Origin of the sequence: Pedobacter sp. SAFR-022, from assembly GCF_051965375.1 — a bacterium.
Classification (GTDB): domain Bacteria; phylum Bacteroidota; class Bacteroidia; order Sphingobacteriales; family Sphingobacteriaceae; genus Pedobacter.
This window is the reverse complement of sequence record NZ_JBQCME010000002.1, coordinates 57,672-115,342: the sequence shown is the minus strand read 5'-3', so window position 1 is coordinate 115,342 and position 57,671 is coordinate 57,672. Positions and strand designations below refer to the sequence as shown.

The 57,671-nt window shown below is 45.0% G+C and carries 53 protein-coding genes and 1 pseudogene (2 of these 54 cut by a window edge); 16 read left to right on the top strand and 38 right to left on the bottom strand.

The window, feature by feature from the left end; genetic code table 11:
• From ACTHQF_RS06310 to ACTHQF_RS06285, 6 genes are all read right to left on the bottom strand, one after another.
• On the bottom strand, positions 1 to 893 hold the beginning of the coding sequence (locus ACTHQF_RS06310) for an endonuclease (protein WP_440429101.1). Its footprint begins 1,039 nt before the window's first position; only the first 893 of its 1,932 coding nucleotides appear in the window; the start codon lies at positions 891 to 893; the stop codon falls past the left edge of the window.
• Between the two features lie 18 nt (positions 894 to 911).
• Positions 912 to 1,223 carry a lipocalin family protein gene (locus tag ACTHQF_RS06305; protein ID WP_440429099.1) on the bottom strand — a complete coding sequence of 104 codons (312 nt, stop codon included), beginning with the start codon at positions 1,221 to 1,223 and terminating at the stop codon, positions 912 to 914.
• Positions 1,224 to 1,227: 4 nt separating this feature from the next.
• On the bottom strand, positions 1,228 to 2,148 hold the full coding sequence (locus ACTHQF_RS06300) for a zinc metalloprotease (RefSeq protein ID WP_440429097.1): 921 nt from the start codon (positions 2,146 to 2,148) through the stop codon (positions 1,228 to 1,230).
• A gap of 23 nt (positions 2,149 to 2,171) precedes the next feature.
• Complete coding sequence (locus ACTHQF_RS06295) at positions 2,172 to 2,657, bottom strand: ankyrin repeat domain-containing protein (protein WP_440429095.1); 486 nt, start codon at positions 2,655 to 2,657, stop codon at positions 2,172 to 2,174.
• Positions 2,658 to 2,665: 8 nt separating this feature from the next.
• On the bottom strand, positions 2,666 to 4,300 hold the full coding sequence (locus ACTHQF_RS06290) for a catalase (protein WP_440429093.1): 1,635 nt from the start codon (positions 4,298 to 4,300) through the stop codon (positions 2,666 to 2,668).
• 105 nt (positions 4,301 to 4,405) lie between these two features.
• A complete protein-coding gene (locus ACTHQF_RS06285) occupies positions 4,406 to 4,783 on the bottom strand; it encodes an STAS/SEC14 domain-containing protein (protein WP_440429091.1) in 378 nt (125 codons plus the stop codon).
• Positions 4,784 to 4,911: 128 nt separating this feature from the next.
• Here ACTHQF_RS06285 and ACTHQF_RS06280 point away from each other — a divergent pair, with 128 nt between their 5' ends.
• From ACTHQF_RS06280 to ACTHQF_RS06260, 5 genes are read left to right on the top strand one after another with little or no spacing between them, the layout of a single operon-like run.
• Complete coding sequence (locus ACTHQF_RS06280; RefSeq protein WP_440429089.1) at positions 4,912 to 5,337, top strand: hypothetical protein; 426 nt, start codon at positions 4,912 to 4,914, stop codon at positions 5,335 to 5,337.
• A 24-nt stretch (positions 5,338 to 5,361) separates the two neighbouring features.
• Complete coding sequence (locus ACTHQF_RS06275; RefSeq protein ID WP_440429087.1) at positions 5,362 to 5,694, top strand: hypothetical protein; 333 nt, start codon at positions 5,362 to 5,364, stop codon at positions 5,692 to 5,694.
• Positions 5,675 to 5,947 (top strand): hypothetical protein, encoded by a 273-nt coding sequence (locus tag ACTHQF_RS06270; RefSeq protein WP_440429085.1) that lies wholly within the window; start codon positions 5,675 to 5,677, stop codon positions 5,945 to 5,947. Before ACTHQF_RS06275 ends, ACTHQF_RS06270 begins: the two co-directional genes overlap by 20 nt.
• Positions 5,948 to 5,994: 47 nt before the next feature.
• The gene (locus ACTHQF_RS06265) at positions 5,995 to 6,528 is read left to right on the top strand and encodes a DUF1003 domain-containing protein (RefSeq protein ID WP_440429083.1); all 534 of its coding nucleotides are present in this window, start codon (positions 5,995 to 5,997) and stop codon (positions 6,526 to 6,528) included.
• A 16-nt stretch (positions 6,529 to 6,544) separates the two neighbouring features.
• Positions 6,545 to 8,356, top strand: a complete 1,812-nt coding sequence (locus ACTHQF_RS06260; protein WP_440429082.1) for a mechanosensitive ion channel family protein — start codon at positions 6,545 to 6,547, stop codon at positions 8,354 to 8,356.
• A 3-nt stretch (positions 8,357 to 8,359) separates the two neighbouring features.
• On the opposite strand, the gene ACTHQF_RS06255 is transcribed toward ACTHQF_RS06260, so the two are convergent.
• From ACTHQF_RS06255 to ACTHQF_RS06245, 3 genes are read right to left on the bottom strand one after another with little or no spacing between them, the layout of a single operon-like run.
• A complete protein-coding gene (locus ACTHQF_RS06255) occupies positions 8,360 to 9,220 on the bottom strand; it encodes a serine hydrolase (RefSeq protein ID WP_440429080.1) in 861 nt (286 codons plus the stop codon).
• Positions 9,221 to 9,261: 41 nt separating this feature from the next.
• Positions 9,262 to 10,695: a SusD/RagB family nutrient-binding outer membrane lipoprotein gene (locus ACTHQF_RS06250; protein WP_440429079.1), complete on the bottom strand. Its 1,434-nt coding sequence runs from the start codon at positions 10,693 to 10,695 to the stop codon at positions 9,262 to 9,264.
• A gap of 10 nt (positions 10,696 to 10,705) precedes the next feature.
• Positions 10,706 to 13,861, bottom strand: a complete 3,156-nt coding sequence (locus tag ACTHQF_RS06245) for a SusC/RagA family TonB-linked outer membrane protein (RefSeq protein WP_440429078.1) — start codon at positions 13,859 to 13,861, stop codon at positions 10,706 to 10,708.
• A 240-nt stretch (positions 13,862 to 14,101) separates the two neighbouring features.
• Between ACTHQF_RS06245 and ACTHQF_RS06240 the strand changes: the two genes are divergently transcribed.
• Positions 14,102 to 16,234 (top strand): S9 family peptidase, encoded by a 2,133-nt coding sequence (locus tag ACTHQF_RS06240; RefSeq protein ID WP_440429076.1) that lies wholly within the window; start codon positions 14,102 to 14,104, stop codon positions 16,232 to 16,234.
• Between the two features lie 38 nt (positions 16,235 to 16,272).
• Positions 16,273 to 17,574: a BamA/TamA family outer membrane protein gene (locus ACTHQF_RS06235; RefSeq protein WP_440429075.1), complete on the top strand. Its 1,302-nt coding sequence runs from the start codon at positions 16,273 to 16,275 to the stop codon at positions 17,572 to 17,574.
• Here ACTHQF_RS06235 and ACTHQF_RS06230 read toward each other — a convergent pair.
• The 6 genes from ACTHQF_RS06230 to ACTHQF_RS06205 are packed head-to-tail and all read right to left on the bottom strand — an operon-like array spanning position 17,571 to position 20,903.
• Positions 17,571 to 18,140: a cyclodeaminase/cyclohydrolase family protein gene (locus ACTHQF_RS06230; RefSeq protein WP_440429074.1), complete on the bottom strand. Its 570-nt coding sequence runs from the start codon at positions 18,138 to 18,140 to the stop codon at positions 17,571 to 17,573. The two genes, ACTHQF_RS06235 and ACTHQF_RS06230, sit on opposite strands and share 4 nt — an antisense overlap.
• 11 nt (positions 18,141 to 18,151) lie before the next feature.
• A complete protein-coding gene (locus ACTHQF_RS06225) occupies positions 18,152 to 18,442 on the bottom strand; it encodes a YciI family protein (protein ID WP_440429073.1) in 291 nt (96 codons plus the stop codon).
• 59 nt (positions 18,443 to 18,501) lie between these two features.
• The gene (locus ACTHQF_RS06220) at positions 18,502 to 19,218 is read right to left on the bottom strand and encodes a methyltransferase domain-containing protein (protein WP_440429072.1); all 717 of its coding nucleotides are present in this window, start codon (positions 19,216 to 19,218) and stop codon (positions 18,502 to 18,504) included.
• A 21-nt stretch (positions 19,219 to 19,239) separates the two neighbouring features.
• Positions 19,240 to 20,082 (bottom strand): VOC family protein, encoded by an 843-nt coding sequence (locus ACTHQF_RS06215; protein ID WP_440429071.1) that lies wholly within the window; start codon positions 20,080 to 20,082, stop codon positions 19,240 to 19,242.
• Between the two features lie 3 nt (positions 20,083 to 20,085).
• Entirely contained in the window at positions 20,086 to 20,454 is a 369-nt protein-coding gene (locus ACTHQF_RS06210) for an iron chaperone (protein WP_440429070.1), read from the bottom strand.
• A complete protein-coding gene (locus ACTHQF_RS06205; RefSeq protein ID WP_440429069.1) occupies positions 20,451 to 20,903 on the bottom strand; it encodes an SRPBCC family protein in 453 nt (150 codons plus the stop codon). The genes ACTHQF_RS06210 and ACTHQF_RS06205 overlap by 4 nt, the downstream gene beginning before the upstream one ends.
• 220 nt (positions 20,904 to 21,123) lie before the next feature.
• Here ACTHQF_RS06205 and efp point away from each other — a divergent pair, with 220 nt between their 5' ends.
• Positions 21,124 to 21,684, top strand: coding sequence for an elongation factor P (gene efp / locus ACTHQF_RS06200; RefSeq protein ID WP_440429068.1), 561 nt, complete (start codon positions 21,124 to 21,126; stop codon positions 21,682 to 21,684).
• A gap of 45 nt (positions 21,685 to 21,729) precedes the next feature.
• Here efp and ACTHQF_RS06195 read toward each other — a convergent pair.
• Positions 21,730 to 22,554 (bottom strand): annotated as a pseudogene (locus ACTHQF_RS06195) (ATP-binding protein).
• Entirely contained in the window at positions 22,487 to 23,350 is an 864-nt protein-coding gene (locus ACTHQF_RS06190) for a hypothetical protein (protein ID WP_440429067.1), read from the bottom strand. The pseudogene ACTHQF_RS06195 and the gene ACTHQF_RS06190 overlap by 68 nt, the downstream one beginning before the upstream one ends.
• On the opposite strand from ACTHQF_RS06190, the gene ACTHQF_RS06185 reads away from it, so the two are divergent.
• On the top strand, positions 23,349 to 24,113 hold the full coding sequence (locus tag ACTHQF_RS06185) for an SDR family NAD(P)-dependent oxidoreductase (RefSeq protein ID WP_440429066.1): 765 nt from the start codon (positions 23,349 to 23,351) through the stop codon (positions 24,111 to 24,113). The two genes, ACTHQF_RS06190 and ACTHQF_RS06185, sit on opposite strands and share 2 nt — an antisense overlap.
• A gap of 4 nt (positions 24,114 to 24,117) precedes the next feature.
• Here ACTHQF_RS06185 and ACTHQF_RS06180 read toward each other — a convergent pair whose 3' ends face one another.
• The gene (locus ACTHQF_RS06180; RefSeq protein ID WP_440429065.1) at positions 24,118 to 24,459 is read right to left on the bottom strand and encodes a HopJ type III effector protein; all 342 of its coding nucleotides are present in this window, start codon (positions 24,457 to 24,459) and stop codon (positions 24,118 to 24,120) included.
• 86 nt (positions 24,460 to 24,545) lie between these two features.
• On the opposite strand from ACTHQF_RS06180, the gene ACTHQF_RS06175 reads away from it, so the two are divergent.
• Positions 24,546 to 26,243, top strand: coding sequence for a PNGase F N-terminal domain-containing protein (locus tag ACTHQF_RS06175; RefSeq protein ID WP_440429064.1), 1,698 nt, complete (start codon positions 24,546 to 24,548; stop codon positions 26,241 to 26,243).
• Positions 26,244 to 26,254: 11 nt separating this feature from the next.
• On the opposite strand, the gene ACTHQF_RS06170 is transcribed toward ACTHQF_RS06175, so the two are convergent.
• The 3 genes from ACTHQF_RS06170 to ACTHQF_RS06160 all read right to left on the bottom strand — a co-directional run bounded on the left by ACTHQF_RS06170 (position 26,255) and on the right by ACTHQF_RS06160 (position 30,445).
• Complete coding sequence (locus ACTHQF_RS06170; protein WP_440429063.1) at positions 26,255 to 27,691, bottom strand: alpha-L-fucosidase; 1,437 nt, start codon at positions 27,689 to 27,691, stop codon at positions 26,255 to 26,257.
• A gap of 118 nt (positions 27,692 to 27,809) precedes the next feature.
• On the bottom strand, positions 27,810 to 28,784 hold the full coding sequence (locus tag ACTHQF_RS06165) for a c-type cytochrome (RefSeq protein ID WP_440429062.1): 975 nt from the start codon (positions 28,782 to 28,784) through the stop codon (positions 27,810 to 27,812).
• A gap of 254 nt (positions 28,785 to 29,038) precedes the next feature.
• Positions 29,039 to 30,445, bottom strand: coding sequence for an MFS transporter (locus tag ACTHQF_RS06160; RefSeq protein WP_440429061.1), 1,407 nt, complete (start codon positions 30,443 to 30,445; stop codon positions 29,039 to 29,041).
• Positions 30,446 to 30,606: 161 nt separating this feature from the next.
• On the opposite strand from ACTHQF_RS06160, the gene ACTHQF_RS06155 reads away from it, so the two are divergent.
• Both ACTHQF_RS06155 and ACTHQF_RS06150 read left to right on the top strand, forming a co-directional pair.
• Entirely contained in the window at positions 30,607 to 32,961 is a 2,355-nt protein-coding gene (locus tag ACTHQF_RS06155; protein WP_440429060.1) for a mechanosensitive ion channel family protein, read from the top strand.
• A 64-nt stretch (positions 32,962 to 33,025) separates the two neighbouring features.
• Entirely contained in the window at positions 33,026 to 33,499 is a 474-nt protein-coding gene (locus ACTHQF_RS06150) for a DinB family protein (RefSeq protein WP_440429059.1), read from the top strand.
• A gap of 278 nt (positions 33,500 to 33,777) precedes the next feature.
• Here the strand turns inward: ACTHQF_RS06150 and ACTHQF_RS06145 are convergent, their stop codons facing one another.
• Positions 33,778 to 34,521 (bottom strand): hypothetical protein, encoded by a 744-nt coding sequence (locus ACTHQF_RS06145; protein ID WP_440429058.1) that lies wholly within the window; start codon positions 34,519 to 34,521, stop codon positions 33,778 to 33,780.
• 116 nt (positions 34,522 to 34,637) lie between these two features.
• Positions 34,638 to 35,078, bottom strand: coding sequence for an META domain-containing protein (locus ACTHQF_RS06140; protein ID WP_440429056.1), 441 nt, complete (start codon positions 35,076 to 35,078; stop codon positions 34,638 to 34,640).
• Positions 35,079 to 35,313: 235 nt separating this feature from the next.
• On the opposite strand from ACTHQF_RS06140, the gene ACTHQF_RS06135 reads away from it, so the two are divergent.
• Complete coding sequence (locus ACTHQF_RS06135) at positions 35,314 to 37,686, top strand: ABC transporter permease (RefSeq protein WP_440429055.1); 2,373 nt, start codon at positions 35,314 to 35,316, stop codon at positions 37,684 to 37,686.
• Positions 37,687 to 37,753: 67 nt separating this feature from the next.
• Here ACTHQF_RS06135 and ACTHQF_RS06130 read toward each other — a convergent pair whose 3' ends face one another.
• Together ACTHQF_RS06130 and ACTHQF_RS06125 are read right to left on the bottom strand one after the other, a co-directional pair.
• Positions 37,754 to 38,212 (bottom strand): hypothetical protein, encoded by a 459-nt coding sequence (locus ACTHQF_RS06130; protein WP_440429054.1) that lies wholly within the window; start codon positions 38,210 to 38,212, stop codon positions 37,754 to 37,756.
• A 54-nt stretch (positions 38,213 to 38,266) separates the two neighbouring features.
• Positions 38,267 to 38,815, bottom strand: coding sequence for a hypothetical protein (locus ACTHQF_RS06125; RefSeq protein WP_440429053.1), 549 nt, complete (start codon positions 38,813 to 38,815; stop codon positions 38,267 to 38,269).
• 209 nt (positions 38,816 to 39,024) lie between these two features.
• Here ACTHQF_RS06125 and brnQ point away from each other — a divergent pair, with 209 nt between their 5' ends.
• The 3 genes from brnQ (at position 39,025) to ACTHQF_RS06110 (ending at position 41,910) form a co-directional block, all read left to right on the top strand.
• A complete protein-coding gene (gene brnQ, locus ACTHQF_RS06120; protein ID WP_440429052.1) occupies positions 39,025 to 40,323 on the top strand; it encodes a branched-chain amino acid transport system II carrier protein in 1,299 nt (432 codons plus the stop codon).
• A 36-nt stretch (positions 40,324 to 40,359) separates the two neighbouring features.
• Entirely contained in the window at positions 40,360 to 41,499 is a 1,140-nt protein-coding gene (locus ACTHQF_RS06115; protein ID WP_440429051.1) for a DEAD/DEAH box helicase, read from the top strand.
• A 93-nt stretch (positions 41,500 to 41,592) separates the two neighbouring features.
• The gene (locus tag ACTHQF_RS06110; protein ID WP_440429050.1) at positions 41,593 to 41,910 is read left to right on the top strand and encodes a hypothetical protein; all 318 of its coding nucleotides are present in this window, start codon (positions 41,593 to 41,595) and stop codon (positions 41,908 to 41,910) included.
• A 51-nt stretch (positions 41,911 to 41,961) separates the two neighbouring features.
• Here the strand turns inward: ACTHQF_RS06110 and ACTHQF_RS06105 are convergent, their stop codons facing one another.
• The 13 genes from ACTHQF_RS06105 to ACTHQF_RS06045 form a co-directional block, all read right to left on the bottom strand.
• Positions 41,962 to 42,591, bottom strand: coding sequence for a metallophosphatase domain-containing protein (locus tag ACTHQF_RS06105; protein WP_440429049.1), 630 nt, complete (start codon positions 42,589 to 42,591; stop codon positions 41,962 to 41,964).
• 38 nt (positions 42,592 to 42,629) lie between these two features.
• On the bottom strand, positions 42,630 to 43,691 hold the full coding sequence (locus tag ACTHQF_RS06100; protein ID WP_440429048.1) for a helix-turn-helix transcriptional regulator: 1,062 nt from the start codon (positions 43,689 to 43,691) through the stop codon (positions 42,630 to 42,632).
• Positions 43,692 to 43,735: 44 nt separating this feature from the next.
• Complete coding sequence (recB, locus tag ACTHQF_RS06095) at positions 43,736 to 47,143, bottom strand: exodeoxyribonuclease V subunit beta (protein WP_440429047.1); 3,408 nt, start codon at positions 47,141 to 47,143, stop codon at positions 43,736 to 43,738.
• Positions 47,144 to 47,150: 7 nt separating this feature from the next.
• Positions 47,151 to 50,381 carry an exodeoxyribonuclease V subunit gamma gene (recC, locus tag ACTHQF_RS06090; RefSeq protein ID WP_440429046.1) on the bottom strand — a complete coding sequence of 1,077 codons (3,231 nt, stop codon included), beginning with the start codon at positions 50,379 to 50,381 and terminating at the stop codon, positions 47,151 to 47,153.
• Positions 50,382 to 50,401: 20 nt separating this feature from the next.
• Positions 50,402 to 52,186 (bottom strand): exodeoxyribonuclease V subunit alpha, encoded by a 1,785-nt coding sequence (recD, locus tag ACTHQF_RS06085; RefSeq protein ID WP_440429045.1) that lies wholly within the window; start codon positions 52,184 to 52,186, stop codon positions 50,402 to 50,404.
• A gap of 78 nt (positions 52,187 to 52,264) precedes the next feature.
• Positions 52,265 to 53,038, bottom strand: a complete 774-nt coding sequence (locus tag ACTHQF_RS06080) for an N-formylglutamate amidohydrolase (RefSeq protein WP_440429044.1) — start codon at positions 53,036 to 53,038, stop codon at positions 52,265 to 52,267.
• A 64-nt stretch (positions 53,039 to 53,102) separates the two neighbouring features.
• Positions 53,103 to 53,513, bottom strand: coding sequence for a hypothetical protein (locus ACTHQF_RS06075; protein ID WP_440429043.1), 411 nt, complete (start codon positions 53,511 to 53,513; stop codon positions 53,103 to 53,105).
• 86 nt (positions 53,514 to 53,599) lie between these two features.
• A complete protein-coding gene (locus ACTHQF_RS06070; RefSeq protein ID WP_440429042.1) occupies positions 53,600 to 53,800 on the bottom strand; it encodes a hypothetical protein in 201 nt (66 codons plus the stop codon).
• A 20-nt stretch (positions 53,801 to 53,820) separates the two neighbouring features.
• The gene (locus ACTHQF_RS06065; RefSeq protein ID WP_440429041.1) at positions 53,821 to 54,219 is read right to left on the bottom strand and encodes a hypothetical protein; all 399 of its coding nucleotides are present in this window, start codon (positions 54,217 to 54,219) and stop codon (positions 53,821 to 53,823) included.
• Between the two features lie 132 nt (positions 54,220 to 54,351).
• Positions 54,352 to 55,023, bottom strand: a complete 672-nt coding sequence (locus ACTHQF_RS06060; RefSeq protein ID WP_440429040.1) for a metallophosphoesterase — start codon at positions 55,021 to 55,023, stop codon at positions 54,352 to 54,354.
• A gap of 35 nt (positions 55,024 to 55,058) precedes the next feature.
• Positions 55,059 to 55,361 carry a hypothetical protein gene (locus ACTHQF_RS06055; protein ID WP_440429039.1) on the bottom strand — a complete coding sequence of 101 codons (303 nt, stop codon included), beginning with the start codon at positions 55,359 to 55,361 and terminating at the stop codon, positions 55,059 to 55,061.
• Positions 55,362 to 55,497: 136 nt separating this feature from the next.
• Positions 55,498 to 56,877 carry a PD-(D/E)XK nuclease family protein gene (locus ACTHQF_RS06050; RefSeq protein WP_440429038.1) on the bottom strand — a complete coding sequence of 460 codons (1,380 nt, stop codon included), beginning with the start codon at positions 56,875 to 56,877 and terminating at the stop codon, positions 55,498 to 55,500.
• 592 nt (positions 56,878 to 57,469) lie between these two features.
• Positions 57,470 to 57,671: the 3' portion of a helix-turn-helix domain-containing protein gene (locus tag ACTHQF_RS06045; RefSeq protein ID WP_440429037.1), read on the bottom strand. It continues 131 nt past the right edge of the window; the window shows 202 of its 333 coding nt (coding positions 132-333); its start codon lies beyond the right edge, outside the window; the stop codon is at positions 57,470 to 57,472.

Sequence of the window (57,671 nt, the reverse complement as noted above, 5' to 3'; positions counted from 1 at the left end):
ACACCTGCATGATGCAAAGCAACAACCTCCCACTTATCGTTAAAAACTGGTGCACCTGAAGACCCACTCTTCGTATCCGTTACATAGCGAATGAACTTGGGCAGGGACAAATTGGTGACTTCATTCTGCCGCAGAGCGACTTTCTTCATTTTGCCATCAGGATGTTGGATGATGGATACAAAGTTGCCTTCTTTAGTTTTTCCTAAACCGGGGTTCAGATGGAGATATCCAAACTCCTGAAGCTTCCCAAACCCATCTGTCGACGCTTCGGCCACCCACACGATGGTATAGTCCAGTTCTTCGTTGGTGTAGAAAAGTTTTGAAGGTTCAAAGCTGAACACTTTCAACGAAAGTGGCAGATCATGGATGCCTTTTTCATAGTTGAATTCGGCATAAGATGCGCTTGCATATTGCGCATCGGGAATCACGTGATGATTGGTAATCAATAGCTGTGGTGCAATCAGGAATCCAGTTCCGAAACCTTCCTCTCCTTCAGCCGAATAAATGTTGATCCGGCATACTGCCCGACCAGCTTGTACACCTTTTTCCAGATAATTGACATCTAAAGTATCATCACCGCTGATCACCCTTTCTCGCAAAAGCCGATCGTTGATGAGTTCGGTAATGTTCAGGTTATGCTGCTGTAAATAATCGTTTATCTGCTTCGGATTTACAAACTTGCCGATGCCTGGTGCGGCACTTCCCCGGTCTGATATAGACTTCCTGAACACGACACCAGCATTTGGCTGGGCGAACGTACCTGGGGTACTGGAAAAGTTATGCTCGGAATTTATTACTGCAGCAGGCGCCTGATTAAGCTCGCCTTCGAGGGGAGATAAAAGCCGCTGCTCAGCCCTTTTTACTTGCGCCAGGAACTTCTCGAATGTTTTCATGTTAGCGCTTCCTCCATATCAGGATTTCCTGATGACAAGTTTTCCCGGTGTTACCTCTTTAATATTTAAACGTTCTCCTGTTCCATCGGTATAATGGATTACCAGGGCTTCATCTTCAATGTCCCAGTCTCCTTCAACCTGGCCTGGTAGATCATTTCTGCCGGGGCTTAAATCCAGAATCTTACCACTGGGCTGAAGATCAAGTGCCCGCCTGCCTCTGGACCGTGGAAAGTCAAAGCCATGCGGGCGATACACAAATTCCTCATGGTTATCTTCTTCAAAAGAATGTACCCAATGTTTGCTGATCACATCCTTACTAACCACAGCCATGTTCTCAGGATGTTCTTTGGATTAAACCCGCTCTCGGGCCAGATATCGTTGCATTCATTCTTGCGGCTTGCCCTTCTGTAAACATGAACATGGAATCATCATCCACATAATCCATATAGTTCATAAACATATCTCCGTTTGGCCCATTGTTACAGGAAATCGAAGGAAAAGTGGGTTTTTGATAATTCGGGCCGAGTTGGTTGGGTGTGTCGTTCACATAGTCGGTATCTGAACAGCTGTTCCCTCTACCATCGCCGAAGATGTGAGATAAATTCAGGTAATGGCCAATTTCGTGGGTGGTGGTTCGACCATAATTGAAGGGCGCTCTGGCCGTACCGGTTGTTCCAAAAGCACGGTAATCGACAACAACACCATCCGTTTCTGCCGGTCCACCTGGAAACTGTGCATAACCAAGCAGTGATTCGCCCAAATTACAAACCCAGATATTCAGGAAACGATTTGTTGGCCAAGGATCTATACCACCGCTGGCTGTTGCCTTCATGGCGTCGTCTGTTCCAAAGACCTGCACAGTTGTATTGGTCCGCGTAATTCCGGTAGTCTCCAAACCCGCTGAGTCTTGTTCCGCCAACCTAAACTCAATATTGGTATCGGCCACGAGTGGCTGCCATACCTCCGGAACGCGGCTTACGTCTTCATTACGGGAGCGAAAATCTCTATTGAGCACTTCAATTTGACTCAAGATCTGCGCATCGGAAATATTTTCCTCTTCCGTATGGTACAAGACATGAACAACGACATCGATAACGACGGGCGTACTAAGTCTGAAAAACCGCTTGCTTTCCAACAGCGTGGCGACCTCATTTTCAATTTCAGCCTGTGCTCTCCGGTATTCGGGGAAGGTTTCAACCTGCTTATTGTAGACCTCCATGGTTCCACAATGCCGCAATTTAATATGCTCAGCCATGTGCGTGCCCTGCTTCTTAAATGTTAGATATTCATGTATTCCTCCATGATCAGCACCGCATCAGGATTTCCCTGTTGCACAGCCAAGTCCAGCGCGCTTAGTCCACGATTATCCTTAATGGACAGATCCGCGCCGTATTCCATTACCAGGCGCACGAGATCGTTTCTGCCAAACAGGGTCGCAAACATTAAAGCGGTTCCGCCATTCCCATGCTGAAGATTGACATCGGCACCGTAGGACAGCAATAATTTGGCAATCGGCAAATAGCCTTTAAAACAAACGCCCATAAGGGCGGTATTGCCGCCGGCATCATAGGCATTTACATCTGCGCCAGCATCCAGCAGGAGCTGCGTGGCCTCCAGTTGTTCGTTGTAGGAAGCAACGATGAGCGGGGTAAAACCCCGCGCATCCACTGCATTTACATCAGCACCATTTGATATTAGTTCTTTAAGTGTGGCGAGATCACCTGTTCTTACTGCGCCAAATAGTTCATTATTCAAGTTTTCCATGAATCCGTTTAGTAAGGTCTTGCTTCCGTAGAATCCGTGTTTGCCTGGTCGATGCCTTCAGAAGCATTTTCCTCAACGAAACTCGCTTTTTCCTTGGACATCATTTCTGCCTTCATTTTCAAGCCTTCTGCAACACGTCTGCCATAATCTTCGTCACATTGCGTGAACAACTCTACCATCTTGTCCTGAATGTGCTGTTCACATGCCGAGATGCCCCCAACCAGGTTCGAGATCAGTTCTTCTCTTTCCCATTCTTCGAAGTTCCGGTAAGTTTCACCAGCCTGCTTGAAATTGTTCTCCCGGTCGATACGTTGCCTAACCAAAGCCGCCTGGTAATATGGTGTATGATCTTTGCCAGGACGTACGGCCTCTTTCAGACCGTTCATGCTTGATGGCTCATAATTTACATGCGGGTTAGTACCCTTAGCGATATCCTGATAGAAAGCCATCTGACCATCACGCTGGTTAGTTGCAACATGTTTACGCGGCGAGTTAATAGGCAATTGCAGGTAGTTTGTTCCTACGCGGTAGCGCTGCGTATCGGAGTAGGAGAATGTTCTTCCCTGCAACATCTTATCGTCTGAGAAATCCAATCCATCCACCAGTACGCCTGTACCGAATGCTGACTGTTCCACCTCAGCGAAATAGTTAACTGGATTTCTATTCAGCGTCATCTTACCAACCGGGTACCATGGGAACTGTTCGCGTGGCCATAGCTTCGTATCATCAAGAGGATCGAAATCCAGTTCAGGATGTTCACCATCTTCCATGATCTGAACGTTAAGTTCCCATTCTGGATACTCTCCGCGTTCGATTGCTTCATATAGGTCCTGAGTGGCGTGGTTGAAGTTCTTGCCCTGGATTTCAGATGCCTGTGCCGAGGTCAGATTTTTGATGCCCTGCAGTGGCTCCCAATGGTATTTCACGAGCACGCCCACTCCGTCGCTATTAACCCACTTATAGGTATTGACACCTGAGCCCTGCATGTGGCGGTAGGTAGCCGGAATTCCCCATGGAGAAAACAGGAAAGTTACCATATGTAAGGTTTCGGGTGAGTTACTGATGAAATCAAACTGCCGTACCGGACTTTGAATATTCGTTACCGGATCTGGCTTAAAAGCATGAATAAAATCCGGGAACTTTATGGCGTCACGAATAAAGAAGATCTTGAGGTTGTTACCGACAAGATCCCAGTTTCCATCTTCTGTGTACATTTTTACCGCGAAACCACGGGGGTCACGCAATGTCTCGGGTGAATGTCCACCGTGTATTACAGAGGAAAAGCGCACGAACAAGGGCGTGATCTTTCCTTTTTCCTGAAGGAATTTAGCACGGGTATATTTTGAAATATGTTCATCTCCCAGGGTTCCATATGCTTCGAAGATACCGTGTGCACCTGCACCTCTCGCATGTACTACACGTTCCGGTACCCGCTCACGGTCGAAGTGCGACATTTTTTCCAGAAACTGATAGTTTTCCAGCGTAGCCGGACCACGATTCCCAACCGTACGGGTATTTTGATTGTCGTAAATCGGGTGTCCCTGACGTGTCGTGAGGATATTGGTTCCTCCACCTGCATCACTCTGCTCTGGAGTTTTGTTGTTTGGTGAAGTGTTGTGGCTGTTGTTAGTCGGTTCAATCATAACAAAAGGTTTTAAAGTTTAACAAATTGAGCACTAGTTGGTTTGAAGTTATTGAACTTTAGGCGATGTTTCCAAAAATATTTTACCGGTTTTCCAAATCATCGATTAAGCATGATTCAGAGGACCGGAAACCCATGTTTTTGCATCCTCGAAATCCTTGATCTCAAAGCCCCGGATTTCACCATGCACAAAGGGGCTGAGCATATCATATGCCTTTTCAACAATTTTCTGGTCTGTTACAATTGCCATTCGTTCCCAGCTGCTAAAATGTTTGAAGCTGATCTTGAGATAATCCAAAAAAGCTGGGATGCTATAGTTCTGAAAATCCGTTTCAAGCAGTACGAGAAAATTCACTTTCCCGAACTTGGCAGCAACCTCGTCCACCCTACACATAACGACCTCCTGATACTCCTGATCATTCACTTTCCCTTCTGCCCTATAAGCTGCAACATGTGCCGGAAACCCATCTAATAGTTCTACCATTCTTATCCTTTTTCAAGACAACATTTAGCGAAACCAGGTGTTTTAAAAAAATGTGCACCGCCATGAAGTCTGTTTCTTCTAGATCTTTATTAAAATTTGTTATACCGGGTGTCGCAAGCACCAGTATTATGACTGCATTTAGCTACCTGGTCGGTAGACTAAACAACAAGAACTATAGTGAGCCGGTACTGCTTGCTAAAATTATAAATTCCTATTTGCCATTCTTAGCCCCTCGCCTGTCAAAACCAGCTGGCTGGCTGGGGCATTATGTGCTGGGAATCACCTGGTACCTGGTATTCACTGCGATGCTAAAACGCTACCCCGCTAAGCATGTTTGGTTCGGGATCACTGTGTTTGGTGCATTAAGCGGCATTCTGGCAGTGTTTACCTGGAGATACCTGTTTAAATCAGCAGGTCTATCTAAGCTGGTGAATTATAAAGGCTTTTATGGCCAACTGTTTGTTGCGCATTTTATTTTTAGTTATAGTTCAAAATTGCTCAGCATCCAGGCTGCTGAGCAACAAAGGAGGTTATCTGGTACGCAGAAAAACTAAGTTGTTAAACATAATTCCCGACACATGAATACGAAAAAAAACAAGGCAAGTCGCAGGACATTTATCAAGAGCGTAGGCTATGGCGTTGGCGCACTCACACTCGCGCCAGCCTTGATTGCAATAGGATCTTGTTTTCCCGAAAAGGAAGGAAAGAAACTGGGCATAGCACTGGTAGGGCTAGGCGGTTATAGCACAGGACAACTTGCCCCGGCACTGCAGCAAACCAACAACTGCTACCTGGCAGGGATTGTTACAGGAACGCCTGCAAAAGCCGACAGTTGGTCAAAGCGGTACAACATTCCCGAGCAGAATACAGGCGGCGCGGTATACGACCGGCATGGAACCCGTCTTTGTTAATGCTAAGGAAACTAAAACCGATCCGGTATTGTTCAAAGAGGTGGATGACACTATTAATTGGGAACTTGAGTTTCCAGGGGGGCTGATCGCGAAGGGTAAATCAAGCTATAGTTCAAACATTAGCTTTTTGGATGTAAAAGCAAAGAACGGCAAGTTCGGCCTGGGCCCTGCTTACGGCTACAGCGGCATCGCCGGATACATTGATGCCATTTACCGGAGCATTGCCTCTGGAAAGAAAGAACGGATACTGTAAACTCAAACATTTTGGCAGTTGCGGGCATTAATAAGGGAAGGTAGCATATGGAAAACAACAACAAACAGAGTGGCACGCAGCCTCACATGGCGGAAATTGTGGAGCGAAATATCGCCTCACTGCTAGAGCAACGCAAGCAGGAGGAGCAGCATAAGTCTGCGCAGGATAGAATAGCTGACATGATCACCCGCTTTGCAGGCAGCATGGCCTTCGTTTATATCCATCTGTGTCTCTTTGGAATTTGGATCATCTGGAATTTGGGCTGGCTTGGCCTCCCTCCTTTCGATAAGTCTTTCGTGGTGCTTGCGATGTTCGCTTCTGTTGAAGCAATCTTCCTTTCCACCTTTGTGCTGATCAGTCAAAATCGTGCATCCATACAGGCCGACAAACGAGCTGATCTGGACCTGCAAGTTGGCTTACTCTCTGAACATGAAGTAACACATCTGATTACGATGGTAAGGGCAATCGCCAAAAAGATGGACATTGAAGACGCGTACCATCCAGAGCTGGAGGAACTCGCACAAGATATTCGACCTGAAAATGTAATGGAAACCATGGATCGAAGGAAAACCGAACAATAATATATAAAAAGTAAAAATGACTGAAACTAAGAATCAAACTGCAAGCTGTTTAAAACTTAAAACATCATTTTCAATTTTTCTGCGGCATACAGGGTTGTTTATTTGGATGTTGCTGATGCTGCAGCTGGAGGCACAGGCACAAGCAGAACTGCTTCAGCCTGATACTGCAGCGAAACAAGCAGCAGTTGTTTATCCCCCGGATTCATTAGGGAGGCGAAATCCGAGAGGAACAGTAGAGGGCTTCATCAAAGCTGCTGCAAGAGAGCAATATAAAATTGCTGCAAACTACCTGAACCTGGACACCAAACTAAAAGACAGTCCAGACAGTGTTAAGGTTGCAAAAGCGCTCCAGGTGCTGCTGGACAAGGGCAACATATATCCTTATTCCTGGATCAGCGACAATGGAACTGGCCAGCAGGATGATAATCTTGGTCCGAATCAGGACCGCATTGGTGCAGCGACCATTAATGGAGAAAGCTTTGATCTGATATTGGAAAGTATTACAGACACTACAGGCGGCCCCATCTGGCTGTTTTCATCCCAAACCATTCAACGCGTGCCGATAGATACTGCCGTAGTACAAAATACAACCATGGTAGAGCAAGTATCTCCAGGTTTTCTAGAGGAAACAGAATGGGGCGGTGTCCCAGTGGCACATTGGCTAGCCATGGTATTAATTGTTGTACTATCATACATCCTTGCTGGTTTAATCATCAGGTTCTTGGTGTACATCATTCCCCTGGTATGGCATAGGGCGAGAACAGAAGCTACCGCTGGTATTATCCAATCTTTTGTCCTCCCAATAAGGCTCTACCTGGCGGTATGGTTATTTGTTGTGGCAAGTCGAGCCGCTGGCATATCCATCATCGTGCGGCAACGGCTAACCGATCTTACTTTAATCGTCGGTGTGGTTGCATTCCTGTTGTTGCTGTGGCAATTACTTGATTTCATCACCAGACTGGTGGAGAAACGAATGCTTCATCATGGCAATCAATCCGGAGTATCCGCACTCCTCTTCCTGCGAAGAGCAGCTAAGGTTGCTCTAGTGATATTCGGAAGTATCATTATCCTGGATACCTTCGGCTGGGATGTCACGACCTGGCTTACCGCACTGGGTATTGGTGGTATCGCTATCGCCCTGGGTACACAGAAGACCGTGGAGAACTTCGTTGGCAGCGTCACATTGATCGCCGATCATCCTGTACGTGTTGGCGACTTCTGCCTTGCAGGAGGCGTCTTAGGTACGGTGGAGCAAATCGGAATGCGTACCACCAAAATACGTACACTTGGGCGCACGGTTGTCAGCATTCCAAATGGAGAACTGTCATCCCTTAAGATCGAAAACTTCGCACCACGGGATAAATTCCTGTTTAATCCTACGCTCGGTTTGAGGTATGAAACTACCCCGGAGCAATTACGATACTTACTTGTGGAACTCCGTGCCATCCTGTTTGCTCATCCGAAAATAGATTCCGGCCCTAGGATCCGCTTCACAGGTTTTGCGCCAGATTCCTTAAAGTTAGAGGTCTGGTCGTATATAAAGACGATTAGCAATGATGAGTTTCTTGAAGTACAGGAGGATCTATACCTGCGCTTTATGGAAGTTGTAGAGGCTTCAGGAACTGGCTTTGCATTTCCTTCACAAACCATTTATTTCGCAAAAGACACTGGTGTGTCCGAAGAGAAAACCAAAGATGCAGAATCCAGGGTTCGAGCATGGCGTGAAGCAGGAGATCTGCAGATTCCAAACTTCAGCCCTGAGAAAATTATGGAACTCAAGGACACCATTAAGTATCCCGCTGAGGGAACAAGTATGGAGCCCAAGTAAGTACTACCTGGGCACCATATGTTCATAGAAATATAAGGAAATATTAGATAGTACCTTCATCGCTGGCTCCGGTTCGAGTCCGCTTGATAATAAGATAAGCACGTATTTCCTGCCGTCCGGCAGGAAAACGATGCCCGAATCATTCAGCACACGCGTGATGGATCCTGTTTTATTAGCAACACGAACACCTGATGGGAGCTTCGCCGGAATAGCCCCTTTCAGGTGTTGCTGCATGAGTATGGATACCATCTGCTTGCTGGCTTGCTGACTTACCAGTTCTTCCAAAGCAATCTGTTCAAACAAAAGCATCAGGTCCTTTGCCGTAACCATATTATTCATGCCCTTGTCAAAAGCTTTCTGATCTTCAACCCCGCGTAAAATTGAAATGTGCCTAGCACCCATATTACGCATGGTCTGATTGACTGCGCTTGCACCTACCTTATCGATGAGTATATTCGTTGCCAGATTACTGCTCTTGGTAATCATACGATATATAAGTTCCGAAATCGGTATACCGGATCCAACCTGCTGATACAGTTCCTGCTCGCTATCGTCAGCTACATTCACGCTGTACTTGGTTCCATCAGCGATACTCGTAAACTCATTGTACACAAGCACCTCGTCTTCAAGCCTGAATTTACCAGCCTCAGCCTGTGCGAACACCTCTGCCATAACAGGGGTTTTCATCGTACTGGCCGCATGAAAGACACTGTTCTCATTGAAAAAGAAAGTCGCCCCCGATTGCAGATCCTTGAAAGCGATTCCAAATTGCCCGGAGGGATAGGGTTTAATTTCATCAAACACCTGTTCACGTAATTGTACCAACCCGGAGGTGTCCTGAACTTGTCCTTTGCAGATATTCATGGTAAATACAATTAAGAGCGGAGCCAGGTGCCCCGCCCGGATTAAGGTTGATCCCACCATAATGGCGTGTCTAGGGAAACATCAGCAGGAACGTTGGAACCATTTTTTGATCTTTCTCCTGTTGGATAAGCAACGCGCCTGATTGGATCACTTAGGACCGCACCTTCTGGCAAGCGGAAATCTTTATATTGGTAATCATATCTCCTGGCATCATTCCATGCCTCAGGGCTTAAATAGGTCGCTGCATATTTTTCTTTAAAGATCAAATCTAAGGTCAGGTTGGCTTCCCCTACACCCACTACAGGATTAGCGATATAAGCTTCACGTTCAGCTGTGCTCACCTGGAATTTATCCATGCTCGCGCGGATACCGGCTAGATATGCCGCATACGCCCTGGTACGTCCCGCAGGGCCCGAGCGGAAAGCAGCCTCTGCTTCTACGAACTTTAGCTCCGCAAAAGTCACCAGATACAATGGAGATGTCCGGTTGCTCAAAGGTGAAATTAAACTGATATAATTTTCATCAAAGACGGTACTCGGTGCCGGACCTAAGTTTCCGGCGCCATTTCGGGTTCCCTTATAATCATTGTTTACCGTCTTGTCGGTGATATGCGAGATCCTTGGATCAAGCATACCGTATTTCGTGCCGTTCATATGATTCACAAAATTGTCGGACAGCCATCCGCCAAGTAAAGCACCTGCGTTATTAATGGCTATCTGTGCCCAGGGGTTAACACCGGAAAAGACCGCCATACCTGCATCATCAGTATTAGACTGATAGGAATTGTCAACTGCAGTAAGTACAGCTGCAGGGTTATAACTCGCTTTTTTGGAGATCTTGTTCAGAAACCTTGCCTGAATCGCATAGGCAGTTTTCAACCAGGCTGCACGATCGCCGCCATGTATCAGATCAGAGGCTGCATCAAGTTGCTGGGTAGCAGTTGTCTTCTGAAGATTCGCAATGCTCTCATTGATCAAGCTGAGTGCTGTTTGATATAGCGCCTCTTCCGAGTCATAGCTGGGCGTAAGATTGCCCTTGGTTCCAAATGCATCTGAGTACGGTCCACTACCCCAGGTATCATTTACTAAACCCAGATTGAATGCCATCAGCAACTGTGCGACACCCAGGTGTTCTGTAGCTCCCGAACTTTCAGCACGCGTGATCATATCGTTCAAATCAGCCATGGCATAATAGGCATTATCCCACTCACTTGAATTATCCGTGATCTGGTAGGTGTCTGTGTTACTGCCAGAGGTTGGACTCGCCAGGTATTGTACATAGTAGTTGTTAAATGCAGCAAAACGCTGGCTGTTTAATCCTGCTTTCTGTGTTGCGGTGGATAGTAGTGCATTTAACGGTGGATTCTGCACCTGATTGGGATTTTCGTTCAATTCGAAGTACTTCTTACATCCCTGACCAGACCCGACGATCACAACCAGGAGAAAGTAAAATGCTATTTTATAATTTCTTTTCATGTTTCTAGATTTAAAAGCCAACATTAAGTGAGAACAGGAAGCTTCTTACTGCAGGGTAAGTCATACCAGCAAATCCCTCAATATTAGAACCGCTGTTTGTAGTAGAACTCTCCGGATCGAAACCGTCATACTTGGTCCACAGGATCAGATTGTTTCCGGTTACAGACATATTTACATTTTTCACGAAGCCATTGCTGAGCCATTTTTTAGGCAGTGAATAGCCAATGGAGAGCGACCGTAAGCGCACCCATGATGCGTCTTCAACGAAGGTCTCTGATACCCCTCTGTGAACAAGGCGGTAAAAACCATCTCCATAGTCAATGCCGGTCGCTGGATCAACCCCCTGACCTAGCCATACCTCCCTGGTGTTCGGGGATCCATCTGCAAGTAAACCTTCAAATACACGATGTTCTGTACGGTTTTCGGTGTACTTGGCCATTCCGAAAGCAGAATAGTAGTTGGCCAGCTGGTTATATCGATCCTGACCAATACGGGCATCAAACAAGAAGTTTAATGTCCAGTCCTTGTAACGGAATGTGTTGTTCCATCCGCCGATCCAATCGGGTTGAATGTTACCCAGCTTTTTCTGGTCTGCTGCTGCGCCGATGATTGGAAATCCAGTTGCGCTGATCAACAATGGTCTGGAGGGATCGCTGGCGTTCGTAGATTTGTCCAGCCCTGCTGCAATTTCATCAGGACTGAAGTAACGCTTATACTCGGTGCCGTACAAGGTTCCGTATGCCTCACCAGGAACCAATTTCATGGTAACGCGGGCATTTAGATATCCATGTTCGTTTGCGGCATTGATCTCTGAAAGATCCGAGCGTAAGGAAATGATCTTATTGCGGTTTGCTGAAAAGTTCAATGTTGTCTCCCAGCTAAAGTTCTCCTTTTTTACCGGTGTACCGGATAAGGTTAGCTCGATACCTTTGTTCCGCATCGTGCCCGCGTTTACGGCAGCGGTAACATACCCCGTGGTTGAGGAAATCGGCACATTGATGATCTGATCTTTACTTAGGGAATGATAGTAGTTTGCATCAAGGCCTAACCTGCCTGCGAAGAATTTAAAGCTAAAACCACCTTCATAGGTATCGGTGAATTCTGGTCTTAAATTTGGATCACCTAAAAGGTTCGGACGGGTGAATCCTGTATAGCCTGTCGGCAACCCGGTGTAATTAGCGAAGCCTCTACTGGTGGAATAGGCGCCTGCATCTTTTCCAATTTGTGCATAAGAGAACTTAAATTTCGCATTGCTGATCACCTCCGGAAGTTTAATGTGATCAGAGAAAATGTAGCTCAAACTGGCAGAAGGATAAAAAAAGGAGTTGTTGGGCCGCACCAAAGATGAGGTAATATCATTTCTACCGGTGAGGGTCAGGTATAGATAATCCTTATAATTCAGGGAAAGCTCGCCGAAAATCCCCATCAAACGATAATCTTCTTCATAAGTGTTCCCCGTCAGGAATTTTGCATTGCCTAGATTGTACCAATTGAAAACGGTTAGATTAGATCCTTCTGTACTGTTCCGGTAGATCTTTCTGTCGTACAAATCATGACCAAGACGTAAGGTACCGGAGAAGTCCGTGGAAAAACTATGGGTTAAGCTCGCAATGAAAGTACTGTTAATGCTTCTGAAGTTGTCACTATAGTTACTAACCAGGCCCATTCCCGGAAATGCCGGAGTACCATTATCTTCCACCAGCCGTTCACCAACAAGCCCTTGGGCGCCAGGAGCGGTCATTAGCCTGTTATCCCGGTAGGTATCGAGTCCAGCCCGGTAACTTAGATTCAGCCATTTGAAAGGTTGATAAGATGCGTTGGCACTCCCGATGAAGCGCATTACGTCATCTTTGAAATGCTGTGATTCCGCTAGGTACCTCGGGTTGGTTGTCGAACCATAAGAACGCATGGTTCCATTCTCTTCCAGATAGTCATTTACATCATGCCGTGGCGACCAGTAGATCAGTTGTTCGATATATCTGCCTGCATTATAGCGACGCCCCCCGGAATTATTTACACTAATGGAAGCACCTGCATCAAATTTCTCGCTCGGTTTAAAAGTGGTGTTTAATCGTCCTTGATAGTTTTTAAAATTGGTGGAAGGCAGAATACCGTTATGTTGCAGTTGAGATACCGAGGTTAGAAAGGTCATCTTTTCGGATCCTCCAGACACGGTGATACCATTGCGGTACTGACTGCCGGTTTGAAAAGCATCTCTCATATGATTATAGAGCTGCGCAGGATGGCTAGGGTCTTCTGCAATCCCTTCAGCGACGGTTGGACCCCAGGATGGCCAGAAGTCTTCAGCATTGTATTCCCCTCTCCAGCCTTGCGTAAACTTATTCTGCAGCTCAGGCATGGTGTTTACGTTCTCCAGGCCAAAGGTACCCTGATAATCAATCTTTATGGTGCCTGCTCGTCCTGATTTGGTTGTGATCACAACTACTCCGTTCGCACCCCTTAAACCGTAAAGTGCTGTTGCGGCACCCCCACGCAGGATGTTCATGGATTCAATATCATCTGGATTGATGTCCACTGCACGGTTACTCATTCCGTATGCACCTGAGCCCTGGGTGGATGTACTGTTATCCATGAATATGCCGTCTATGACAAACAATGGATGGTTGTCGCGACTGGGGTCTATCGAGTTCACCCCGCGGATCTGAATACGTGCACCCTGCCCAGGAGCACCACCGGTACTGCTGATGGTTACACCGGCAACTTTACCCTGAATGGCGTTCACGACATTGCTCTGCCTGTTTTGGGTCAATTCCGGACCTTTAATGCTTTGAGCAGTGTAGGCCAGTGAGCGCTCCTCGCGCTTAATCCCCAAAGCCGTAACTACTACCTCATTTAATTCCTGCGAAGCAGTAGCGAGCGAAACATTGATGCGCGACTGGTTACCAACAACAATGTCTTGAGACACGAAGCCCACGTAACTGAAAGTAAGTGTCACATTTCCTGAAGGCACTTTGATTTGGTAATCCCCCGCATTGTTGGTTGAGACTGCTGTCGAACTGCCTTTGACTTTGACCACTACTCCGGGTAGAGCAGCACCGTTGTCGGCCTGGGAAACTTTACCACTTATATCCCTGGTTTGTGCAAGCACAGCAGAAGCACAGAAGAAGAGAATGGGTAGAATACATAGCGTAAACTTTCTTTTCATAATGATAATTTAGGTTTGATTGATGGTTGGTTGATTGTATAATTTGACTTTAAGCATTAAATAGACAGGCAAATTGTGCGAAAGTGACTCATGATACTGCGAGAACATGATATGGTAACCCTATATTATGGATTTTTCTGCTTAATTGCATGAAAAAATCAGAACAGATTAGTAGAATTTCGATATTTTAGAAGGATTTACGACAAATTCAACCATAAACATCCCTTACACATACCTGACATGAAGGTTTACACCAGATCTTTGTTACTGATACTTATAGCTGCCTATATACTGGCGACACCTGCTCAAGCGCAGCAATACAAACTCGAAGATGTTAGAAACTATCCTTTTCCAACCGCACTAACCGGTTCGGCAAAGACTTCAAGGATTACCTGGGCAATGGACGAAATAGGTAAACGCAATGTGTATGTCGCCGAAGCACCGGATTTTAAGGCCAGAAAACTAACGGCTTACCTAGAAGATGATGGACAGGAGATCAGCAGTCTCTCGTTAACGCCGGACGGCCAGTGGGTCGTGTTTGTACGAGGTGGCGATCACGGCTCCAACTGGAACGATGATGAACCGGTGAATGTCAACGCTAAAGCAGAACCTCCGAAAGTGGAGATCCATGCCGTATCCTTCGACGGAAAAAAGCATATCCGGGTTGGCGAAGGTGATGAGCCTGCAATTGCACCTGACGGAAAGCAACTGGTTTTTATGCGGAAGGGCGCCGCCTGGATCGCTCCCCTGGATGGAACAGCACCAGCGAAATTACTATTTACGCCACGTGGCCCGCTAAATGATCTGCAATGGGCGCCAGACGGTTCTGCGATTGCCTTTGTTGCGCAGCGACAGGATCATGCATTTATCGGTGTCTATAAATTCACCGATAGTGCTGTCACCTGGATGGCGCCATCTTTTCATCGCGACAGATCGCCGAGATGGTCGCCTGATGGTAAAAGCCTGGTCTTTGTACGAACGGAAGGAATTGGAGGTAAGCCTCAGCCACTGCTTCAACCTCAGCACCAGCCCTGGTCCATCTGGAAAGTCAACCTTGTTGATCAACGAGCCACCCAGCTTTGGAAAGCCCCGGCTACGCTCGCGGGTAATTTACCTGCAACCCATGGCGGCAGTAACCTGCATTGGGCTGCTAAGGATCGTATCATCTTTGTTTCGGCAGCCGACGGCTGGTCACATCTCTACAGCTTAAGCGCTGATGGTGGCGAGCCGACACTACTCACACCGGGCAACTTTATGGTTGAGCATGTAAATTTGAATGCAGATAGAACGGAGATTTACTTCAGTGCGAACACTGGAAAAGATTCAAAGGATATTGACCGGAGACACATCGCCCGGGTGCCGGTAGATCGAGCTAGCATGACAGTATTGAGCGAAGGTCCTAATCTGGAGTGGACGCCGACAGTCACAGGGGATGGAAAACATTTGGCATTTATCACCAGCATCGGGCAACAACCCCCACTTCCTGCGGTATTGAACCTCGAACAGAAGAAAAACTTTTCAACGAATACCAAAGTCCTGGGAAAAGAACTCATTCCAGGATCCTTCCCTGTCAATCAGCTCGTCACACCGGAACAGGTGATCTTCAGTGCTCCGGACGGAAAGAAAATACATGCTCAGCTTTTTAGGGCAAAGCGCAAGGCTGGTAAAAAGCCGGCGATCGTCTACATACACGGCGGACCCTCGAGGCAAATGTTATTGGGATGGAACTATTCCGAATATTATTCAAATGCCTATGCGACCAATCAATACCTGGCAAGTCTGGGCTTTGATGTGCTATCCGTGAATTACCGGATGGGTATTGGTTATGGTGATGCTTTTCAACGGGTTGGAAAGAATGGAGAAAACGGTGCTGAAGAATATCAGGACATTGTTGCGGCCGGGCGATGGCTGGCAGCACAACAAGATATCGACGCAAGGAGAATAGGAGTTTACGGCGGCTCCTATGGTGGTTACCTCACCAATATGGCCTTGGCCAAAGACTCCAAGCTTTTCGCTGCAGGTGTAAGTATTCATAGCCTGAGTGAAAGAACACAAGACAGCGATGGTTCGCTCGGGCCGAACCGGTACGAGAAAGCGCCTGACCATTTGGAAGCTTCCAAAACCGCCTGGGCCTCCTCGCCCATTGCGTATCTGGAAACCTGGACATCACCGGTGCTGTTGATTCACGGAGATGATGACCGCAATGTTTCATTTGCCCATAGCATAGATCTCTACAAACGGTTGTCTGAAAAAGGTGTGGAACTGGAAACGTTGGTAATCCCGGATGACACGCATCATTGGATGAAATATGGAAACCTGATGAAGGTCAACCAGGCAATGGTCAATTTCTTCATAAAGCAGCTTAAACCATAATGGTTTGAAGTTTGTTCTCTTTTTTTAAAATCAGTATTTTGAAGAAAACACTCCTTTGTTTAATTACATTTCTATTGCCTGTTATCGTATATAGCCAGGTTGAAACCACCGTTGATAGTCTTAAAGCAGATTCACTGGGTAAAGATGGGTCAAAGGTGATCAGGCCTCCAGATTCAACCTACAAACAATATGATGTAGCTGATGCTATTAGGAGTATTTTTACGCCAAATAAAACGATTAACCCTTACAAGAAGAAGTCAGGAATCACCTTAATGCCCAATGTAGCCTATAACCCCAGTATCGGTGCACAAATTGGGGTAAAGGCCGTTGCAGGACGCGTACTTGGAAAAGATCCGAACACCCTGATGTCTGTCGCTGCAACCTCGGCTTCCATAACTACCAAGGGTATTATATATGCTTACTTAAGCCACAATGTGTTCACCCCCGGCAACAAATGGAACCTGCAGGGTAGTCTGGTTGCTGCAAAAACGGTTACACCCGATTACGGGCTCGGTATTGGCCAGGGCTCAACCGCGAGCCCTGAAGATGAGGCATTGACGAATGCGGATCGCAAACCTTACGTGCTCCATGGTGAATTCTACAATTTCCGCGAGAAGGTTTATAAGCAACTCAGGGAGAACTTGTTCTTCGGGGCTGGAGTTTCGTTCGACATCCGCCGTAATGTTGAAGACCGTAACTCCGACACGGAACTAACACCATACAACATCTACATGGACCGTCATGGCTTCAAGCGGAGCGGCTACAGCGCCAATGGCTTACTGTTCAACGTTCAATACACCACAAGGGATAATCAAAACCGTGCATACAAAGGAATCTATGCTGATGCAGGTTTCCGCTTAAATCAAAGCTGGATGGGGAGTACAAAAAATGCAGTTCAATTTACAACGGACTTCCGGAAATACTGGAGTCTTTCCAAACGGAATCCGGATCACGTGTTGGCATTTTGGAATTGGGGCTCTTACCTGGTTAGTGGCGATCTGCCCTACCTGGAACTCCCGGGCCCCGGCAAAGATGTAAATGCAAGAAGTGGACGCGGTTATACGATAGCCTATTTCAAAGGCACCAAATACTTTAATTCCGAGGTGGAATACCGTTTTCCAATTACAAGAAACAAGTTTTTAGCAGGCGTGACATTCTTTAACATTCAGACAGCTAACGATGAAAGTGGCGTTAAGCTCTTCGATAAATGGCAACCAGGTGGAGGTGCAGGATTACGTGTGCTGTTCAATAAGGCAACACGGACAAATCTTTGTTTGGATTATGCTTTCGGTAACTATGGGAAAAGAGGATTGTTCCTGGGGCTCAACGAAGCATTCTAGGAGGCCTTCAGATCCTCTTTCCAACGTTCATACTTCGACTGTGCTTCTGCCGGCATAGATGCAATGTTACCTTCAGCTAATGCAATCAACGCTGTGAAAACAGCTTCAAAGATCATCTGCCCGGCATTTAAATCACTCAAAACAGTAGGATTGGTTATGGCTTTCGCCGCTTCAGTGTCGACGGAGCACTTTTTCAAAGTTTTACATACGTCCAGTAAAGAATCTGTTGCATTCTGCAAGGCCTGATCTAAGCGCGCCTGCCGGTTTTTCGCTTTGGATCTTAGTATCAGCCGGTACTCATCGAACACCTGCAGGTCCCGGGCGGCAGCCTCAATGAGTTTGGATTGAAGATTGGAAATGGACTTTATTTTTTGACGCAGCTGTCGCCCCTGCCCGGGCTCTTTGCTTCTTTTAAGACTGATCTTCAGCGCCATGAGAATCATCGCGGCATTTAAACTAGCATTGGTGAGCAATACACAGCCACCGGTGATCTGGGGTCTCTCCCGGCTCGTTCGCTCCAGGAACTCCCGTAGGCTAAGATCCTGGAGGCGCTGCTTGGTTTCCAACTTTGCCACCACTATACTTCAGCAACACGAAATGGACGGATATCAACTTTGTCCCAGACTTTTGCGGTAATGTATATTTCATTTTCCAGCCAGCTGTTAAAAGCCTCGTCAGTTTCGAACTGGAGCACCATAGAAGAACCGATCATCATGCCCTGATCGTTAAGTATGGCGCCGCCTAGAATGTGGTTGCCACTCTTTTTCAGATTACGGACGTTTTCCAGGTGTTGTTCACGCACGCTCATGCGACGTTCCAAGGCTTCGGGATCAGTATGGTCGTACCCGGTAATTAAATATTGTTTCATTTCGGCAGGCAAATTAAGCGATATTACTACAACCTGCAACAGCTGCTATTGTTTGTACTTTAGTCCTTTTCAAACACCAGAAAATGTTGCAGCGGAAGAAAATCGCCTCTTTGAACGAGATGGTACCCACTTGCGCCAAGTTCACGTTGAACCTGAGCAACTGACATCTTATGCTCCGCTTTGATCCTGACGTTAGGGTCTTCCGCTTTATATTCCAGCAACAGCAGCTTACCGCCTGGTTTCAAAGCCACTTTTATAGCATCCAGAAACGCTTTAGGATGTTCGAGTTCATGGTAAACATCCACCATTATCACCAGATCAATTGCCTGTTTAGGCAGGTTTGGTCCCGTAGCTGAACCTTTTACAACTGCCACATTGTTCAGCTTCAAATCCTTGCTTTTTTGCTGCAGGTAGGCGATGGCATCATTTTGAATCTCTACGGCATATACCTTTCCATCCGGTACCCGCTCGGCAATTTTAAAGGTGTAGAAACCAGAACCTGCACCAACATCTGCAACAACACTATTCTTGCCGATAGGGAGATTCTTGATTGCTAAAGCTGTCTGCTCTTCCTGCATACGGCTACTGCGTTCAAGCCAGTCGACGCCATCGAAGCTCATGACCGCCGCGATTTCCCGCCCCATGTAAACCTTACCGGTACCATACTTTGATGCTGCCTTGTTTGAATAACCATCATTTTTCTGCTGGCCGCAAGCAGAAACACTCGAGGCCAACAAAGCCATCAACAGCGGGTATGCTAATTTTCTTATTACCATACCTGAATATCGCCAAAATTCTTAAGCCGCGGCACGTTTAATCGCTTCAATATCAAATTTTGTCATCTTCAAAAAGGCATCCATAACTTTAGGAGCTTTATCCGGATCAGTCATCAGAGAACCCAATATACTTGGTACAACTTGCCACCAAACTCCGAAAGCATCCTGGCACCAGCCACATTTGCTTTCCTTTCCTCCTTCAGTAAGGTTTAGCCAAAAGAAGTCAATCTCCTCCTGTGTGTCACAGTTGATGACCAGACTCACACCCCAGTTAAACTGAAAATTGTGCTGCATGCTGCTTTCCATTGCACCCAGCCTCATGCCATCAAGCATTATCTGCGCATGTTTGATATTTCCAGGAATGTCACCTTCTCCGGGTTCGTATTTTGCGAGCACTTCGATGGACGCGTTATTGAATAAAGAGGTATAAAGATCTATCGCTTGCTGCGCCCTGCCGTTTTGTTCGCCAGCAAACATCAATGCGGGAAAAACATCAGGTTTGTTTTGCGCATCAGCGAGCATCAATTGCCAGCAGACGCCGAACTTATCCTGTACCCAGCCGTACCGCTCATTCCATGGATATTGGTCGAGCGGCATCATAATCAATCCCTCCGCTGCCAGCAGGTCCCAAGCATTTTGGATCTCCTCCGCAGACGCACAGATATTGAAAAAAGAAATTGAAGGATTCGGCTTGACACCCGGACCTCCGTTCATGCCCATAAACTGCCTACCTTTGATTTGGAAAGTCACAATCAATGGTGTACATGTACTCATACTGGCACCTTCAAATGCTTTACAGTAAAACGTTGCTGCCTCTTCTGCATTGCCGTCATACCAGATGCATGGAAAAATCGATGTATTCATGGCTTAAATTGATTTTAATTGATGTAATTTCTGCTGTTCCCTGACTCTAAATTGTACAATCGCTTCGATTAAAGCTACCGGGAGCGCCTTATGGAGCGGAAGCTGAATTGCCCCTTTCGACGTTTTATACTCCGCCAGATCGGTTGCGAATGCTGAGATCGCCGAAGGGCCTGGATAAAAGCCCATGTGCTTCTTAGCAGCTGCGAAATGTACTAAATTGCCGTGCAGCTTATAGGTTGGCATACCATAGTTGATGGCCTCGGACGCTTCAGGAGCTGCCTTGCTGATGATTCTTCTCATTTCGAGAAGCAGGTCCCGCTGTGCCTCCGGGCAGGCATTGATGTAGCTGCTTATGCTTTTGAAGTCTTTCATGATTGCTCACAGATCTCTTTTAGCCGGTCCAGCGCTTTCGGATAAGTCTCCGACAGGTAAGTTTTAAATGCATCCTCTACATCAACGTCTACCGTGACGTTGGTTCCACTACCGCTAGGTTCAAAGGAGAAGTTCTCATACATGCCCCGGAAGCCCTCTGCAGCTTCTCCTTCGGTAACCTCCTGTTCCCCATCAAGCATACCATAATATTCTACAGATACAAAGTCGTTTGGAACGTATGCCTTCACGCGACCAAGCATACCTTCCCGTTTGCCTTCTTTGTTCGTGGCCACAAACTTGATCTTTTCTCCCGCTTTCCAGCTACCTTCAAAATCAGATGTACTGCAAAAAACGGATGTCCACTGTTTGTAGCCCTCTTTATCAAGCATGGTGTTGAACACCTGCTCTACAGGTGCCTCAATTTGAGTGTTAAATTTTAACCTTTCCATATTTATTCATTTAAATAACCAAAAACGCCGGATTTCTCATCGTCTGGCCGCTGCCGGTAACAGCTTGAAGCCCTATCAAAACTAAGTGAATTCAGATGTTCTGCACTTGTCTTAAGACAAGAAATCAGGAGCATAAAGGCCTGGGCGTGTAACATAATCCTTAAGCAACTCGCAATAATTCAAATAAGCCTCTATATTTGGCACAAATTTTTTAAACATTATGGCGAAGGCATCTGAAATCAAAGTAGGAAATATATTACGGTTCAATGGCGAGCTGGTTACGGTTGTAGAATTTATTCACCGTACACCCGGCAAAGGCGGAGCATTCTACTTGGGTAAGTTTCGTAATATAAAGACCTCCAGAATCGTGGAAGCACGTTTGAACACCGACGAACAGGTGGAAATTTGCCGTGTAGAGACAAACGATTATCAATACCTATATGAAGAGGGAGATTATTTCGTGGTGATGGACAACAACACTTTCGAGCAGTTCAATGTGCCAAAAGCACTGTTTGGTCAATCGGCAAGATTTATCAAAGAAGGTATGGACGTATTGGTTTCCTTAGAAAACGAAGAGCCTATTATGGCCCAGGCACCGAACTTTGTAGAACTGGAGATCACTTATTCTGAACCAGCAGTCAAAGGAGATACCTCTTCGGGCGCTTTAAAGATGGCTACTACGGAAAACGGTGTTGAACTAAAAGTACCCTTGTTCGTTAATCAAGGCGATAAAATCAAAGTTGATACACGCACTGGCGAATACGTGGAACGCGTTAAATAAAACAATTCCGCAGCCAAGACGCTGGACACCCGTTATTTTTAATTTTTAAAACGCCCGATCAATCTCGGGCGTTTTCTTGTGCTCCCCCCGGTGCTGCAGCAAATCACAATACCAAAAGCCACTCCTGGCCTCTGTCCCTTTGCCTGCAGGCGCAGGGTACTCCCGGTAAACGCGCTCACCTACCTCAAAGGGTACGGCATGTTTGAAGATTGGTCCTTCAAAACAAAAGGTGTGAAACTCCCCGTTTTCACCACAGGGATCTACATGAGCAGGCAGGTCTTTTAAGAAGGTTTCGTCAAGTAATCTGCCTGCAAAAGAAGCATCCAATTTGCTGGCATCGACACATACCACAATAGCCTTGAAGCCCAAATCTATAAACTCTTTTAAGAGCTGCAAAGTGTTTTTTTGCCAAAGCGGAAATACCGCCTCCACCTGGAACTGTGCAAGCTGCCGTTCACGATAGGCTCTAAGATCTTCCAGAAATATATCTCCAAAAGCGGCATGGCTGAATCCCTCAGACTTTAAAGCCCTGGTGGCATCAGCCATCAATATGTTGTATGTTTCCATATCAGGCTATTCAGGCAATTCGATTGTGCGATGCGGAATGCCCAATGCGGACATTTGATCAAGGAGCAGGGACCTGCGCAATCCATGCATTGTTACCCGATCATGGTGTTGGTTGATGGTTGTGACGAGTTGGCTGACAGCGTACCTTTCATCTTGCAGCAAATAATGTAATGCTAGCGCAGAATCCTTGCCTGTACTCCAGTTGAAATAGGTTTTTAGCTTGTTCAAAATCTTTTTATTTGCTGATGATGCTGCCCGGCACCAATCTGGCGTAAGTATCCGGATGTAAATCTCCTTTTGCATAGACAACAATGCCAATGCAACGTCCATCTTTGTCGACCTCGAATGCTATTCCCGAGGGATCTGCATAAACAGCGATCTGTTCTTGTTTAATCTGGTAGCCTTTCTCTTTCCTGACCTTAAAGACCTTCTGAATCTCGGTTAGTGTTGAGAACGCACCTATTCCTTGCTCGGTCTTATATGCCGGCGCGGTCACCCGGATCTGCTTCACTTTAGCGACAGGACTATTACCCATGTCCTTCGCAGTGAAAATTGATAAGGCATGTCCTGTGGAGTCGTGCTGCTCGAACCAGGTTGCTACAGCTTTCCCCATTGCAGCATCGCCAGCGTCTGGTTTTCCGAGCTTCTTCATAATTGGTGCTGCCTCCGCATCCAGCTTAATGTTTCCCAGTCCTTCCCCAGGAACAATAAGCGAATCAGAAGGAACAACAATAGGTGCATTGGCTGGTCTTGAGCCAGTTCCTACCGCGACAAGCTCATTGCTGCTCTGCGTGCTTTGATCTCCGGATGCTCCTGAAGTAGTTTTCTGACTTTCAGTACAAGAGAAAAGAAGGGAAAATGAAAGCAGAATGAGGCTCAGTTGCTTGCAGCGATTAAAAACAAACGATTTTGTGAGACGGCCTTTAAACTTAACCCCTCCTAAAGCTGTTGATGATTGTGTGTTGTTTACCATAGCATGTTTGAAAATCATGAGTGTTGCAAATTTCAGTCCAGCAATATAGTTTAACAAGCTCCTAAAATTCCAGAAATTCTCTATTTGGAAGATAGCCTTAAACACAAAATCAATATTTTTAGACATGAAATTCGACTTTACAAATAAAACGGTACTGATTACCGGAGGATCCAGAGGGATCGGCGCCGTAACAGCAAAACTGTTCGCTGAAGCTGGCGCTCAGGTTGCGTTTACCTATTCGGGAAACCTGGAGGCTGCAGAACAAACATTGAAGGCCTTAGGTCCGGGGAATCATGCATGCTTCCAACTCGATCTTGGCAACCCGACATCCATTTCCCAGATGTTCCAGCGTTTTAGCGAAAAGTACGACCGGCTGGATATTCTCGTAAATAATGCGGCAGTACACCTTCCGCATAGAATACTGCAAGATGACTTTGAACATTGGCAAAACAGTTGGTCGCATACCTTAAACGCCAATCTTATGGGGCCGGCAAACATGTGCTATTTTGCTTCGAAGATTATGGTACCTCAGCAATCGGGCAAGATCATTAACATTTCATCGCGAGGTGCTTTCCGGGGTGAGCCCGAGAATCCTGCATATGGCGCTTCCAAGGCTGGTATCAACTCGATGAGTCAGTCGCTTGCGCTCGTGCTCGCTCCCCACAACATCAGTGTACACATCATTGCGCCAGGTTATGTTTCCACAGAAATGGCTGCAGAAAAGCTTGAAGGTGCAAGTGGCGAAGCTATCAAACAGCAAAGCCCGTATGGCCGTGTAGCTAAACCTGAAGAGGTCGCAAGACTTGTCGCCGTTTATGCAAGTGAAGGACTGGAATTTACCAGCGGCGGAATTGCCGATATCAATGGTGCTTCATACCTCAGAAGCTAACTTGCTACCTTGGCCGAAGCGCTTCGCCTTCAAACTGGATTCCATCCCAGCCATGAAGTAGAAATTGCCTGATGTTCTGATGATCTGAGCCATCAGGCGTATTGCAAACGGACTGGTAATGTTCAGCAAACAACTGCAGGGTATCTTCTTTTTCAAGATGATTTAGTTTAGCAAAGCTGAAAACCTTAGCACTGCCTTGGTTTTGCGTTGCTTCATTTGAATGCGCACCGTTCCTGAATGCAGTGGGACGATGTTCATAATGCTGCTCAATAAAGCTGATGACATCATTAAACAAGATGCTGTTCGTTTTAAGCTTTGTAAGTAGTTCAACGATTTTTGCTTCCATAAGGATCTTTATTTTCATGCAAAACTAGAAAAATCAATCAGAACATCGATTTTAGCAAAAATATCCTTGATCTATCTAGTCCGACAATGAACATCAGATTTCTAACCATCGCTGCCTTTACTTTGATTTCCTTCAGTTTATCTGCTCAACACGCATACAAGATCAGCTATGAACGAAGCTACAATGACAAAGTTATGCCTGGCCAGGATCCGCTACTGGTTTACACAAGTAATGACCAGACGGCAATCACATCCGCTAAGGTTCTCCATTCGACAGCAACTTATCCATATGAAACGTTCTACATAGATCGAAAAAACCCTGGGGTATACTACCGGCTCAGCACTTTTTCAAAGAGCAAAACGCTGGCGACAGCGGACTCGGCTATTCTGGAAAAAAATCCTCTGAAAGTTACCGAAGAAACTCGCAAAATTTTAGGCTACAACTGTAGAAAAGCAACTACAAGTATCAATTCCAATGCTATTGAACTCTGGTACACCACTGATCTGGGTGTAAAAGGCGCACCAAATGAACTTGGCCAACATTTAGGTTTAGTGCTCGAGTACAACCGCAACGGAAACTCCAAGATCACTGCAACAAAAATAGAGCGCATCAAAGCCATGCCAGCAAGTGTCTCTTCACCGAAAATTGACGACCTGGTGGATGCGCTAACCTACCAGGATGAGGTCTGGAGAAGCCGTTTCATACAAGTGCCAATTTTTAAAAACGAATTGATCAACTTCAGTGACCAGGTGAAATCTGATAGCGTTCTTCGATTTGCAAGCGGAACAGTGATCTTGAAAAAAGTAAAAGTACCCGCATCAAAGGAGGGCATGCAGGCTTTCATTCAGCTCGTACAGCAATCAAACGGGGATGCTTACGATCGAACAGGTTCGGTATTTATGATTGCAGAGGACCAGAAACAAAGCTTTTTGGACGGGATGAAAAAAGGCATGAAGGAACTACCTGCATATGATGCCGGTAATGACAAGCAATATTTAGGCATGGTACGAACCGAAGGTTATTCACCAGTGTACGAGTTAATGCGCTTCTTCACACCTTTTGGCGTGAAACATTTCAATGACCGCGTTACGTTGAAGAATAAGAGCTGGCAAGACAGTGTAATTTACCGCCAGGACGTTACCGAATTCCTGCCCTTGATGGTCGGAAAGGAAGTGTACATCGGCACCTACATCGGGAACTATGATAAAGGTGGCCATAAGGTAAGTCTTGAATTAACCATCCACCCAGGTGCCGAATCTAATAACGCTACAAAAAAGCTGCTGTCTGTGTTCAATACCACAAACGTGATGGAGATGGGCGGACAGGAATATGCCACATTATTCGGCGCGGAAAAAGGTCTTGAAGTTAGCTTTACCCTACCGGAAGATGCTAAAGACGTAAAGTTAAGATACATTACTACAGGACACGGTGGCTGGGGTAATGGCGACGAGTTTGTGCCGAAGGAGAACCGCATCTCCCTTGATGGCAACGTCGCGTTCAAATTTGTTCCCTGGCGTGTAGACTGTGGTTCCTACCGCCTCTTCAATCCCGTTTCCGGAAACTTCGCCAATGGGCTATCCTCATCAGATTTAAGTCGCTCAAATTGGTGTCCAGGCACTGTAACCAACCCCAACTATATTGATCTGGGAGACTTAAAAGCTGGTCAGCACACCATCAAAGTGCAGATCCCTCAGGGAAAACCGGAGGGAACTAGCTTCAGTTTCTGGAATGTGTCTGGTTGTTTGATTTACGACGGAAAACCCGGAATTAACGGGGGAGATTAGTGGAACAAGACTTAACCTTTAGACTGGGCCTGCTCAAATGCACGCTCTTGATACACCTGGAACTCGGAAATTTCAGCAGGCTTTGCAGACTCTAGAATCTCCATGCGTACCTTGCTACCCCAAAGTGGATCGAAACGATGCAGTTTAATCTTATCTACATTTGTACCGCTGAAAAACTGCTTCCAGGTTGTACCATTCCAGTAGGATAAGGTATAGCGCTTAATGTTTTCCTCCGGTTCAGCGATCACAATCACATTAAACTGCTTATCCTTAGTGAAGTCTACTTCGTACCAGGGATTTTTCACGGTGCGATAAGATTGCCATCTGGTTTCAAAATCATCATCATTGCCAAAGTCCATGATGTTCATGTCCTCACTCCAACTGGAGTTGCTCGGCTGATGATTTGCAAGGTTGCTCGAGATAATTGGCAGGTCCAATGCTGGCAGCTTTGCTGTAGGCCCCTCGTTCCTCCATAACTTGCCAACGGCTTTTAAGGCTGCAATTGCATTATCATCAATCAGCCCATCACGATTTGGCGCGACATTCAGGATGAAATTACAGCTCGCCGCATTCAGCGGACGAATCAAACTGTCTACAATCTCCTTAGGATCACGCACAGGTTTAGAGGGGAAGTCCGTTTTCCAAAACCAATTTTTATTGATCGGTAAACAAGCTAGTGCCGGCATCCGCTTACTCTCCTTCGCCATCCGCTGCCCGGCACCCATCTCATAGGTTTTAATATCGGTGTAGTACAATCCTTCAGCTGGATACTTTGCGCCATTCAAATCCATTACAAGGCAATCTGGTTGGAGGCGCTTAATCAGGTGGTAGATATCTTCAAATGGAATATCGTCATAAGAGATTCTCGACCATGGCGCGTCCCAGCCATCAATAATTAACGCCTCAATTTTTCCATATTTTGTAAGTAGTTCGGTGATCTGTGCCTTAACCATCTCAATATGTTTAGGGCTGATTTGGTTGGGTCTGAGCTTGTGGTGCGTATCAAGAATGGAATAGTACAACATCACTTTCAAACCATTTGCCCGGAAAGCATCGGTAAACTGCTTTACAACATCCTTTCCATAAGGACTGTTCATCACATTATAGTCTGTGGTCTTGGTATCCCAGATGCTAAAACCACTATGGTGCTTTGTTGTAAGACAACCATAACTCATGTTTGCTGATTTAGCCGCTTTCGCCCACTGGTTAGCGTCTAATTTTTTAGGATTGAACAGTGTAATGGATGCTTCTGGATCAGGCCAGTCCGCATCTGCATAGGTTGGAATGTTGTAATGGATGAACATGCCGAAACGCAAGTCAACAAATTCCTGTTGTAGCAAGTTTAATTTCGTCACAGCAGATGGATGCTTGTATTGAGCAATCGTCATTAGCGGAACGAAGCACAATAGGGAGAGGATTACGCGATTGCATAACTGTTTAACGCTCATGGTCAGACTAGTGGTTTAGTTTTTACTGTTCGGGTAAAATAGGAATTTCTTGAACTAAGGCAAAAAAAACTAACTAATGTTATGAGCCAGCACCCTCCAAAGACAATTTATGAAATCATCATGGTTGAGGGGAATACTTCACAACCTGATGCTGCAAAGGCTCAATGCTGGTCAAATAAGCGTATATAGCTTCGAGGTCTTGTGCTTTCATGCCAGCGTACATGCTCCAGGGCATAGGCGTGTTCATGCTGCCTTTTGCAATTTTTGGAGCATGGTAATTGGAATCTGCATAAGACTTAAACCGCTGTACAAAAGCGCTTTTACTCCAGGCACCTATACCCGTACTTTGATCTGCAGTAATGTTTGGCGATCGTACAATGCCGGTTGGCATTCGGAACTCCATCCCGCCACCAAACTCGGTGCCTTTGATCACACTACCTTTATCGGTCTGGCTGTGGCAATCCACGCAGCCGGCAGCATTGACCAGGTATGCACCGTACATGACGGTCTCTTGAACTGGCGGTTTTTTCTGGAAAGCTGCTTTTTGCGGCATGGTGTTCATGATAAAGTTTACCGGGAAGTCGGCCTGCGAGTTTGGAATATCTTTTGCCACCGGATCCAGGGTACGCAGATAAGCTATGATGTCGTAAACATCCTCTCTATCCATCTTTCCAAAACGATGCGCTGCCATGAGCGGAAATAATGCTTTGCCATCCTTGTTTACCCCGGTAGTAATGGCATGTAGAATTTCCCCATCTGTCCAATTCTTCAGTGCATAAGGGGTGATATTAGGCGCATAAAAAGTGCCCGGGAAACCCATTTCCTCATTGAACACCTCTCCTCCGGCACCAAATCCATCCTTTTTCATTGGACCTGCGAAAAGGGCCCAATCTCTTGAGCTATGGCAATCCATGCAGACGGTTACATGATTGGCCAGATAACGCCCATTTTCAATCCGCTCCGCACTGGATGATACCGTAATCACAGGCGCTTTCCCGGTATCAGGAAGGGCAATTTTGAGATAGGCAGCTGCAGCAGCAACCATGATAACAACAATTCCAAAGAGCACAAGAAGCACCTTCAATACTTTCATTTTTTAACGGGTTTAGGTTAAGCAACATCAATCAGAACGAGTATATCAAACTGATTTACAGTGATTTGATTTAAATTCCTGAAAAATGTTACGTATGCTGCTCTTAATTTGAACAACCGGAATGTACCCGCGGCGATCCTGGCGCAGGGCAGCACTTTATAAAAATACTAAGGGCGAACTTTGCTGCAAATCGCTATACGTAGGTATTTTATCCTTAAACCTCAGACCGAAATGAGATGCCTGAGTTCCTGATGTTACTCCGACTTCATATTATCTCCATCTTTGAAATGCAGTCTCCTGAATATTGCACCAGATAAAATAGTCAGACTACCCACAACCAGAAAGGTATACCTGAAAGCATTATGGATCTCGTCATGAATTAACTTAACATCCCCTTGGAAAAACTTGAGCACCAATAACCCGAAGGCCACACCGAAGCCAATTGCCAACTGCTGGTTAACAGAAACGAGCGAGTTTCCACTGCTGGTCTGGTATTGCCGCAAATCGGCGATGGAGATCGTGTTCATGGCCGTAAACTGAATGGAGTTAAAGAACCCGAGTATAGCGATGATCGGCATATACCAGTAAATGGAGGCACTTACCGCCGGGATAGCCATACTGCAGATCAGAATTCCGATAATGAAAGTATTGGTCATCAACGTTGCACGGTATCCGAACCGGTCCAATATCCCGATCACCGCAGACTTTCCAAACATCGCTGTAATCGCCATAGGTGCAACGATCCAGCCAGAGGTAACTGCCGACCGGCCATAGGCGATCTGAATCATCATCGGCAACAGAAGTGGAATAGCGCTGATACCGAGCCTTGTAGCCAGGTTACCGAGAATACCAACCCTGAAGGTTCTAACCTGGAAGAGATCAAGCGGAAAGATTGGATTGTTATCCCTGGAAGCATGGCGATAATAAAAAAACAACATCAAGAAGCCGAGTAACAGCACCACCAGCACCGGGGTAACATGTACCGTATTGCCGAACAACTCCAGTGCGACGGAAAGCAAAAGGGAGGCTGCAGCAAAGATCAAAAAGCCTTTAAGGTCAAAATCAATAATGGGCGACTTATAATCCGGCATGTACTTCAAACTTAATGCAATCCCGAGCAGTCCAATTGGTATATTGATCAGAAAGATCCAGTGCCAGGATAGGTAATCGACCATATAACCACCAACTAGTGGACCCAGTACCGGCCCAATTAAAGCAGGAATGATGGCGAAGTTCATGGCTTTCAGCAACTCATGTTTTTGGAAGGTCCTGATCAAAGCAAGCTTCCCTACTGGGGTCATCAAACTACCTCCTACCCCCTGGATCATCCTGGCAACAACCAGTTCTGTTAAATTCTGGGCAAGCGAACAAAATAATGAACCTACACTAAACAGGATTAACGAAAAGATGAAAACCTTTTTAGTACCAAACTTATCCGCGAGAAAACCGCTGACCGGCATAAAAACCGCCAAGGTTAGTACGTAACTAATAATTGCATTCTGCATGTTCAAGGGCGACTCCTTCAAGTCTTTTGCAATTGCTGGCAGAGAAGTATTCAAAATGGTGGAATCCAGCATCTGCATGAAGATCGCGGTCGCCAGGATCATAGGCAGCAGTTTTTTCGTGATCTCCGGAGTTTGCACAGGTGCCAATGTCGTCATGTTGTTTGTTTATTGCTGAAATAAGATATAAACCGACCTAAAGGTCCTTTGGTTTGAAGGATTATACCCATTCTCCAATACACTGCGTAAATCACGTTTGCGATGCGTATTTTTGCGCAACTGAAGCATCCTGCTCCAGTACATAGCGTATCCAAACAGCAATGAGACCGAAGAAAAACGTCCATCAAACATTCCTTTTCATCAACACGTTCCTTACCGCAATATTCCTAACCATTCCCCTGCTGGCACAAAATACCCCGGCATCCCAGGGCCCAGATATGTCAATTCTTTCGGATTCAGCAACGCTGACTAAGGGCGACTACCTCGTACATCTTCAAAAAGTATTCGAAACTGTAAACAAAGTTCCGGCTACGGTAGGTTCTTTTACGAAACTGAAGCCCATCAAGAATTATCTTAGGCGGGACGAAGATGCACTGGCACTGCTCAAAAGCAGACTCACCCAAAGTGAAAGAATTCTGAATTTGCAAAACCTGCAGATGGACCAAACACTGCTCGAACAACTTCAAACCAACAACATGGAGTGCCTGGCAGATCTGGATGAATATGAAAAGGAACTGAGAGCACTAAAGACGGAAATTCTAAAACTTCGGGAAGATACGGTGTTGACGAAGCTATTTACGCTACCAGAAATGCGCGTGATGTTTAAAGACCAATTTGCGGAACTTAAACAAAAAGCTCAGGTTATGGACAGCCTTCTTAAAACCACAACCACCAGCATTAACGATCTGCAGGCAAGGACCTCTGCAAACCTGATCAACATCAAAGAGCTAATGTATCTTACCGACCGACAGCTGGATGCGGTCGGCATAAAAGCTTTCAGTAAGGAACGGCGCTACCTTTGGGAACCAGTAAAAAAACGAGCTAAAGGCCCGGGCTTTCGAAACTTCATTTCCGGTGAAAAAGAAGTCTCGACGTATTACTTTGTATATACCCGGAGCAGCCGTGCATTCCTGCTGCTTACCTGCATCACCTTCTTCATCTGGGTGTACTTTAATTTTCGCAGTGTGAAGCAGCATGAACGCCGGGAGGCACTTGAAGATTTCACGTTGCTCCAGCAAAGGTCATTTCTAATTACCATGATCATGCTGTTTACCCTGGCACCGGTCTTCGACCTCAAGGCTCCGGCACTATATATTGAGTCGGTACAGATCTTACTGGCCCTTGCACTAACGGCGTTTTTCCGCCAAAAGCTGTCGCAGAAGCTGTTCATTCACTGGTGCATTTTTGCAGTATTGCTGATTGCGCCGGTGGTGCTGCGCCTGCTGGGCATGCCAGCTTGGTCACAAAGATGGTTGCTGCTGTTCCTGAGCGTTAGTTCAACTATTTTCGGCATCAGCATTCTCCGCAGGATGAGCGAAGAAACCAGACGTTACAAGATGATCGTGGCAACAATTTTTATCTACACGGGCTTTGCGTTCATTGCAACGATATGTAACCTGTTTGGCCGCTTTACCTTGACACAGATCTTCTATTCAACCGGCGTGAATGCCTTAGTAAACTCGATCTCCCTAACTATTCTTTCGAAAGTCCTGGTACAAGCGTTCTTACTCCAGATGAAGAGCAGCAGGATCCGTAAAGGCTACCCCGAGTATTTCGACTGGCAGCCGGTTAGCGCGGGCTTAAAACGAATCACAGGTATTCTGGCCATTGTACTTTGGCTGGTTATATTTTCAACCAACCTGAACATCTTCAATAGTCTTTATGACGCTTTAACGGAGGTACTTACCGAGCAACGAACAATCGGAAATTTCTCCTTTACCTTTGGTGGCATTTTGCTCTTCTTAAGTATCATCTGGACAGCGAACTTTCTGCAAAAGTATATTGCTTATTTCTTCGGCGATACTGGCGATGACGGCATTGAAGACAACAAAGGCGAACGATCAAAGCTGTTGGTGACGCGACTGGTGCTGTTGATCGGCGGCTTTATGATTGCGGTAGCAGCATCCGGTTTACCGATAGACAAAATCACGGTTATCCTGGGTGCACTCGGTGTGGGTATTGGTCTGGGTTTGCAGAATATCGTAAGTAATTTTGTTTCCGGTATCATCCTGATCTTTGATAAAACTATCCGGATCGGCGACGTTGTGGAGCTAAGCAGCAAAAAAGGCCGTGTAAAGGAGATCGGTGTCCGTGCCAGTACCCTACTTACGGATGAAGGTGCTGAAATCATAATTCCTAATGGGTCCATCTTATCTAATAACATCATCAACTGGACTTTGAGCAATAACCAAATGCGCGTGGACATTGCACTCAGCATCAGGAAGCCCTTCAACTCAACGGAGGTCGTTAACCAGATCCGGGAGATCGTTACCACAAATGACAATGTTTTTGTGAACAAAGAACCCGTTATCATGATCAGCCCGGTAAGCAAATCCAGCAGCAACATCAAGATCTATTTCTGGTGTAAGAGTATTGCGAAAGCCGATCTTACCAGAAGTCTGGTGATTGCACAGATCTTCGAAGTGCTGGAAGAAAAGGAAATCGAAATTATCTAATATGCTGGTTTATTGCATCAACTAAATACCTGACAGGTTGTTATCTATGGTAAATGCTATTACGATGAAGAATGACAATCAAGTTTTGATTACCGAACTCGAAAAGCTGCTCCGGGGCGGAACTGCCCATGTAGGTTTTGAAGATGCTATTGCCGAGCTTCCCGAAGCACTGCTTGGTCAAACACCAGAAAACTTGCCCTATAGCATCTGGCAGCTGGTTGAACACATCAGAATTGCACAGGCTGATATGTTAGATTTCTGCAGGAACCCGGACTATAAAGCATTGAACTGGCCAGAGGACTATTGGCCCAAGGAAACTGCACCAAAAGACAAAGCAGCGTTTGAATGCAGTGTAAGGTCCATTCAGGAAGACCTAGAAGCTTTCATACAATTGATTCATCAAGGAGATCTCTACACCCCGTTCCCACACGGCGAAGGGCAAACACTTTTACGGGAAGCGCTTCAGATCGCAGACCATACTGCGTATCATGTTGCAGAAATTGTTGTCATCAGGCGACTGCTCGATGTATGGAGATAAGGGTCAATCGAAGGCTTCAGAATTAATGCGCTCAGCCAGGTCTTTGTAGAAATGGTATAAAAGCACTCTCCATCTGCGTTCCGGAAAACGGTATTACAGCCGGCCTGAACTTCGTAGGATCAAAATAATCTAAAAGGCCATAAAATAGAAAAGGGCGACCTCTCGGCTGCCCTCATCATTAATTAACGCTCTCATCACAAATATAGCTTTAATAACATAAATCAAAAGTGTGTTAACGACATTGTGCCAAAAGTTGTAAATATTTGTTCAGTATTGTACTATTTTGCCAATTTATACCTGATGTTGGCAATTGCAAAACCATATGGATTATTTATATTTTCACCATCACGTGCATAAGCAATTTCAATCACATTAAAGGGTTTCAAAGCAGTAACTGCGAAAAGCTTTGCCCCAGCAGGTGTTGAAGCAACCTGCACTAAACTAGCTACCTGAGGATTTTCTCTACTATCATAGTAACCAACGGAAAAAGGATAGGCATCATAAAGATTAGGTGCAAGTTCAAATCCAAAGGTGGTCACATACTTCGATAGCTGCAGGGTAAGGCGGTTTTGCTGTCTGGTATATAGCACTGCTGGCGCTTCGTGTTCCACGTTAGGCTTGCTGTTCCAGACTGCTGTCCAACCGGTCGGGTAGCCAGGCATTCTTCTTACACTGTCCGTGAAGGTAACCTTAAGTAATTGATCTGCGATACAATTGATGATGCTGAAATCCCCCGGATTTTTGATCTTCATTAAAGTGGTAGCCTTGCGGTATGCCTCATCAGGCACTTGTATTTGGGTATATCCTGTGGAAACTGGTGCCTGCCGGGTGTTCAATAACACCGTATTGGGCTGAACCTTTGTCTCGATGAACCTCCTCCCGTCTTCCAAAGGCACACTTAACTGGTATTTCTTGGTCTCGGCAAGAGGTTCAGGCGATGCGGCTTGTTCATTTTTAGTGCATGAAAGGTTTAGGACGAATAGCATCGAGGCACTCATCCAGATTTTACTTAAGGTTTTCATATGTTTATGGATTTGGTTACAGTGGAGTTGAGCACGCAACCAAATATATAAACAAAAAGCTATGAGGCAGTTACCATGTTTAATGTGACATCATGTGGAAGTATGTGAAATCGTACCTATTTAAGCGCGATGAAACGTGCAAGCGGTGCCATGCGGGCTTTATTTATCGAAAGGCTATCCCCACTGATGCTGTAATTATCCGCCAAGGTGAAGACTTTACTTAGCCCATTTTCGATCGACATGTCCTCACAAGCCATTTTGGTCGACATGCCCGCGGAGAACCTGATCCTTCCCTGCCCTTCCAGAGTGAAATTTCCTCCAATTCCATTGCAACCACCAGAAGCTGAATAGCGATTATCTGTGGTTTGAAGCAGGAGAAATGGTTCTTTGCCATTGATCTTATCCGCTACGGGTTGTCCTTCAAGCTCAACCAGCTTCCATTTCCGGTCGGTGATCACAGCGGCTTGTTGGCTTTGCGCCGCCGGCTTTTTGAAGATGCTGCATGCACCGAAGGCTATCGTGCAAAATGCGAGGGTTAACAATGGTAGACGTTTCATAATGGTAAAGATAAAGTGCTTTTATCGGCTCTATGCTGATGCTTGTACCACGAAGATAGGGATTTTGAAGCAATCAGCTGTTCTCAGCATCGCTGCAGCACTGTTCATTGTCGAACATTTGCTGTCCGTTATTGAACAGCTTAAATACCAGTTTTATGTACTTTCGTCATTATGAAGCGTTTACAAAGCCCGTTTAATCTGGCATGTTAATCGCCATGCCAGGAAAAAACAAAATATGCTCGCACTCAACTTCAGAATAGCCCTAAGAAACATCCGTAAACATCCTGGCTTCACTGCAATTAATATTGGAGGACTCGCCATTGGCATTGCTTCCTGCATGCTGCTGTTGTTGTATGTCAATTATGAATGGAGTTATGATAAACAGTTCAAGGACATTGACCGGATCTACTTTGCCAAACTAAATCTGAAGTTAAGCTCCAATCTGGTGACCCTGGAAGCGACACCAAACAAGCTCGCTCCTGCTGCGAGTCAGGAGATCCCGGCTATTCAATTCGCTGCAAGGATCAGTGATGAAGAGTATAAGCTGTACAACTACAAACAAAACAAGATCAAGCTGACATACAACTGTGTAGATGCTAGCTTTCTGAAGATATTTGATTATCCCTTTCTGAAGGGTGATGCGGCAACAGCCCTGAACCAGCCGAATGCGGTAATTCTTACGGAAAGTGCAGCTAAAAAACTGTTTGGTGAGGAAGAGCCGATCGGCAAAAGTCTGATGTGGGACAATAGAAAAGTACTCCAGGTAACTGCTGTTATTGCCGACCTACCTAAAAACCAGAGCATGCAATTCGATGCCCTGCAAACCTGGGCTTTTTACCAGGAGCTATACCCCAATGAAGTAAATGATGGTTGGGGAAGTATCAACTGTTCAACGGTTTTCAAGCTACAGGAAAATGCGAATTTCAGCGTGGCAGATGCTGCGCTAAGGAAGCTCATCAAGAAGCATCATCCGGAAACGCAGCTGGAGGTTTTTCTATTTCCATACAGCAAGTTCCAGTTGTATGACGAATTTCAGCAAGGTAAACTTGTAGGCGGCAGAATAGATCAGGTACGACTTTTCTTTTTTCTGGCATTCTGCGTACTGGTTATTGCCAGTATCAATTACATGAACCTTTCTACGGCAAGATCAGAGAAACGGGCAAGGGAAGTCGGTGTCAGAAAAGCGCTGGGATCAAACCGGAAAACCTTGATCATGCAGTTTTTAACGGAATCCATATTGATGTCTTTCCTGGCCACGCTGCTCGCCCTGGTACTAATAGAGTTAAGCCTGCCCTATTTCAACCAACTGCTGGAGATCGTGATCACGATAGATTATCAATCCCCCTTATTCCTGGGTTCACTGTTCACGCTCATCCTGATCACGGGTTTTCTCGCCGGTTGTTATCCTGCTTTCTATTTGTCTTCTTTCCAGGCGGTTAAGGTGCTGAAAGGTTCCGCAACAATCGGCAAAGGCTCTGTGTCCATCCGAAAGCTGCTGGTGGTATTCCAGTTTAGCCTGTCCGTGATTATGATTGTGGGTGCAAGCATCGTTTATGCACAAATTCAGTTTATCAAGAATAAGCCTTTAGGCTTTGATCAGAACAATCTGGTGCAGCTCGCGCTTGAAGGGGAATTTGCGGACCCAAAGAAAGTGGAGGTCCTTAAGAGCACGTTGCAAGCACAGAACATCATTGTTTCTGCAACGGAGTTTGCTGCAGACTTTACGGCGAACGGTGGAACCATCACCGGCGATTTCAACTGGCCCGGCAAAAACCAGAATGATAATTATATCATCGACTACCGCAGTGTGGGTTACGATTTCGTTCGCACCCTTGGGGCAAAACTGGTGGCGGGTGCTGACTTCTCCAGACAACTTGCTTCCGACACCGCCAGTGGCGTTCTGCTTAATGAGGAGGCGGCAAAGATGATGGCATTAAAACATCCGGTGGGTACGGCCATCACTTGGGGAGATCAGCAAATGAAGATCATCGGCATTGTAAACAACCATCATAATCAAAATGTAAGAAATAAGCCAGGCGCTACCATTTTCTACTATAACCCAACAAGCAGCAGGATATTGCTGCTCCGGTTAAATCCCGACAAACCGTTACATACTGCGGTTAAGGCCATCAGCGCCATTTGCGTGCAAATGAATCCAGCTTATCCGCCGGAGTTAAACTTTATCGATGAGGGAATGAAACAAAAGCTAAGAGCAGAGCAGTTACTCAGCGTACTTTCCAAAATTTTCGGAAGCTTTGCCATTCTGATTTCCTGTCTGGGCCTGTTTGGATTAGCACTGTATATGGCGGAGCAACGTAAACGGGAGATTAGTATCCGGAAGGTGCTGGGTGCAGATCTGAAAAGCATACTCCTGCTGCTAAATAAGGACTTCTTAAAACTCGTACTCATTGCCAATGTAATTGCTATTCCGATTGCCTATGTTTTATTGACGAACTGGCTAAAAACATACGATTACAAGGTCAGCATTGGTGTTTGGCCGTACCTGATGGCCGCAGGGCTCTCGCTGGCAATTGCAGTACTTACGCTGAGTATGCAGAGTTTCAAAGTGGCAAAAGCCAATCCTGTAGATGCCTTGAAATACGAATAGGAACCCAGGCCCTCAGCAGCCCGTTCAATGATCAGCCTCAAGCTAAAATAGTTTTGGATGAAAACCCTTATTTCGCCGACATTTTTGATCTTGATTGTTCTTTGAGATCGGACGTGATCACAAAAGTGCTATCAATTACCGGAGCAGATTTCAAGGAACTTTCATCAATCAGAAAATTCGTGGCATCCTTTATAATATCACCATCTAACATGATTGGCAATGATTGGCTTTTTACATCAATTTTATACATTTTATAGAGTTGATGTAAGCTGATTAGACGAACCGATGCGGCGGGAATTATTTTAAGTAGCACAACCTTGTCGACCTTTCCTGAAAAGTATCTGGGGATGTCTGGCCGGCTTACGACTTCAAGGTCTTTCACCATAGTTGGGGACATCATTAAATTTTTTGTCAATACCTGTTGGCCGTTCAAACTCAGGACGAAGTAGGTTTCAATCTTTTCCTGAGCAGAGCTTATCCTCGAACTAAACAGAAGTAAAATAACAATCAACAGGATATTTTTCATCGTTATCTATTTACGGGCAACGTGAAACGGCCATTAATTAAGCTGATCGGCCGACTAAGCTTCTAACAATCTGTTCTGATCACGTTGTTGCTGTTCTAGTTGCGCCAGCCTATACTTGGCCAGGACTGCATTGATTCTGGGTTGCAAGAACCACACACCGAGTGGCAAAAACGAAATCAGGAGCAGATCACCAATATATTGACTTAATCTCGCTACTTGTTGTTTTTCAATGGAATTTAAAACTTTTACTGGATAAGCCAGCGAATAAAAATAGGCGAAAACTACATAAAATCCTGGAATTACCAACAGTCCGGTGATCCTTATGCCCTCACCATTAGATATAATGATGCTGCCGAAGAAAAAAGCCAGCCATACAAAGGTATTTATCAGGAAAAAGTTAAAGTAAAGCGGCAACCTTTTTGGCAACAATTGCTGTAGTTCGTTTGCCACAAGAATCGGCCATATTGAATACAGCATGAATCCAAGAATTCTTATACCGGTGGTCCATTGCGGGCTCCATTCAACTTCAAAGTTGGAGCATACACCTCCTATCATCATGACAATAAAAACCTGCCAATGTTTCCATGCTAATATGCCATTCATCTTGTATGAACTAAAACTTGTTTTACACAAAACTAGACAATTGATGCAAGTCCACAACAATTTACGCTCTGAGAAATTATATTTTGGTCAATAGGCTCAGAAAAAATCCTTGAAGGCATAAAGAAATTGCCAATCTACGTTCGGTTAAATAACGCGAAATAGCTACTTTGCAGATTCTTTCGCTCGGAACTTTAACTAATACCAAAGATTTGAATAAAAAGACTAGAGACATCATTACCATAGGCTTTGCCTTATTCGCCATGTTCTTTGGAGCAGGCAATTTACTGCTCCCACCGTTTATTGGCATACAAATCGGCGATCATGTATGGATCACCATTCTAGCTTTCGGGCTAACCGGTATCCTACTCCCCTTTTTGGGCATCCTATCTGTTGTTAATGCCGGGGACAAATTCGAAGATCTTGGTGCTAAAATCCACCCACTGCTTTCACCAATCTTGGGGACGATAATCATGCTCTGCATTGGTCCGCTGATCGCAATTCCGCGAACCGCAGCGACGACCTATGAAGTGGGCGTTTTACCTTCCTTCCCGGGAACAAGCCCGATCCTGACTTCCCTGATCTTTTTCGTCGTGACCTGGTTCCTGACGATAAAACCATCCCGCGTGGTCGACATCATTGGTAATATCCTTACACCATTACTCTTGATTTTGCTGATCAGCCTAATCCTGCTTGGCATACTTTCGCCAATTGCTGGCTTTGGTACTTCAGAACTCAGCACAGCACAATCGTTTACCCTGGGGTTTATCGATGGCTATCAAACACTCGATGTTCTTGCCTCGGTGATCTTCGCAGGAATCATCATTACCGCAGCCCGGACCAAGGGGTATCAGACTACCCGAACTAAAATGCAGGTGGTAATCACTGCCGGTGCGCTATCATCGATTTTTCTCTTCATCATTTACGGCGGACTGATTTATCTAGGTGCTACCTCTGGAATATCAGGAACGGAAATTAAACGTTCCGAGCTCCTGATGCATATCTCCCAGACCATACTCGGACCTTATGGAAAGATCGGTATTGCCATCTCCATTGCACTTGCATGTTTAACAACATCCATCGCTTTAGTTGCTGCATTTGGAACTTTCTTTTCCTCACTTACGAAAGGGAAACTGAGTTACAAATTACTGGTCACTGTTTGCTGTATTGCTTCTTGTGTACTTTCCATTACGGGCGTAGATAACATCATTTCATTTGCTTATCCCATTTTAAGTTTCGTATATCCAATTGCAATAACGCTGGTACTTTACACGGTATTCTTTGGCTCAATTGTCAAGAACCGTAAGCCCTATATCTATGCATTGTTAGCATCAACGTTAATCGCTGTATTTCATCTGCTGAAGCACTACTCGCTGCTAAGCGGAGCAAACATCGAAGTTTTGAACCATATTCCGCTTTTTGAATACGAGCTGGGCTGGGTTATTCCTTCTGCGATTTGTTTCTTTGGTGCCTGGGCGATTGGTGGCTCTGGAACTCAGGTTTTTGATTAAACCATTTTACCTACTTTTACGCAAAAATCAAGTAATATGACTTTTGATACCTTAGGTCTTTCGGATGTTTTATTAAAAACCCTGACTGATCAGCATTTCTCCAAACCTACCCCGATCCAGGAAAAAGCGATTCCAGCAATTTTGAGTAAAAAGGATGTTTTAGGCATAGCCAAAACTGGCTCGGGTAAAACGGCAAGTTATGTTTTGCCAATTTGGATGAACTTACAGGAAAGGCTACTCGTTAAGAATCGACATGCGAATGTACTGGTGCTGGTACCCACCCGGGAACTTGCCGAGCAGGTAAAGGAGGTTTTTAAGATATTCAGCAAAAATCTTCTGCAACCCGTTAAAACCCTAGCGGTATATGGGGGCGTATCCATCAACCCACAGATGATGGGGCTTCAAGGCGTGCATGTACTGATCGCCACACCAGGCAGGCTTCTGGATTTACTGGGTTCAAATGCCACTTCCCTCTCTGCTGTTGAAACATTGATATTAGATGAAGCGGATAAGATGTTGAATTTAGGGTTTAAAGAAGACATGGATAAGATTATAAGTCTGCTCCCTCCGGAACGTCAAAACGTTCTATTTTCTGCCACGCTAAGCGAGGAGGTGCAAAATATTCAGCAGCTACTGCTAAAAGATCCTATTTCAATTAAAATTGATGCTGAGGAGGATTCCATTGACCTGATCAAACAAGTAGCTTATATCATATCAGACGATAAGAAAGGTCCTTTTTTGCGCTACCTGATCAAGCATTATGAAATGAAACAGGTATTGGTATTTGCATCCTCCGTACATCAGGTGGATGCCATTGTAAATAAATTACGTAAAAACAACATCGACGCAAAAGCAATCCACAGCAAGAAAAGCCAGGGTTCCAGGACGGAAGCACTTGCACAATTTAAATCCGGGAATCTGCGTGTATTGGTGGCAACCGATTTGATGGCAAGAGGAATTGACATCGATGCCTTGCCTTTCGTCATTAATTATGAATTGCCGCGCTCACCAAAGGATTATATTCACCGGATTGGGCGAACCGGACGTGCTGGGTCACAGGGTGATGCAATTTCCTTGATTAGTACGAACGAGCTTGACCATTTTGGCGTCATACAGAAAAAAATGGGCAGGCAGGTAGCGCTAATTGATGGCGAACAAATTAAACTCACCTCATAAACAACGGCCTCATTCCGCCTAGACCAATCTTTTGGAGCGGAGCAATTACCAAATAAGGGGATAAATGAGGCTGAAACAGTATCTTTGACGAATATGGGTTACGCAAAAGAAAGGGGAAAGCTGGAAAAGCTATCCACAAAGGTTAATGCTTTAACAATTTACGACGACAAGAGTCTGGCAATCATCACAGACATTTATGAGCAGTATTCTCATACCATTAGAATACTAAAAAATAAAAATCCAGACATCTTTACCGAGGCTTACGAAAAAGATCTTCCACAAGTGAAACTGGTTCGGAATTCACTAAAGCTGAGTGAAGAAGCAGATCGTCAAGATGATTTCATAAAATTTAAAGATGGTCTTTCAGCTGCATTGAACAGTGCCATTACCTTAACGAAAGAAGCAAAGTAACCTCTCTAAAGAAAGATTTTCGAGTGCAATCTGGAGGGCATCAAACTTGAATCACAAGCTAAATCCCAGGGGTACATTCTTAACATCGTAGCTGTCATCGACAACACTGGCATTGATGTACTGTGTATTTGGCCTATTCCATCGTCCATAGGACCCGTGTATGTGGCCAAAAACGTGAAACTTAGGCTTTATTCGCTTCACGTGCCTTAGAAGGTCTGCACAACCAACATGGTCATTGAGACCAACCCTGTCAAGAATTCCCATAGGTGGGCCATGGGTAACCAAAATATCTGTTATAGCTGGAATATGTTTCCAATGTTTATTGATGACCCTACCTCTATCGCGATTGAAGGCCCAGTCAAAAAATCTTGGGGTTACAGGTGATCCCCAGATATTTATACCGTTAATGGTTATACCGCTATCGTTTAAATACACCAGGTTTTCAGGCAGCACCTTGCTTATGTATTGCGCTGAAGCTTCTTCAAAGAAAAAGTCATGATTACCAGCAATGAAGATTTTATGCTCATAATCAAGTTTGCTATACCAATTCATGAAATCCATGCAAGACCTTTCAGTTCCATCTTTACTCAAGTCACCGGCATGAATGATGACATCAGCTTGTGGTAGGCTTTTCAAGAGCCGGTGCTTACCGTGGGTATCTGATAAACAAAGAAATTTCATAGGCGATAAATGGATATAATGAAAGTCGATTAGAAGTCCTACAAATCGTATAAATTCGTTATTGATGTGATGCAACTTTTAAATTTGCTTAGCACCTCTTTGTTCCCAATTAACTTCAATCTGGGCGAAAATTGCAGCAGGAAACCTGTTAATTCCGGACTCCATTCTAAGTCAATCGTAAACCGGATGTAATTCCGCTCCGGATCATCTTCAACGATATTGAATGTAGGATGAATCGGCGTTTTCTTTAGATATCCATACATCCACAAGTCAGCTGTTTCCAGCTTTAACTGATAGACCGTCGGTGCGGCATCAAGGTTTGTGCGGAAGATTCCGAAAGCATGTTCAAAATACTTGTGCGGATTGAAATTTTTAAGATTCGCAATGTGGTCCCTAAAATGCTGCCCTTGTTGGAGTACCCTTACAACCCGGTTTAATCCAAAAACTTTCAAATCATTCACCCGCAGATAGATTTTACTTTTACCATCCCAGTCTTTCAAGGGATAAGCGAGCATATACCAGCAATTCTGCCATTCTTTGAGCAATACCGGCAACACCCGATATGATGTATACGATTTACGCTCAAATGGCAGGTAATGCAGATCAATCGACTGAAGTTGCTCAATGCAACTTACAAGATCATCAAAATGCTCCTGACCTTCCATCCTGCCCTCTTTGTTTAGTACAACGGGTCGCCAGTGAATGGAATCCATATCATTTTCAAGATTCTTTTCTTTGGCTAAAGCTTTCAATTTATAGAGGATATTCTGTCCTTCATTTCCACTGAACAAATGTTCATAGCCATGTAATGACCGGCAAATATCAAGCAAGCTGCGCATATCCTTCCGGTCGAAATCATTGAATGCAGCATATTCAGCTGCATAGTAATAACCACCTTTTTGCCTGCTAAAACGAACTGGTTGCTTTTCATCAGGGTATTTATTTCTGACAATAGCCTTAAGCTTACTAATATCCTTTTCAAGGGTTCTCTCCGCAATCGGCGAACCCGATTGGACAAGTTCATTATAATTCTGAATGCCCGGGTAGCGTTTTTGCCGGATCAACTCGTCCCACTTACGCAGGCGATCAGTTTGTGTCATACAAATAAATATTTTAATTCTCTAAAAGATATCTTGAGTTTTCCCTAAATGGTTTCCACCATTTCAGGTTGTGAAAACAGCCATTCTAACTTTTCTATCACTTGCTTTTGAGGCTTTGTTGCAAACACACCATGGGGAAGATCCTTTCGAAGTCCCCGTACAAACAAATAAATTACACCACCAAACTGTGTGTCGTAATCGAACGCAGACAGGCGACTTTTCAGATATTTCTTTATCGCCAACGTATAAAGCAAGTATTGCAAGTGGTAATTATTTTCATTCATAGCGTTCTGTAGACGTTCACTGGAATAATCCGACAGTGTGTTCCCCAGATGGTTGGATTTCCAGTCGAGCACGAAGTATTTACCCCCGTGTTCAAAAAACAAATCTATTTTACCATTCATCACCCCTTCAAGCTCCCTATATTCGTTCACCGCTATGTTCATGTCTTCCGTTCCAAGACGATTTAAATCGTTTACCTGAAAAGGAGAAACCCTGAAATCAAATTCAAGCTCATGAATGCTTTTGGATGTATTTACATCAGCTAACCGGAACCGATCTTCACCAAGGTCGATTGAAGCATTTAATACCTGATCCAGCATCATTTTCAGCATTTCGGTATAACGTTCTGATTGCAGTGGTGCAAATCGTTGTACCGCATTCCTGATTGCATAATCCCATTTTCCGTTATGGTTGAAGGCTATATTCTCAAAGATGTTGTGCAACATGTTTCCTGTCGTTGCACCTTTAAGAAGTTGCGAAAACATGAAGTGATCGTACTTGTCCTCCTGCACCGCGGCAGGACTTCTCAGGCTAATATCATGTCTTCGCTTCAACATGGAATAGCTCATTTTCTGCCAGTTTTGCTGAGCAAGTTCAAACCTTACCGGCTTAGCGCTTATCCGGGAAAGTGGAATTTCCGGGCTTGCATAGGAGTATTCCGATGAAACTTCAAGCTTTTCGTTTATGAATTTAATTAACTGTGTGGGTGCCTGGTAAAGCGCTCTCAGAAAAACGGAAAGGGATGAGTTGTTGAATCTACCCGTACTGTTCTTAAACAGAAAGCATTTATAAACCGCTCGAGTCACTGCAACATAGACCAGCCTCCTGTTCTCTTGTTCAAGCTGGGTTTCATAAGCCTCTTTTTGCTCAGCATTCAACGACGCTTTTTCAAGGGAAACGTACTCACCGGTAAGGGCATCGCGGTAACTGCAATGTGAATGTTTATTCGTTACCATCAGGTCCAGGAAAGGCGCTAGAACAATGTTATACTCCAATCCCTTGCTTTTATGTATGGTTACGATTTTAATTGATTCTTCATCACTTTCGATACGTTGCTCAAACTCATCTCCCGTGTTTTCCATGCCCTCCATACCGCGCTTCAGCCAACTTAAGACCTCGAGCGGTACAAGCTTTTTTGTACTCTGAACCTTGTGCAGCAGTTCAATCAATTGAAATAAGTTGGTTAAGATCCGCTCACCGGATGCCGTATTTCTATATAGCAAGACTTGCTTTACCTGGTAGTCGGCAACGAACGCCTGTAATGCCGGATAGATGCCGTCTTTTTCCCAAAGGGCCTTATATTTTTTGAAAAGCTCGATAGCATGCTCCTCATCCATATCACGGATTTCAGCGTCTGTAAAACCCGTAAAAGGCGATAACAATGCCTTGTTAATGGAAGCCATGGAGATGTCGTTCATGGCCTGCAAAACATACAATAAATAGCTGCTTTCATCAGACTGCAAGACCTTTGCCTCTCCAATCGTCACCGCGGGAATCCCGAATTTTGAGAGCTGACGTTTAATTAGCTGCCCTTCTTTGTTTCCCCTCACGAGGATGCCAATATCTGCAGGTCTAACGGATCTTTGGCCATGATCTTTTTTGATGGTATACGCGTTTGAAGATAGTAGCTCAACTACCTGTGCGGTAACCGCCTCACAAAGGTCGTCCTTTTTGGCAGCGGTGATAATGGACATGGGTACGTCTGCCTGATTTTCATAACATAGTTCACCCTTGCCATTGGGTACTGGAGAATCCACATGGATGTACTCGATGGCAGATTCCGCCTGTTGAAAATGGAAAGTATCAAAGTCCTCATGAGGTTTGAAAAACAGGTTCATCGCTTCTATGTAGGATTCGGATGATCTGTAATTGTTGTTCATGCTATACAAATGCTCCACTTGCTCCTGTGCCTTGAAGTAGGTGAAAATATCTGCCTTTCTCCAGGCGTAGATGGACTGTTTCGGGTCGCCTATGTAAAAGAGGATTGTGTTTTGACCGTATGCTTTTTGAAATATCTCATACTGCATACGATCTGTATCCTGAAACTCATCGATAAATACAGCCTTATACTTGGTCCGAAGACAAGCAACAAGTTCCACATTTTCTCGAGTAACCAGTGCTTTGTGTAGATTCTGAATCAAATCATCATAGGACATCTGATTGTTTGCAGATTTATGAAAATCAATTCCTTTTGAAACTTCATTAATCGCCAGACAGTTCAGCTTACGAATGAGTTCCTTGATCTTATCACGACGTCGCTCTACCGCTTCATGACAAATTTCCAATCGCTCGAGCAATGCCGGATAGACCTTAATCACGTTCACCTTATCTCTTTTAGACCATAACAGATCAAGGAACTTCACCGGATTTTCGAGTTGTTGCACCAAGTTCTTTCTGCAGTAAGCATTTGAATTCCCACTCTTCGTGATGTCTTCCATTTCGACAACTACATGATCCAGCAAAGCCTCGCGCAAACCGGACTCTTCCACTTCAATGACTTTCAACTCTTCAAGCAGCGCTAGATGTTCTTCCTCACAGCAAGTATAATCGGTTGATGCATTATAGTTATAATAGCGTTTTCCAGTCAGATGTTCCTTAACTATCATACCGATGCTTTCCCTACTCAGGCCCGAAAGCTGCAGATGTCGAAGCAGATCAACGGGAATCACGGTGACGTGCCTGCGCCAGAATTTGTTCATTTCATCCTGTAACATAGCACTTGTGTCCTGAACAAGTTCGGCACCAAAAAGCTGGCCGGTCTCAAATGCGAACTCATTCAAGGTTTGCTGACAAAAGCTATGGATAGTCAGCACGGAAGTTTCATCCAGGAATAAAACAGCCTCCTGAAGCAAAGCCTGTGCTTTTTCTAAGCCTGCCCTATTGATCGCAGTTTGCACCAAGCCGGTGATGGTCGTGTCAGTAATGTCTTCCCCGCGACTTACCTTATACGCTTGCCGTATGAACAATCGAATACGTTCCTCCAGCTCCGCCACTGCAGCCTTGGTAAAGGTGACCATGAGAATTTCTTTTATCGGGATCTCATTCTCCAAAATCAGCCGTAAACTAAGCACGGCAATAGAATACGTCTTACCGGTTCCGGCACTTGCTTCGATCAGGTTGCTTCCCGCGAGCGGGACAATACTTGCATTAAATTCTTTAAAGTCTGGCATAAGAGCGTTATTCAGGGTTAGCGTAATAGTCAGCAAATAGTTCTTCAAGTGGCAGCAACAATAACCTGGCGCATTCTTTATAGCGATCTAAAGTCATTTCCAGATCAAAGTGCCCTTCATTGTACTTGTTCAAAAGGTACCGGTCCGAACAATCATAACCATGAGGGTCCGCGACCTTACCAACCTTTGATCTAAAGTCGTCAAAGGTCAGCGTGTCAATTTCTGCTGGTTTGATGTTGAAGTCTGTGTGAAAGGTCAGTGCCATACGATGACCAGCCATGTAAAGCGTAAGGAGTTCTACCAATTTCTTTTTTGCCTTTAAAGGATCAATCGTCCCGGATCGGTACAATTTATCGTTAGCGGCACTAATGAAGTACAGATCCAACTCGTATCCGCAAGCCCGGGCAGCAACGTACTTGATGTATGCCTCCAGCAAGTACTTGGTTTCTTTTGACGACCAGGAGAGCACAACCATTTTTTCTTTATATACGCGGTTCAGCGTGCCAACCAAGGTGACTTCCACAAGCTCCTTCTGCAACTCCCCTCCAATCGGAACAGCTATTTGCAAGTTTACAGGAATAAAGCGCTCTTCAACATCTCCTATCAGCGCCCTAAAACGTGCACGCACGGGGTCTACTGTTTCATTCACGTCTTCCAGCACAACATTCGCCATGTTCTTCAAGGGCAGTCCGCCTGTTTTAACGAGTTTGTTCCTGAGCTGCGGGATGTCTTCAGGATAGCATTCCAACAGCTGATTCTTCAATCCCCAGGTTTGCAAATGATCCAGATCAAACAGCTCCGTATCGCTAAGCAGCACTTCTTCCTCATTGTAATATATACTAAGCGCTTTGTTGTAATAGCCTTTTATCGGGTTCTTTAAGAAGTTCAGCATAATATCCAACTGTACTTCGCTGAATTCAAACTGATCTGTCTTCCTGACAACTGCACGCTCCAGCGGTCGATCGCTTTCTATCAGATAGGTGAATAACTTGGAATCTTCAGCCTGATACTTCCTGCTAAAGCCATGAAGGGGATGTTTCGTAATCAACTTTTCCCCTGCTTTAATCCCCGGCAGCGCTGTCTGTATGTAATCGATCAGTTCATCCACAAGTGCTGAGGGGGGAATTGCAGTATTGTCTTTGACACTTTGGCCCAGGTAGCTGATGTACAAATAGTCGCCAGCAGAAAGCAACGTTTCCAAAAACAGATGCTTATCATTTTCTTTAACATTTCTGTCGCCTTTACGCTTCTCTTTGTCGATCAGGTTAAACATCAACTGGGAGGCTTTCCTTGGAAATTTATCGAAGTTCATGCCCAATAACGCAACTACACGGAAGGGTATGCTGCGCATCGGGATCAGCGAACAGAAGGTTATTCCGTATCCTCCAAAAGCGCCGGATTTTACCATGCCGCTAATGGACTGCTGAATGCTATAATTAAAAAGCGCATAGCTGATAGGCTCCGATATTATAGTATTAAGGATATTGTATTCTTCCAGCTGCTTCATCAATACCGCGTAATCCTCATCTTCTTCCTCCGTAGCATCAAACACGAGGTTCAGCAGTACATTTTCCACATGACCTACCCAGCCGGTAATCGTTCTTGGCCGGTTTCTTTCCTCGATGGTGTCAATCAGTACCTCCATGAAGTGACAGAACCTGATGATCTCCAGGGCATCATCCCCTTCCAGCATGTCTAAGGGGAAAAGACCATCGTTCTCCAAGAAGTATTCCTCATCGCCGCTCATGCATATTCCGTACATGATGCGGTTCATGGCATATCTCCAACTTACAAAGATGGTATCATCCGCAGCTGCACCTTCGATACCAAATCGGAAATTTGCAGCCGCCACCACTTTCCGGATCAGCGGCAGGTTACTGAACCTGAACCGCTTCCTTAGGTAACCCGAATCCAGCAGTTGCATCACTTGTTCTGCCTTAAAGTTCTCTGCGTTGATGGACAGTACCGCCAGTAATGCGGCTGCTATACTGTCGCTGGCACTGTAATTTTCATCTGCCAGACTATATGGAAAACGATGCGGTGCATTGTTAAATATTGCTTTGATGTAGGGCGCATAGGTATCCATGTCGGTAACCATGACGACAATGTCACGTGCAGACAAATTTCCCTGCCGATTGTCGATCAGATGAACAAGATAATTGTAAAGCGCTTCCACTTCCCGCACCGGGGTAAAACATGAGCTGATCACCAGTGATCCGTCTTCTACATCTTCGAGGCATAAGGCTTCACGCTCCGCATCGGGGCGGTTGTTAAATAAATCTGCCTGTATTTTGTGAAGCAGCGAATCTTCCCGGGGTTCCATAAGGGCGATCGGTTCATAGGCATTCACCAGCGTGTCATTTTCAAACAGGAGTCCAAAGGTATTCTGAATGACCTTTCCCCAGCTGGTTAATAGGGCGTTGCCTAAGCTTTGCTCATTTGGCTCAAAGAGTCCTTTTTTCTTCAATATGGCGACTTGTTTTTCATGTTTATCCTCGAACCAGTAAACCTCTGGTGCCGGGTTCAACATGTAAAAAGCCAGATCAATATGTTCGGCAATCTTATGGAAAATGTCCAGGTGAAAGGCTGTTAAAACAGACATACCTGCAAGCTGTACTAAAGGCATTTGTTCCTGCAGCAAGCCCCTTTTTCGGGGATCGCTTAGAGCAGTGCTGATATAATCTGCTATTGCGGTTTTATCCGGAAGGCTGCCATCAGCACGCTTACGGGCCTCCATCCAAAGGTATTGCTGCCAGTCTTCATGCTCCATGCCGACCTTCGTACCGGCGTTCCAACTGCGGATCATTTCCGGGCGGTACATCTGGTACTGGTCAAAGAGGTCGGACAATTTCTCAGCGAGCGCAAGCCGTTTCAGGTCTTTGTCGGCAGCATCCAGGCTGTAATAGGAAGCAACTGTTTTATAGCGTTCCCTGAAAGCTTCATCTGCAAGTATGGTATACAGCAGCCAGCATTGATTTTGTGGTGATAAAGACTGCTGAAATTTACCTTCCAGCACGCGATAAACCTGCTGGATAAGTTCATTAGGCTTAAGAAATCGGAAATTCGCGGCAATACCCAGCTGGCTTGCAAGCTGCAGTTTCAGCCAGCTGTTCATGCCCTCGGTTTGCGTAATGAGGTAATTTGGTTGAAATACAGATGCAGGCTGATCTTTAAGATCAACACACAACTGCTTCGTTAAGTCCAGGAGGGAATTAGAAACCTTTAAATGGAGCGCCATATATTCTTATTGGGTGAGCACTAATCGTTAATAAACCTTTCCGCAATGCCGGAAGCCCTTTCTACTTTGCCTACAGCAGTCTGCATGATCACCGTCTTTGTACCCTGAATGAAGATCTTGTGCTTTGCACGGGTAACGCCTGTGTACAGCAACTCGCGGGTAAGCAGTGCAATTTGCTCCTTCAATGGCAATACCACCATAACCTGATCGAACTCCGAACCCTGACTCTTGTGAACGGTCATTGCGAAAACCGTTTCCACCTGCGAGATCAAACCCGGGAAGATTCCACGCAGCATACCGGCGCTATCTTCAAACCAGGCTTTCAGTATCCCTTTATCATCCGGGCGGACAATACCGACGTCGCCATTGAACAGACCAAGCGCATAGTTGTTGCTGGTGATGATGATTGGACGGTTCTCGTAGAAATCTCCGCTCAGGTGTATCAAGTCCTTGCTGGCGAGGTAATGCTCTACCTTTCGGTTCAGCGCATACAAGCCCTGATCACCTTCCCGGATGGCACATAGTACGCGCAGCTTATTCAACTTCTGTAAAGCCGTTTTTATATCCGGTTCCTTAATGTATTCCGAATAACCAGCTACAAAGGACTCAAAAAGCTTTTGAGAATGCTGCTCATCAATAAGCACCTGCGGCTCTGCATCAGCTTGCAGAAAGGCCGTTAAGGCCGGCACATCATTATTAATGATCGCTTTGCTCAGCTTACCTATACCGCCGGCACTGGTAAAGCGGTGACTGAACCTAAGCTCTACGATATGCTGGAACAAAGGATGTACAGCCGCCTGCTCTGGAATGGGAGACTGAGCAATCAGACTTCCGTTAAGCCCATTGATCAGGACCGTACGTTCATGACTGAAGCGATTGAGCTGTTCCTGTGCCTGGCATAGATCGCCAAACAAACTTCCAGCTTCTACCGAGGCAAGTTGATCTTTATCCCCGAGCATGATGAGCTTAGTTTGTGGGCCAATGGCATCCAGGAGATTAGCAAAAAGGGCCACCCCGATCATGGAAGACTCATCAATGATCACCACGTCATGTTGCAAGGGATTTTGTTTATTGTGTTTAAAGTAAGGCGTACCGACCAGTGTTTTCAGCAGGCGGTGAATCGTGCTTGGTTCCAGCGAATGCATCTGCTCCGCAATGCTGGCATCAATACTAAGGGAAGCTGTTTTAAGCGATTCTGCCATTCGTGCCGCGGCTTTGCCGGTAGGTGCAGCAAGTGCAACCTTAAGGTTCGGATTGATCTTAAATAAAATGGATAGGATCTTCGCTACCGTAGTGGTTTTGCCGGTACCGGGACCACCGGTAATGATGGTAAAATTGTTCAGCACAGCAGATATTGCCGCAGCCTGCTGCCAATCGGTAGCTGCTTCGCCGACCTCCGCTGGCTGGGGGAAAAGCGCGCCGATGAAAGCCGCCTGGGTCTTCAATGCTCTGGTCCTTTCTCCTTCCAAATGCTGTTCTGTTGCGATGAATTCAGCGATACGGTTCAGGATCAGCGTTTCGTACTTGAAATACCGCTGCAGGTAAAGCCTGTTGTTATGCAGCACGAATGGCTGTTTATCCAGCAGATTACCGGTCACCAAGGCTAAGTCAGACAATACGGAAGGATCCTGCAACAGGTTTTGATAAGCCAGGGGCAGTTCAGCTTTTTTCGTTTCCAGATCATCCAATTGCAGGCAGATGTGCCCTTCACTTAGCTTTCTGGAAGCCAGGTATGCGTAAGGTTGGAGTCTGGGATCCGCGAAGAAGGAGGCGAACTGATGATGAACGTCATTAAGTGTATGCATTTGAGCGCTAATTAAGCCACAATATATGTTATTTCTGAATCAATTAATTTAGCAACCATGAAGAAAATGGAAGCTAAATTACTGGCGTCCCTTCTTGCGGCACCTGCCCTTATGCATATCCCGCAGCATGGTAATATAACCATGTATTACAGCTTTAATGTCCTCGTAGGCGGCAGACTTCTCATTGGTACCTGGATTGAGGTAGAGTTTTCGATTAACCTCCAGCATGATTGATTCTACGCGGTCATCCTGATGGTAGTAGTTGAGCGGCACCATAGCACCGGAGTAGGGTCGGTTGATTCCCAGTGTAAAACCCGCATCCTTGAAATAGATCTGAGAGGCAACGATATAATTCATTGGCGTATGAAAAGGATCTGTACCGATGCTAAAATCCGGGCGATTTGGCCGCTGATCCAGGTCTCTGCTAAAGGGGCTATCGGAGAAAGAATGGCAGTCTAAGATCAGCGCCCTTTTATAAGCAGCCAGGGACTTCTTTACCGCATGTGCCAGTACTCCATGATGCCCCCAGTAGTATAGATTCAGAATTCTCATTCGGTCGCCCGGCGTTAGGACCCGCATCAATTGCCCCTCATCTGTACGATCGTATAGAACACCCATGCCCAATGGGGCCATCACTTCCATGTCGTCATAGGGAAAACGTTCCACGTCGCAATACAATCTGGACACCTTGCCCAGGATCTGCAGGTCCTGCCCATCATTAAAAAGATCGTCGGTGTACCAGTCTGTAAGTTTAAGCATTTCAGCCTCAAGGGCCTCATCAGAGAGCAGGTAAGCCGCGCGGGAAGGGATGTGGGTGGAAGCGTGTGGAATATGGAGAATTACTAAACTCATTCAATTAAATTATGTTTTTGTGCTTTGTTGATGGCTTTTAACAGGCTGGTATGACAAGTATTGATCAAGGCCTTCTCTTTTTCTCCAGAAAGTTTTTGAGGAAGTTGTAATGCGGGTTGGCGGGGAAGTAATCCATGTCCAGTATATGATCCGCAACATGGTAAGATGCGGCATAATCCAGGTCCTGTTCTAACGCAGCAAACTCCTCAAAAGCGGTAAAATACCATCCGGGATTGTCGCAATCCGCATCATCTTCGGGTGTCCTGACATCGAAAAACTGACCGTTCTTCCATGGTTCGATGCCATAGAGGCCTATGCCCATGGCTTTACATCGTTCCAGTACGATCCGGAACTCCGCTTCCTTGAAGTAGGAAATGTTCATGGAATCAAAGCCGTCGTTTCTGTCATGCAGGCCATAAAAAATATGAACCCGCAGGAATGCAGCTTCCCGGATATTTCTTTCTTCATTAGTCATAAATTTAAGGTAAAGTTCAAGGTTTAAAACTGCGTTCAAATTGAACGCAGTTTTCGGAGCGTATTTGTTTCTTTGTATCAGCTACCTCAGCGTTCATTATAGATCAGACCTGCAAGCAGGTTGCCTGTTCCAAGCCTACGGCCATATTTGTCGCGCGTCTCGTTTGTACGGCTATTGTATTCACCCAGCTTATTTCCGTTTGCATTTACGGCGACTTGCCAGTTACTGCCCTGGTCCTTAATCTCACCGAGCCTGCGGCCATTTTTGTCTTTAAGAATGTCTCCCATATTGTTTCATTTAAATAGATTTATGATATGTTGAATTTGAAGTTTTCGAATTTTACATAAGGAGAATACTCGACAAAGACGCTTAAACCAAAGTAACTCCGAAGAAGGTTTTTAATGAACATCCTTGTCTCCCATTCCTTATCTTCAAGGCTTACTTCATCGTTGAAGTTGGTCCACATCTCCTTGCTAAGATAAACATGCTGGGTTTTCAGATTATATTGGATCGGGCAATGTATGCCGCGGAAGAAGAAAATGAAATTCGGATAGTTCTTGAAATCAAATTCAATGCGCAGTCCTTGAATGAACTCGAGGTATTTCTCTTGTTTCTTGGAGTGCTCCAAATCCCGGGCCTGGCCTAATAAACCAGTTCTTAGTCGAATGAGCTCCCTTTCCTTTTTTATTTTTTTTCCTACAGGCATATTTAATCTTGCTTTAAGTTTTTACATCAAAAGTATCTACTGCAAACCGATACTGACGAACAGTCATCTGGGAGCCACATGATTGAACCTGCGGTGTTCAGTTCCGGCGTTTATCGACATTAGGTTAGTATTTCAACTCCAATCGACGGTCTCTAAGTCTTCAATGATGAGTGCAGCGCCAGCCACATCAATAAAGGCGACATTATCCTTAAAGACCTGAGTGGATTGCCTGGTATGTCCTACCACTTGTTTATAGCCCTCAATTTTATCGGCGAGCAGTTGATCAGGCCGCACCCATAATGGTGACTGCCGCACGTAGCTTCCATTCTCGTCGCCAATGCCATATAAGAAACCAAAGGCAAGTCTATCTTCAACAAATTTCCGATTAAGGCTATGTTCCAGGTTAGCCAGGTCAATATCATTGTTGGCGCACCAGGTTTTGGTAAAACCTGCATGACTGAATACGGCGTCATTGTAAACGCAGCAGATCTGCAGGATATCAATTGCCTCCTCCAGTCCTTCCCTGATGGCCGCGGCTGAATAATCATTATACTTGCTGTACTGTTGCTGCACACCACTGAGGTAGTGATAGTCATGATTACCGATTAAAAGCGTTACCAGGTTTGGATTGTCTCGCTTAATGCTTACAATGTCCTTGAAGTTTGCAATTTCATCTTCGGGCCTGATCCAGATATCATAGGGATCAAAGTAATCGCCAACGAATATAAGCTGGTCTGTAGGTTCTTGAATATACTTTTGCCAAAAGTTTCTGCCGTGAATATCTCCGATTGCGATAATTTTCATTGTCTAACCTTTTACAGGAAAAATTAATGATGTTACTAGAGTGATTTTCTTAATTGATATTCCAGTATTCTGGCGAGGGCAGTATCTACACAACCTGCAATATCTTTGCGGTTCTTTTCGATGTACCGGCATTTGTAATTAAAAATCAGCATTTCCAGGCTCTCCCCTGCTTCGACGGCCTTCTCCAGAATTTCTATTTTACGGCCCATTGAAGTTCCTTCCCATTCGTTAGAATATGGATCTAAGACCGTTCTGAATGTGCGGTGCGGCCAAGTGCTTCCGCGGCCAAAGATTTTGTCTAAACGTTCCTCGTAATAATCGTGTATGTCCTCTACCATATTGATGTTATCTATTCTCTGTAGTTTCTGCTACAATACAAAGATTGGAAAGTAAACCGCACTGAAATGGCGGTATATAATAGATTTAAGTCAGAGTCTGGTGTTCTAAAAGTAGGATAGTATTGAGATCTATAAACTAAGGCTTTAAAATTGCTAATTGGCTAATGTTTATCTCATTCACCGCATTCAAATACCTCTGAAGTTCCTTTATAAAGAGCTCAATGATCGCTTTCATTTCGGTTGCAAACCTGTAGTTCAATACATCATCTACAAACTTCATGTCATCTATTCTGAAAGGTTTGCGTGCTATCCAACCTCCAAAATCTAAAACTTCTCCAGACAATGAAATATTTAGAGAGCTCGAAATCAGGGCTAAGTATTTCTTAACAGCTTCTTGATTGTAGGCATCCAAATTCGTGTCCAACCGCTCGCCAGTCGTGTCTGCGGTATGTAGAAATAAACCAAAGTACAAATCGTCCCAATCTTGTTCTATACACACGTTCAAAACATATGTTTCATCAATCCTAATTACATATCTATCATCCGTTATTGTAAACCCACGAGATTTTTTAAGCCAAATTTCAGAAGTTCTTGTTGGGGTGGTTCTACCGTCCGCTGGAAAACATTTTATCTTTTCCGACGTAAAATAGCGGGCTAATTCTGCAAAAAAACAGCTTCTCAGATCATTCCGAACAGGAATAATTGCTGCATTAATCTCCTTCCAGTATTTCAGAATAATATGATTTTCCTTAGAAAGTAATAATTTTTTTATATCCACAACTATGGTTTTTGATGGTGTCTTTAATATTCTATTTTCAACTACTTCTTTATATGAAGTAAGCCCGGTGGCCACTCTAAGCTCGTCGGGGACGGATGCGATACAGGTATTCAGCCATTCCAAAATATGATGCTCATACGATATTTTCAAATAATGTAGTCCTCGAGATTGCTTGGATTCTGTGCCAAACGGAGTTAGATAGACTATGAAGAAACATTTCTTTTTAGCACTACAGTATCTCGAATATCTTTCTAATTGCCTATCCTGTTCACGAGCCCCAATCTTATTCTCAATAGCTATAAAATATTCCGGTGTTTCTATAAAGAGATCTATTCTCCCGTAAATGTCGTCTTGGTTATCTATAGAAAGCTCTCGGAAAATTCGAGATCGAGATAGAAATTTTTCGTCACTTGGAAAACGCTGCGTTTCGCCCGCCTCCTTCAAGATCATTTTGATAAAAAGGCTGAGAAAAAGAATAGAGCAATTGTAGTTTCCATTTGGGTCTAACAAATAGAAGAGTACACGGGAGTGTAACTCTTCCAAATGATGCCTGGTAAGACAATTTAAAATATTAAAATTATCTCCATTAGCATTCTGGGACCTCCAGAAGTCACGAATAAAAGTTTCTGTGTTTCGGGAGAAAAGGCGTAGCCGCATGAATAGGAAATCAAGTTCTTGTAAATGTTTTTCTTCTTCGGCGGTTAGGTTTTTAGCGATTACTGATAGAGTTGTATGCATTTAATAGGGTTCTTACCAAATGAACTATTTATTTTTTATCTGGTTAATAGCTGCTGACGGTTTATAAAGATTCCTTTTGTACAAATAAGGCATACGTCCATCAGGAACCAAATGGAAAAATTATAATCATCATCAAAAGTTACACAATCAAGTTCCTTTACAATCGTCATTTTTGCTGCTTTGGTGCTCATCATCCATTTTTGGACAATCCCCTCATCATCATGTTTGCTGTATACAGCACACGATGGGAGATCCAACCCGTCGTCTAACAGCAAAGGTTCTAACTAAAATTGGGACATATACGACAGAAGCTATATGAGATACAAGAACGACTGGGGGGCTCAAGTTGTATTCAGCACGTAGGCACCTTTCTCTTGAATATCTTGTCGCTTTTTTTTTTAATCTTAATAGCATAACAAAATGTCTTATTAGTGAAGTATTGGTCAAAGAATTCTTGTTATACCAGAAAATCCTTCTGTTGCCTCTAAAAGGTCATTTAGACTCTCTTTTAGAATACCGTCGACCTCAAACTCCTCAATTACTTTTCCAACTGGAGATGATGAATATAAATTTAATAGATTACTGCCGGAATCTAATGAGTGTTTCTGAGTTCATCAAACAACTCAATTACTTTTTTCTGAAGGTTGAAGACCTCTTTTTCCTTAACTGCTAATTCGTACTCGCAGGCTGTTAACTCTTTCTTATCAACTTTGTTGTTAATTTCAGCAGAACCAAATAGTACTTCTGCGACCGAAACATCAAACAAACTGGCTAATTGAACAAGTCTGCTTAGG

What these genes read in the sequence shown, in the direction of transcription:
- ACTHQF_RS06055 (WP_440429039.1), bottom strand. Translation starts at nt 55,361, where the DNA reads ATGGTAGAGGACATACACGATTATTACGAGGAACGTTTAGACAAAATC.
- ACTHQF_RS06110 (WP_440429050.1), top strand. Translation starts at nt 41,593, where the DNA reads ATGGGTTACGCAAAAGAAAGGGGAAAGCTGGAAAAGCTATCCACAAAG.
- ACTHQF_RS06210 (WP_440429070.1), bottom strand. Translation starts at nt 20,454, where the DNA reads ATGAAAGACTTCAAAAGCATAAGCAGCTACATCAATGCCTGCCCGGAG.
- ACTHQF_RS06115 (WP_440429051.1), top strand. Translation starts at nt 40,360, where the DNA reads ATGACTTTTGATACCTTAGGTCTTTCGGATGTTTTATTAAAAACCCTG.
- ACTHQF_RS06155 (WP_440429060.1), top strand. Translation starts at nt 30,607, where the DNA reads ATGAGACCGAAGAAAAACGTCCATCAAACATTCCTTTTCATCAACACG.
- ACTHQF_RS06125 (WP_440429053.1), bottom strand. Translation starts at nt 38,815, where the DNA reads ATGAATGGCATATTAGCATGGAAACATTGGCAGGTTTTTATTGTCATG.
- ACTHQF_RS06130 (WP_440429054.1), bottom strand. Translation starts at nt 38,212, where the DNA reads ATGAAAAATATCCTGTTGATTGTTATTTTACTTCTGTTTAGTTCGAGG.
- ACTHQF_RS06140 (WP_440429056.1), bottom strand. Translation starts at nt 35,078, where the DNA reads ATGAAACGTCTACCATTGTTAACCCTCGCATTTTGCACGATAGCCTTC.
- ACTHQF_RS06065 (WP_440429041.1), bottom strand. Translation starts at nt 54,219, where the DNA reads ATGCCTGTAGGAAAAAAAATAAAAAAGGAAAGGGAGCTCATTCGACTA.
- ACTHQF_RS06150 (WP_440429059.1), top strand. Translation starts at nt 33,026, where the DNA reads ATGAAGAATGACAATCAAGTTTTGATTACCGAACTCGAAAAGCTGCTC.
- ACTHQF_RS06185 (WP_440429066.1), top strand. Translation starts at nt 23,349, where the DNA reads ATGAAATTCGACTTTACAAATAAAACGGTACTGATTACCGGAGGATCC.
- ACTHQF_RS06295 (WP_440429095.1), bottom strand. Translation starts at nt 2,657, where the DNA reads ATGGAAAACTTGAATAATGAACTATTTGGCGCAGTAAGAACAGGTGAT.
- ACTHQF_RS06285 (WP_440429091.1), bottom strand. Translation starts at nt 4,783, where the DNA reads ATGGTAGAACTATTAGATGGGTTTCCGGCACATGTTGCAGCTTATAGG.
- ACTHQF_RS06245 (WP_440429078.1), bottom strand. Translation starts at nt 13,861, where the DNA reads ATGAAAAGAAAGTTTACGCTATGTATTCTACCCATTCTCTTCTTCTGT.
- ACTHQF_RS06145 (WP_440429058.1), bottom strand. Translation starts at nt 34,521, where the DNA reads ATGAAAACCTTAAGTAAAATCTGGATGAGTGCCTCGATGCTATTCGTC.
- ACTHQF_RS06220 (WP_440429072.1), bottom strand. Translation starts at nt 19,218, where the DNA reads ATGGTAATAAGAAAATTAGCATACCCGCTGTTGATGGCTTTGTTGGCC.
- ACTHQF_RS06175 (WP_440429064.1), top strand. Translation starts at nt 24,546, where the DNA reads ATGAACATCAGATTTCTAACCATCGCTGCCTTTACTTTGATTTCCTTC.
- ACTHQF_RS06060 (WP_440429040.1), bottom strand. Translation starts at nt 55,023, where the DNA reads ATGAAAATTATCGCAATCGGAGATATTCACGGCAGAAACTTTTGGCAA.
- ACTHQF_RS06190 (WP_440429067.1), bottom strand. Translation starts at nt 23,350, where the DNA reads ATGTCTAAAAATATTGATTTTGTGTTTAAGGCTATCTTCCAAATAGAG.
- ACTHQF_RS06240 (WP_440429076.1), top strand. Translation starts at nt 14,102, where the DNA reads ATGAAGGTTTACACCAGATCTTTGTTACTGATACTTATAGCTGCCTAT.
- ACTHQF_RS06080 (WP_440429044.1), bottom strand. Translation starts at nt 53,038, where the DNA reads ATGAGTTTAGTAATTCTCCATATTCCACACGCTTCCACCCACATCCCT.
- ACTHQF_RS06050 (WP_440429038.1), bottom strand. Translation starts at nt 56,877, where the DNA reads ATGCATACAACTCTATCAGTAATCGCTAAAAACCTAACCGCCGAAGAA.
- ACTHQF_RS06255 (WP_440429080.1), bottom strand. Translation starts at nt 9,220, where the DNA reads ATGAATATCTGCAAAGGACAAGTTCAGGACACCTCCGGGTTGGTACAA.
- ACTHQF_RS06225 (WP_440429073.1), bottom strand. Translation starts at nt 18,442, where the DNA reads ATGAAACAATATTTAATTACCGGGTACGACCATACTGATCCCGAAGCC.
- ACTHQF_RS06100 (WP_440429048.1), bottom strand. Translation starts at nt 43,691, where the DNA reads ATGACACAAACTGATCGCCTGCGTAAGTGGGACGAGTTGATCCGGCAA.
- ACTHQF_RS06105 (WP_440429049.1), bottom strand. Translation starts at nt 42,591, where the DNA reads ATGAAATTTCTTTGTTTATCAGATACCCACGGTAAGCACCGGCTCTTG.
- ACTHQF_RS06265 (WP_440429083.1), top strand. Translation starts at nt 5,995, where the DNA reads ATGGAAAACAACAACAAACAGAGTGGCACGCAGCCTCACATGGCGGAA.
- ACTHQF_RS06215 (WP_440429071.1), bottom strand. Translation starts at nt 20,082, where the DNA reads ATGAATACATCGATTTTTCCATGCATCTGGTATGACGGCAATGCAGAA.
- efp (WP_440429068.1), top strand. Translation starts at nt 21,124, where the DNA reads ATGGCGAAGGCATCTGAAATCAAAGTAGGAAATATATTACGGTTCAAT.
- ACTHQF_RS06180 (WP_440429065.1), bottom strand. Translation starts at nt 24,459, where the DNA reads ATGGAAGCAAAAATCGTTGAACTACTTACAAAGCTTAAAACGAACAGC.
- ACTHQF_RS06300 (WP_440429097.1), bottom strand. Translation starts at nt 2,148, where the DNA reads ATGGCTGAGCATATTAAATTGCGGCATTGTGGAACCATGGAGGTCTAC.
- ACTHQF_RS06205 (WP_440429069.1), bottom strand. Translation starts at nt 20,903, where the DNA reads ATGGAAAGGTTAAAATTTAACACTCAAATTGAGGCACCTGTAGAGCAG.
- ACTHQF_RS06290 (WP_440429093.1), bottom strand. Translation starts at nt 4,300, where the DNA reads ATGATTGAACCGACTAACAACAGCCACAACACTTCACCAAACAACAAA.
- ACTHQF_RS06275 (WP_440429087.1), top strand. Translation starts at nt 5,362, where the DNA reads ATGAATACGAAAAAAAACAAGGCAAGTCGCAGGACATTTATCAAGAGC.
- recC (WP_440429046.1), bottom strand. Translation starts at nt 50,381, where the DNA reads ATGGCGCTCCATTTAAAGGTTTCTAATTCCCTCCTGGACTTAACGAAG.
- ACTHQF_RS06165 (WP_440429062.1), bottom strand. Translation starts at nt 28,784, where the DNA reads ATGAAAGTATTGAAGGTGCTTCTTGTGCTCTTTGGAATTGTTGTTATC.
- ACTHQF_RS06135 (WP_440429055.1), top strand. Translation starts at nt 35,314, where the DNA reads ATGCTCGCACTCAACTTCAGAATAGCCCTAAGAAACATCCGTAAACAT.
- ACTHQF_RS06170 (WP_440429063.1), bottom strand. Translation starts at nt 27,691, where the DNA reads ATGAGCGTTAAACAGTTATGCAATCGCGTAATCCTCTCCCTATTGTGC.
- ACTHQF_RS06270 (WP_440429085.1), top strand. Translation starts at nt 5,675, where the DNA reads ATGGAACCCGTCTTTGTTAATGCTAAGGAAACTAAAACCGATCCGGTA.
- recD (WP_440429045.1), bottom strand. Translation starts at nt 52,186, where the DNA reads ATGCATACACTTAATGACGTTCATCATCAGTTCGCCTCCTTCTTCGCG.
- ACTHQF_RS06305 (WP_440429099.1), bottom strand. Translation starts at nt 1,223, where the DNA reads ATGGCTGTGGTTAGTAAGGATGTGATCAGCAAACATTGGGTACATTCT.
- ACTHQF_RS06250 (WP_440429079.1), bottom strand. Translation starts at nt 10,695, where the DNA reads ATGAAAAGAAATTATAAAATAGCATTTTACTTTCTCCTGGTTGTGATC.
- recB (WP_440429047.1), bottom strand. Translation starts at nt 47,143, where the DNA reads ATGCCAGACTTTAAAGAATTTAATGCAAGTATTGTCCCGCTCGCGGGA.
- ACTHQF_RS06260 (WP_440429082.1), top strand. Translation starts at nt 6,545, where the DNA reads ATGACTGAAACTAAGAATCAAACTGCAAGCTGTTTAAAACTTAAAACA.
- ACTHQF_RS06280 (WP_440429089.1), top strand. Translation starts at nt 4,912, where the DNA reads ATGACTGCATTTAGCTACCTGGTCGGTAGACTAAACAACAAGAACTAT.
- ACTHQF_RS06070 (WP_440429042.1), bottom strand. Translation starts at nt 53,800, where the DNA reads ATGGGAGACATTCTTAAAGACAAAAATGGCCGCAGGCTCGGTGAGATT.
- ACTHQF_RS06075 (WP_440429043.1), bottom strand. Translation starts at nt 53,513, where the DNA reads ATGACTAATGAAGAAAGAAATATCCGGGAAGCTGCATTCCTGCGGGTT.
- ACTHQF_RS06160 (WP_440429061.1), bottom strand. Translation starts at nt 30,445, where the DNA reads ATGACGACATTGGCACCTGTGCAAACTCCGGAGATCACGAAAAAACTG.